Source organism: Paracoccus sp. PAR01 (assembly GCF_014851995.1).
GTDB lineage: Bacteria > Pseudomonadota > Alphaproteobacteria > Rhodobacterales > Rhodobacteraceae > Paracoccus > Paracoccus litorisediminis.
On the sequence record NZ_JACVAW010000022.1, the window covers coordinates 1 to 55,956 of the forward strand.

The 55,956-nt window shown below is 65.1% G+C and carries 54 protein-coding genes and 1 pseudogene (1 of these 55 only partly in view); 27 read left to right on the forward strand and 28 right to left on the reverse strand.

Going from position 1 to position 55,956, the window contains the following annotated elements; genetic code table 11:
• From IB235_RS21035 to glpD, 10 genes and pseudogenes are all read right to left on the reverse strand, one after another.
• Positions 1–128: pseudogene (locus IB235_RS21035) on the reverse strand (bifunctional methylenetetrahydrofolate dehydrogenase/methenyltetrahydrofolate cyclohydrolase); the annotation flags it as partial.
• Between the two features lie 265 nt (positions 129–393).
• A complete protein-coding gene (locus IB235_RS21040) occupies positions 394–1,527 on the reverse strand; it encodes an iron-containing alcohol dehydrogenase (protein WP_192338396.1) in 1,134 nt (377 codons plus the stop codon).
• On the reverse strand, positions 1,524–3,011 hold the full coding sequence (gene glpK, locus IB235_RS21045; RefSeq protein WP_192338397.1) for a glycerol kinase GlpK: 1,488 nt from the start codon (positions 3,009–3,011) through the stop codon (positions 1,524–1,526). Before glpK ends, IB235_RS21040 begins: the two co-directional genes overlap by 4 nt.
• 63 nt (positions 3,012–3,074) lie before the next feature.
• Entirely contained in the window at positions 3,075–4,799 is a 1,725-nt protein-coding gene (locus tag IB235_RS21050; protein ID WP_155038984.1) for an ABC transporter substrate-binding protein, read from the reverse strand.
• Between the two features lie 60 nt (positions 4,800–4,859).
• Complete coding sequence (locus IB235_RS21055) at positions 4,860–5,285, reverse strand: DUF2160 domain-containing protein (protein ID WP_192338398.1); 426 nt, start codon at positions 5,283–5,285, stop codon at positions 4,860–4,862.
• A complete protein-coding gene (locus IB235_RS21060; RefSeq protein WP_155038986.1) occupies positions 5,285–6,088 on the reverse strand; it encodes a carbohydrate ABC transporter permease in 804 nt (267 codons plus the stop codon). The genes IB235_RS21055 and IB235_RS21060 overlap by 1 nt, the downstream gene beginning before the upstream one ends.
• Positions 6,085–6,960 (reverse strand): carbohydrate ABC transporter permease, encoded by an 876-nt coding sequence (locus IB235_RS21065; RefSeq protein ID WP_155038987.1) that lies wholly within the window; start codon positions 6,958–6,960, stop codon positions 6,085–6,087. The genes IB235_RS21060 and IB235_RS21065 overlap by 4 nt, the downstream gene beginning before the upstream one ends.
• On the reverse strand, positions 6,960–8,048 hold the full coding sequence (locus IB235_RS21070; protein ID WP_155038988.1) for an ABC transporter ATP-binding protein: 1,089 nt from the start codon (positions 8,046–8,048) through the stop codon (positions 6,960–6,962). The genes IB235_RS21065 and IB235_RS21070 overlap by 1 nt, the downstream gene beginning before the upstream one ends.
• Positions 8,049–8,060: 12 nt before the next feature.
• Positions 8,061–9,137 carry an ABC transporter ATP-binding protein gene (locus IB235_RS21075; protein ID WP_192338399.1) on the reverse strand — a complete coding sequence of 359 codons (1,077 nt, stop codon included), beginning with the start codon at positions 9,135–9,137 and terminating at the stop codon, positions 8,061–8,063.
• A gap of 10 nt (positions 9,138–9,147) precedes the next feature.
• On the reverse strand, positions 9,148–10,725 hold the full coding sequence (glpD, locus tag IB235_RS21080; protein WP_192338400.1) for a glycerol-3-phosphate dehydrogenase: 1,578 nt from the start codon (positions 10,723–10,725) through the stop codon (positions 9,148–9,150).
• 190 nt (positions 10,726–10,915) lie between these two features.
• Between glpD and IB235_RS21085 the strand changes: the two genes are divergently transcribed.
• Positions 10,916–11,692 carry a DeoR/GlpR family DNA-binding transcription regulator gene (locus tag IB235_RS21085; RefSeq protein WP_192338401.1) on the forward strand — a complete coding sequence of 259 codons (777 nt, stop codon included), beginning with the start codon at positions 10,916–10,918 and terminating at the stop codon, positions 11,690–11,692.
• On the opposite strand, the gene IB235_RS21090 is transcribed toward IB235_RS21085, so the two are convergent.
• The gene (locus IB235_RS21090) at positions 11,693–12,646 is read right to left on the reverse strand and encodes a hypothetical protein (RefSeq protein ID WP_192338402.1); all 954 of its coding nucleotides are present in this window, start codon (positions 12,644–12,646) and stop codon (positions 11,693–11,695) included. It lies immediately after the preceding gene.
• Between the two features lie 340 nt (positions 12,647–12,986).
• On the opposite strand from IB235_RS21090, the gene ugpB reads away from it, so the two are divergent.
• The 6 genes from ugpB to IB235_RS21120 are packed head-to-tail and all read left to right on the forward strand — an operon-like array spanning position 12,987 to position 18,807.
• Positions 12,987–14,285: a sn-glycerol-3-phosphate ABC transporter substrate-binding protein UgpB gene (ugpB, locus tag IB235_RS21095; RefSeq protein WP_192338403.1), complete on the forward strand. Its 1,299-nt coding sequence runs from the start codon at positions 12,987–12,989 to the stop codon at positions 14,283–14,285.
• 55 nt (positions 14,286–14,340) lie between these two features.
• Entirely contained in the window at positions 14,341–15,222 is an 882-nt protein-coding gene (gene ugpA / locus IB235_RS21100) for a sn-glycerol-3-phosphate ABC transporter permease UgpA (RefSeq protein WP_192338404.1), read from the forward strand.
• The gene (ugpE, locus tag IB235_RS21105) at positions 15,215–16,084 is read left to right on the forward strand and encodes a sn-glycerol-3-phosphate ABC transporter permease UgpE (protein ID WP_192338405.1); all 870 of its coding nucleotides are present in this window, start codon (positions 15,215–15,217) and stop codon (positions 16,082–16,084) included. Before ugpA ends, ugpE begins: the two co-directional genes overlap by 8 nt.
• Complete coding sequence (locus IB235_RS21110) at positions 16,085–17,149, forward strand: sn-glycerol-3-phosphate import ATP-binding protein UgpC (RefSeq protein ID WP_192338406.1); 1,065 nt, start codon at positions 16,085–16,087, stop codon at positions 17,147–17,149.
• Positions 17,150–17,203: 54 nt separating this feature from the next.
• The gene (locus tag IB235_RS21115) at positions 17,204–17,812 is read left to right on the forward strand and encodes a TetR/AcrR family transcriptional regulator (RefSeq protein WP_192338407.1); all 609 of its coding nucleotides are present in this window, start codon (positions 17,204–17,206) and stop codon (positions 17,810–17,812) included.
• 20 nt (positions 17,813–17,832) lie between these two features.
• Positions 17,833–18,807 (forward strand): zinc-binding dehydrogenase, encoded by a 975-nt coding sequence (locus IB235_RS21120; protein WP_192338408.1) that lies wholly within the window; start codon positions 17,833–17,835, stop codon positions 18,805–18,807.
• Here the strand turns inward: IB235_RS21120 and IB235_RS21125 are convergent.
• Positions 18,804–19,736 (reverse strand): pirin family protein, encoded by a 933-nt coding sequence (locus IB235_RS21125; RefSeq protein ID WP_155038998.1) that lies wholly within the window; start codon positions 19,734–19,736, stop codon positions 18,804–18,806. The genes IB235_RS21120 and IB235_RS21125 overlap by 4 nt on opposite strands.
• Before the next feature lie 91 nt (positions 19,737–19,827).
• Here IB235_RS21125 and IB235_RS21130 point away from each other — a divergent pair, with 91 nt between their 5' ends.
• Genes IB235_RS21130 through IB235_RS21140 form a run of 3 tightly spaced genes read left to right on the forward strand, consistent with a single transcriptional unit; the run spans position 19,828 to position 21,695 of the window.
• Entirely contained in the window at positions 19,828–20,553 is a 726-nt protein-coding gene (locus IB235_RS21130; protein ID WP_192338409.1) for an energy-coupling factor ABC transporter ATP-binding protein, read from the forward strand.
• A complete protein-coding gene (locus IB235_RS21135) occupies positions 20,528–21,142 on the forward strand; it encodes an energy-coupling factor transporter transmembrane protein EcfT (protein ID WP_192338410.1) in 615 nt (204 codons plus the stop codon). Before IB235_RS21130 ends, IB235_RS21135 begins: the two co-directional genes overlap by 26 nt.
• A gap of 1 nt (position 21,143) precedes the next feature.
• Positions 21,144–21,695, forward strand: a complete 552-nt coding sequence (locus IB235_RS21140) for a biotin transporter BioY (RefSeq protein ID WP_192338411.1) — start codon at positions 21,144–21,146, stop codon at positions 21,693–21,695.
• Positions 21,696–21,737: 42 nt separating this feature from the next.
• Here the strand turns inward: IB235_RS21140 and kynU are convergent, their stop codons facing one another.
• Both kynU and IB235_RS21150 read right to left on the reverse strand, forming a co-directional pair.
• Positions 21,738–22,985, reverse strand: a complete 1,248-nt coding sequence (gene kynU / locus IB235_RS21145; protein WP_192338412.1) for a kynureninase — start codon at positions 22,983–22,985, stop codon at positions 21,738–21,740.
• 65 nt (positions 22,986–23,050) lie between these two features.
• Positions 23,051–23,701, reverse strand: coding sequence for a carbonic anhydrase (locus IB235_RS21150; RefSeq protein WP_155039003.1), 651 nt, complete (start codon positions 23,699–23,701; stop codon positions 23,051–23,053).
• A gap of 139 nt (positions 23,702–23,840) precedes the next feature.
• Between IB235_RS21150 and IB235_RS21155 the strand changes: the two genes are divergently transcribed.
• From IB235_RS21155 to IB235_RS21175, 5 genes are all read left to right on the forward strand, one after another.
• A complete protein-coding gene (locus IB235_RS21155; RefSeq protein ID WP_155039004.1) occupies positions 23,841–24,218 on the forward strand; it encodes a hypothetical protein in 378 nt (125 codons plus the stop codon).
• Positions 24,219–24,288: 70 nt separating this feature from the next.
• On the forward strand, positions 24,289–25,683 hold the full coding sequence (locus tag IB235_RS21160; protein WP_192338413.1) for a M17 family metallopeptidase: 1,395 nt from the start codon (positions 24,289–24,291) through the stop codon (positions 25,681–25,683).
• Positions 25,680–26,546 (forward strand): C40 family peptidase, encoded by an 867-nt coding sequence (locus IB235_RS21165; protein WP_192338414.1) that lies wholly within the window; start codon positions 25,680–25,682, stop codon positions 26,544–26,546. The genes IB235_RS21160 and IB235_RS21165 overlap by 4 nt, the downstream gene beginning before the upstream one ends.
• Positions 26,547–26,574: 28 nt before the next feature.
• Positions 26,575–27,627: a saccharopine dehydrogenase gene (locus IB235_RS21170; protein WP_192338415.1), complete on the forward strand. Its 1,053-nt coding sequence runs from the start codon at positions 26,575–26,577 to the stop codon at positions 27,625–27,627.
• A gap of 69 nt (positions 27,628–27,696) precedes the next feature.
• Positions 27,697–28,881, forward strand: a complete 1,185-nt coding sequence (locus tag IB235_RS21175) for a PQQ-dependent sugar dehydrogenase (protein ID WP_225612514.1) — start codon at positions 27,697–27,699, stop codon at positions 28,879–28,881.
• Here IB235_RS21175 and IB235_RS21180 read toward each other — a convergent pair whose 3' ends face one another.
• The 9 genes from IB235_RS21180 to IB235_RS21220 form a co-directional block, all read right to left on the reverse strand.
• Positions 28,882–29,253, reverse strand: coding sequence for a DUF3775 domain-containing protein (locus tag IB235_RS21180; protein WP_155039008.1), 372 nt, complete (start codon positions 29,251–29,253; stop codon positions 28,882–28,884).
• A 49-nt stretch (positions 29,254–29,302) separates the two neighbouring features.
• Positions 29,303–31,114: a DNA mismatch repair endonuclease MutL gene (gene mutL / locus IB235_RS21185; protein ID WP_192338417.1), complete on the reverse strand. Its 1,812-nt coding sequence runs from the start codon at positions 31,112–31,114 to the stop codon at positions 29,303–29,305.
• Between the two features lie 43 nt (positions 31,115–31,157).
• Positions 31,158–32,471, reverse strand: coding sequence for a pitrilysin family protein (locus IB235_RS21190; RefSeq protein WP_192338418.1), 1,314 nt, complete (start codon positions 32,469–32,471; stop codon positions 31,158–31,160).
• Entirely contained in the window at positions 32,468–33,889 is a 1,422-nt protein-coding gene (locus IB235_RS21195) for a pitrilysin family protein (protein WP_192338419.1), read from the reverse strand. The genes IB235_RS21190 and IB235_RS21195 overlap by 4 nt, the downstream gene beginning before the upstream one ends.
• 99 nt (positions 33,890–33,988) lie before the next feature.
• Positions 33,989–34,552 carry a DUF3035 domain-containing protein gene (locus IB235_RS21200; protein ID WP_155039012.1) on the reverse strand — a complete coding sequence of 188 codons (564 nt, stop codon included), beginning with the start codon at positions 34,550–34,552 and terminating at the stop codon, positions 33,989–33,991.
• Between the two features lie 32 nt (positions 34,553–34,584).
• Positions 34,585–35,319, reverse strand: a complete 735-nt coding sequence (gene lspA, locus IB235_RS21205; RefSeq protein ID WP_225612515.1) for a signal peptidase II — start codon at positions 35,317–35,319, stop codon at positions 34,585–34,587.
• Entirely contained in the window at positions 35,319–36,908 is a 1,590-nt protein-coding gene (gene purH / locus IB235_RS21210; protein ID WP_192338420.1) for a bifunctional phosphoribosylaminoimidazolecarboxamide formyltransferase/IMP cyclohydrolase, read from the reverse strand. The genes lspA and purH overlap by 1 nt, the downstream gene beginning before the upstream one ends.
• A 36-nt stretch (positions 36,909–36,944) precedes the next feature.
• A complete protein-coding gene (locus IB235_RS21215; RefSeq protein WP_192338421.1) occupies positions 36,945–38,591 on the reverse strand; it encodes a heparinase II/III family protein in 1,647 nt (548 codons plus the stop codon).
• Positions 38,592–38,621: 30 nt separating this feature from the next.
• Positions 38,622–39,893 carry an RsmB/NOP family class I SAM-dependent RNA methyltransferase gene (locus tag IB235_RS21220; RefSeq protein ID WP_192338422.1) on the reverse strand — a complete coding sequence of 424 codons (1,272 nt, stop codon included), beginning with the start codon at positions 39,891–39,893 and terminating at the stop codon, positions 38,622–38,624.
• Between the two features lie 54 nt (positions 39,894–39,947).
• Between IB235_RS21220 and IB235_RS21225 the strand changes: the two genes are divergently transcribed.
• The 5 genes from IB235_RS21225 (at position 39,948) to IB235_RS21245 (ending at position 46,066) form a co-directional block, all read left to right on the forward strand.
• Positions 39,948–40,121, forward strand: coding sequence for a DUF1674 domain-containing protein (locus IB235_RS21225; protein ID WP_155039017.1), 174 nt, complete (start codon positions 39,948–39,950; stop codon positions 40,119–40,121).
• A 112-nt stretch (positions 40,122–40,233) separates the two neighbouring features.
• Complete coding sequence (locus IB235_RS21230; protein ID WP_192338423.1) at positions 40,234–41,493, forward strand: efflux RND transporter periplasmic adaptor subunit; 1,260 nt, start codon at positions 40,234–40,236, stop codon at positions 41,491–41,493.
• Positions 41,493–44,603, forward strand: coding sequence for an efflux RND transporter permease subunit (locus IB235_RS21235; protein ID WP_192338424.1), 3,111 nt, complete (start codon positions 41,493–41,495; stop codon positions 44,601–44,603). Before IB235_RS21230 ends, IB235_RS21235 begins: the two co-directional genes overlap by 1 nt.
• Positions 44,600–45,643 (forward strand): selenide, water dikinase SelD, encoded by a 1,044-nt coding sequence (gene selD, locus IB235_RS21240; protein WP_192338425.1) that lies wholly within the window; start codon positions 44,600–44,602, stop codon positions 45,641–45,643. The genes IB235_RS21235 and selD overlap by 4 nt, the downstream gene beginning before the upstream one ends.
• Positions 45,644–45,709: 66 nt before the next feature.
• Entirely contained in the window at positions 45,710–46,066 is a 357-nt protein-coding gene (locus IB235_RS21245; protein WP_192338426.1) for a hypothetical protein, read from the forward strand.
• Between the two features lie 18 nt (positions 46,067–46,084).
• Here the strand turns inward: IB235_RS21245 and IB235_RS21250 are convergent, their stop codons facing one another.
• Positions 46,085–46,534 carry an RbsD/FucU family protein gene (locus tag IB235_RS21250; RefSeq protein ID WP_155039022.1) on the reverse strand — a complete coding sequence of 150 codons (450 nt, stop codon included), beginning with the start codon at positions 46,532–46,534 and terminating at the stop codon, positions 46,085–46,087.
• 85 nt (positions 46,535–46,619) lie between these two features.
• A complete protein-coding gene (locus IB235_RS21255; protein ID WP_225612516.1) occupies positions 46,620–47,453 on the reverse strand; it encodes an aldo/keto reductase in 834 nt (277 codons plus the stop codon).
• Positions 47,454–47,541: 88 nt separating this feature from the next.
• Between IB235_RS21255 and IB235_RS21260 the strand changes: the two genes are divergently transcribed.
• The 5 genes from IB235_RS21260 (at position 47,542) to IB235_RS21280 (ending at position 51,843) form a co-directional block, all read left to right on the forward strand.
• The gene (locus IB235_RS21260; protein ID WP_192338427.1) at positions 47,542–48,522 is read left to right on the forward strand and encodes a putative zinc-binding metallopeptidase; all 981 of its coding nucleotides are present in this window, start codon (positions 47,542–47,544) and stop codon (positions 48,520–48,522) included.
• A 46-nt stretch (positions 48,523–48,568) separates the two neighbouring features.
• Positions 48,569–49,006 (forward strand): PaaI family thioesterase, encoded by a 438-nt coding sequence (locus IB235_RS21265; RefSeq protein WP_192338428.1) that lies wholly within the window; start codon positions 48,569–48,571, stop codon positions 49,004–49,006.
• Between the two features lie 115 nt (positions 49,007–49,121).
• Complete coding sequence (locus IB235_RS21270) at positions 49,122–49,775, forward strand: protein-L-isoaspartate O-methyltransferase (RefSeq protein WP_155039025.1); 654 nt, start codon at positions 49,122–49,124, stop codon at positions 49,773–49,775.
• Positions 49,776–49,807: 32 nt separating this feature from the next.
• The gene (locus tag IB235_RS21275) at positions 49,808–51,202 is read left to right on the forward strand and encodes a TolC family outer membrane protein (RefSeq protein WP_155039026.1); all 1,395 of its coding nucleotides are present in this window, start codon (positions 49,808–49,810) and stop codon (positions 51,200–51,202) included.
• A 29-nt stretch (positions 51,203–51,231) separates the two neighbouring features.
• Positions 51,232–51,843, forward strand: coding sequence for a hypothetical protein (locus IB235_RS21280; protein ID WP_192338429.1), 612 nt, complete (start codon positions 51,232–51,234; stop codon positions 51,841–51,843).
• Positions 51,844–51,885: 42 nt separating this feature from the next.
• On the opposite strand, the gene IB235_RS21285 is transcribed toward IB235_RS21280, so the two are convergent.
• From IB235_RS21285 to surE, 3 genes are read right to left on the reverse strand one after another with little or no spacing between them, the layout of a single operon-like run.
• Positions 51,886–53,058: a LysM peptidoglycan-binding domain-containing M23 family metallopeptidase gene (locus tag IB235_RS21285; protein ID WP_225612517.1), complete on the reverse strand. Its 1,173-nt coding sequence runs from the start codon at positions 53,056–53,058 to the stop codon at positions 51,886–51,888.
• A gap of 31 nt (positions 53,059–53,089) precedes the next feature.
• Positions 53,090–53,740 carry a protein-L-isoaspartate(D-aspartate) O-methyltransferase gene (locus IB235_RS21290; protein WP_155039028.1) on the reverse strand — a complete coding sequence of 217 codons (651 nt, stop codon included), beginning with the start codon at positions 53,738–53,740 and terminating at the stop codon, positions 53,090–53,092.
• A 7-nt stretch (positions 53,741–53,747) separates the two neighbouring features.
• Entirely contained in the window at positions 53,748–54,539 is a 792-nt protein-coding gene (gene surE, locus IB235_RS21295; protein ID WP_155039029.1) for a 5'/3'-nucleotidase SurE, read from the reverse strand.
• Between the two features lie 203 nt (positions 54,540–54,742).
• Between surE and IB235_RS21300 the strand changes: the two genes are divergently transcribed.
• The gene (locus IB235_RS21300; RefSeq protein WP_155039030.1) at positions 54,743–55,666 is read left to right on the forward strand and encodes a sulfite exporter TauE/SafE family protein; all 924 of its coding nucleotides are present in this window, start codon (positions 54,743–54,745) and stop codon (positions 55,664–55,666) included.
• A protein-coding gene (locus tag IB235_RS21305) for a TIGR02186 family protein (RefSeq protein WP_192338430.1) crosses the window boundary here: on the forward strand, positions 55,663–55,956 show its 5' portion. Its footprint extends 495 nt past the window's final position; only the first 294 of its 789 coding nucleotides appear in the window; the start codon lies at positions 55,663–55,665; its stop codon lies beyond the right edge, outside the window. Before IB235_RS21300 ends, IB235_RS21305 begins: the two co-directional genes overlap by 4 nt.

The following is a 55,956-nucleotide window of genomic DNA, read 5'->3' on the forward strand; positions in this document are numbered from 1 at the left end:
TCCTCGCCCACCAGCACCACTGCCAGACCCGGAACGATGCCCTGCGCCGCCAGCCGCGCCACATGCGCCCCAACCAGACCCCGAACCCGAACAGAAAACGCCTTGCCGTCAATCAGTTCCGCCGTCACTCGCCGCACTCCTTCGCTTCGCCAATGGCCCTGACAACGGACCTGCCGACCGCCGCGTCAGCGCCGCGCGCAGGCATGAACCGGATCAAGACCCTGATTTGCGCCGAGGCCCTATCATCTTTCCTTTCGCTTCTCCAACCGGGAACCGTTCTGGAACAGACATTCGGGCGACGCGAGGCGATTTGCGACATGGGCGTGGCGCTTTCAGGCACCGCCGCGTTGATCCCGCGGCGATGTCGCATCGGGCAGGCCTGCGCCCTAGCCGTCAGCCGGCCGCGGCCAGTACTTTGACCAGTTCGGACACTTCAGGCGCGACCGGATTTCCCTTCATCGAGGAACTGGCCAGCGAGGCCTCGGCCACGGCGACATGCTGCGCAGGCTCAAGTCCCTGCGCGCGCAGCCCGGGCAAGCCGGAATCTGCGGCCCATTGCGCCAAGGTCTGTGGCGCGTCCGCCGCATCGCCGCCCAGCACATCGGCAATAATCGCGCAGACCTCGTCAATGCGCGCGGGATCGGAAACCAGCCGGCGGTTCATCTCAAGCACCGCCCCCAGCAACACACCACAGATCGCGCCATGCGCGGCCGGGGTGACGCCACCGATCACGCCCGCCAGTCCATGCACCGCGCCAAGCCCGCCATTCGCCAATGCGATTCCACCGCAAAGACTGGTCCATGCCAGCCTGTCGCGCGCATCCGCATCCTCGGCTTGCATCAGCCGCGCCAGCGCGCGCAGGCCCGGCGCGATTACCGGGCGCACCAGCGCATCGGTAAAGGGGGTAGCCTTCGAGGACACATAGGGTTCGATCACCTGCGCCAGTGCATCCAGCCCCGAGGCCAACGTCACCCCACGCGGGCAGTGATCCGTCAGCGCCGGATCGACGATCGCGATACGTGGCAGCATCCGCTCATCCCTGACCGAGACCTTGCGGCCATGTTCGGGCAAGCCGATCACCGCATTTCGGGTGGCCTCGGCCCCGGTACCAGCGGTGGTCGGCAGTGCGATATATGGCAAGGGCGCGGCGGCCAACGGCAACCCGCGCCCGACAACCTCAAGGTGGTCCATGATCCCGCCCGGCGCCGGGATCAACCCGGCCAATGCCTTGCCAAGATCAAGCGCCGCACCTCCGCCCAAGCCCGCGACCCAATCGGGGCGGAATCCCTTCGCTTGTGCCAGCGTGTCCTGTAGCATCTGCAGCGTCGGTTCCGATCCGCAGGCAAGCGTCAGGACCTCGGTCCCCTCGGCGCGCAAAGCCTGCACCAGCCATTCGGCCCGGGTCCCATCCGCGCCATGCACCACGATCCCGCGCGTACCGTAAGCCCGGATCAGCGCCGGAGCCTTTTGCGCCTCACCCCGCCCGAACATCACGCGGCCCGGCAGGGCAAAGCCAAAGGAATTCATGCAGCCTCCATCGTGGCCGCAACGGCCTTTTTCCAGCGGGCATACTTTGCCTGCCGCAGGCTGTCATCCATCTTTGGCTCAAAGCGGCGATCCAGCGCCCATTGACCGGAAATCTGATCGGGCGGCGGGCACAGCCCGGCCTGCAGCCCGGCCAGATAGGCAGCCCCCTGCGCGGTGGTTTCCGTCACCTTGGGTCGATCGACCGGCGCGCCCAGAATGTCGGACAGGAACTGCATCGACCAGTCGCTGGCCGCCATCCCGCCATCGACCCGCAGCACCGCCCCACCCGCCGAACCCCAATCGGCCCGCATCGCTTCCAGCAGGTCGCGGGTCTGGTAGCCCACGCTTTCCAGCGCCGCACGGGCGAATTCGGCGGGGCCGGAATTGCGCGTCAGGCCAAAGATCGCGCCCCGGCAATCGGGGCGCCAATAGGGCGCGCCAAGCCCGGTAAAGGCCGGGACCATCACCACATCCTGCAAAGGGTCGGCCTTTTGCGCCAGGGGCTGGGTTTCGGATGCGGTGCGGATGATCTTCAGCCCGTCACGCAGCCATTGCACCACCGCGCCCGCAATGAAAATCGAGCCCTCCAGCGCATAGGTCGTCTGCCCGTTCAGCCGATAGGCGATGGTGGTCAACAACCGGTTCTTCGAGGGCACCATGTCCGGCCCGGTGTTCAGCAGCGCAAAACAGCCGGTGCCATAGGTCGATTTCATCATTCCGGGCTGGAAACAGGCCTGACCCACGGTCGCGGCCTGCTGGTCGCCCGCGACGCCAAGGATCGGGATCTCGTGCCCGAACAGGTCGGCGCGGGTCATGCCGTAATCGGCGGCGCAATCGCGCACCTCGGGCAGAAGCTGAATCGGGATGTCGAGCAGCTTGCAGATATCCTCGTCCCAGCGGTTCTCGGCGATATTATAAAGCAGCGTCCGCGCGGCATTGGTGGCGTCGGTCGCATGCACCTTGCCCCCGGTCAGGTTCCAGATCAGCCAGCTGTCAACCGTGCCAAAGGCCAGTTCGCCCGCCTCGGCCCGCGCCCGGGCGCCTTCGACATTGTCCAGAAGCCACGCCAGTTTCGTCCCCGAGAAATAGGGGTCCAGCAGCAACCCGGTCCGGGCCGAGATCATCGCCTCATGTCCCTCGGCCTTCAGCCGCTCGCACAGATCGGCGGTGCGACGGTCCTGCCAGACGATGGCGTTATGCAGCGCCCGCCCGCTGGCGCGGTCCCAAAGCAGGGTCGTCTCGCGCTGGTTGGTGATGCCGATGGCGGCGATACTGGCCGCACCGATACCTGCCCGCTCAATGGCGGCACGCGCCGTCGCGGCGGCGGTGGCCCACAGATCGGCGGGGTCATGCTCAACCCAGCCCGAGGCCGGGAAATGCTGGCGGAATTCTTCCTGCGCCGAGGAAATCACCTGCAGCGAGGCGTCAAACAGGATCGCACGGGACGAGGTCGTCCCCTGATCAATGGCAAGGATATGGGTCATGCTGGAACCGGGGACGGAAAATGGAAAAAGGGGCAAGGCGCAAGGCCCTGCCCCCGTAAGCCCTTACTGCCAGGACTTGATCAGCTCGTCATAGGAAACGGTTTCGCCCTTGGGCTTTTCGTTTTCCAGCTTGCCCACCGGCGCGCCGGGCGCGTCCAGCCATTCCTGCGGGTCCTTTTCCTCGTTCATCTTGGGACCGAGGTCGCCCTGAACACCAGCGCGCTCAAGCCGTTCCAGCACCTTTTCCTGCTCTGCGCAAAGCGCATCCAGCGCCTCTTGCGGGGTTTTGGCACCGGACATGGCATCACCGATATTCTGCCACCACAGCTGTGCCAGCTTCGGATAATCGGGGATGTTCGTGCCGGTCGGCGACCATTGCACGCGGGCGGGCGAGCGATAGAACTCGACCAGACCGCCAAGCTTGGGCGCGCGTTCGGTGAAGGACTTGTCGCGAATGGTCGACTCGCGGATGAAGGTCAGCCCGACATGGGATTTCTTCACGTCCACGGTCTTCGAGGTAACGAACTGCGCGTAAAGCCATGCGGCCTGCGCGCGGTCCACCGGGGTCGATTTCATCAGTGTCCACGAACCCACGTCCTGATAGCCGATCTTGGTCCCTTCCGACCAATAGGCACCATGCGGGCTGGGGGCCATGCGCCATTTCGGCGTGCCGTCGGCATTCACCACGGCGGTCCCTTCCTTGACCATGTCGGCGGTGAAGGCGGTGTACCAGAACATCTGCTGGGCGATGTCGCCCCGCGCCGGAACCGGACCTGCCTCGCCGAAGGTCATGCCCTGCGCTTCCGGCGGCGTGTATTTCTGCAGCCATTCGATCGCCTTGGTCACGGCATAGACCGCAGCCGCGTCGTTGGTCGCACCGCCACGCGCCACGCAGGAGCCGACGGGACGAGAGTTCTCGTCGACGCGGACGCCCCATTCATCGACCGGAAGACCGTTCGGCTCGCCCTTGTCGCCCATGCCAGCCATGGACATCCAGGCATCGGTGTAACGCCAGCCAAGGCTGGGGTCCTTCTTGCCGTAATCCATGTTGCCCCAGGCCTTGGCCGGGCCGCCTTCGATATAGGACATGTCGCGGCCGGTGAAGAATTCGGCAATGTCCTCATAGGCCGACCAGTTCACCGGGACGCCCAGATCGTAGCCATACTTGGCCTTGAAGTCGTCCTTGGTTTTCTGATCGTTGAACCAGTCGTACCGGAACCAGTAAAGGTTCGCGAATTGCTGGTCGGGCAGCTGGTACAGGTCGCCATCCGGCGCGGTGGTGAATTTCAGCCCGATGAAGTCGTTCAGATCCAGCGTCGGGCTGGTGAAGGCCTTGCCCTCATCTGCCATCCACTTGGTCAGGTCGCGGGCCTGCTGATAGCGCCAATGGGTGCCGATCAGGTCCGAGTCGTTGACATAGCCGTCATAGATATTCTCGCCGGTCTGCATTTGGGTCTGCAGCTTCTCGACGACGTCACCCTCGCCGATCAGGTCATGGGTGATCTTGATGCCGGTGATGGCGGTGAAGGCCGGGGCCAGCACCTTGGATTCGTATTCGTGGGTGGTGATCGTTTCCGAGACGACCTTGATTTCCATCCCCGCCAGCGGTTTTGCGGCGTCGATGAACCATTGCATTTCCTTTTCCTGATCCGCGCGTGGCAGCGTGGACAGATCGCCGATCTCGGCGTCCAGGAATTTCTTGGCGGCCTCCATGTCTGCCCAGGCCGGGGCTCCTCCCATGACCATCAGCGCCAATGCGATCGCTGTGGTCGTCCGTGTCGGTCTCATGTTTTCCTCCCTGATGAGACGTCCATTCTTCCGCGCGGGGCCTGAGCCCCGCCCGGTATTTCAAACCCAGCGGAACACCGCGGCGGCATAGGCCAGGCACAAAGCCAGCCCCCACCAAACCGGAGCCCCAAAGAAGAACAGCCAAGCCAGACAGATGAAGGCCGAACCCAGCAGCGTGATGAACAGCCGGTCGCCACGCGTCGTCTCGATCCGCAGGATGCCCCGGCGCGGGGTTTCCGGAAAGCGGATGGCCAGAATGGTGAACAGGACCAGCAGGCTGGCGATCACCCAGAAGAAGGCCGCGACCGGAAAGGTCCAGGCCATCCAGCCACCGGGGATCATCGGCGCGGTCCAGTCCTTGGCGCCGTCCTTGGTGGGCGTGGCCCAGACCAGGAAGGCAAGGACGGCGCCAAGGAGGGTCGCGGCGGTCAGGTAGACGGCCTGCCAGTTGCCGCGACGATGGGCGGGGATTGCTGCGTCGGTCATCAGACCCTCCCCAGGGCAAAGCCCTTGGCGATGTAGTTGCGGACAAACCAGATCACGAGCGCGCCGGGCACGATGGTCAGCACGCCCGCCGCAGCCAGCACGCCCCAATCCATCCCCGAGGCCGAAACCGTCCGGGTCATGGTCGCCGCGATCGGCTTGGCGTTGACCGAGGTCAGGGTGCGCGACAATAGCAGTTCGACCCATGAGAACATGAAGCAGAAGAAGGCGGCGACCCCGATTCCGCTGGCGATCAGCGGCATGAAGATCTTCACGAAGAAGCGCGGGAAGGAATAGCCGTCGATATAGGCAGTCTCGTCGATCTCCTTGGGGACACCGCGCATGAAACCCTCAAGGATCCAGACCGCCAGCGGCACGTTGAACAGGCAATGCGCCAGCGCCACCGCGATATGCGTGTCGAACAGCCCGATCGACGAATACAGCTGGAAGAAGGGCAACGCGAAGACCGCGGGCGGTGACATCCGGTTGGTCAGCAGCCAGAAGAACAGGTGCTTGTCCCCGATGAAATTGTAGCGCGAGAAGGCATAGGCCGCAGGCAAGGCCACCGCGATCGAGATGACGGTGTTCATCACCACGAAGATGATCGAGTTGACATAGCCCATGTACCAGCTGGGGTCGGTCAGGATCACCTGATAATTGCGGAAGGTCAGGTTCTGCGGAAACAGGCTGAAGGTGCCGGTGATCTCGGCATTGGTCTTCAGGCTCATGTTCACAAGCCAGTAGATCGGGATCATCAGGAACAGCAGGTAAAGCGTCATGACGATCTTGGCGGAACGCGGTGTCATTGGGCTGCCTCCGCTTTGTCCATGCTGGTCATGACGGTGTAGAACACCCAGCTGACCAGAAGGATCACAAGGAAATACATCAGGCTGAAGGCCGCCGCCGGGCCAAGGTCGAACTGCCCCACCGCCATCTTGACCAGATCGATGGACAGGAAGGTGGTGGCATTGCCCGGACCGCCGCCGGTCAGCACGAAGGGCTCGGTATAGATCATGAAGCTGTCCATGAAGCGCAGCAGCACGGCGATCAGCAGCACGCCCTTCATCTTGGGCAGCTCGATATAGCGAAACACTGCCCAACGGCTGGCCTGATCGATGCGCGCGGCCTGATAATAGGCCTGCGGGATCGACTGCAGCCCGGCATAGCACAGCAGCGCGACAAGGCTGGTCCAGTGCCAGACATCCATGACGATGACCGTGGCCCAGGCGTCGATCGGATCGTTGACGTAGTTGTAATCCAGCCCCAGCGCCTCAAGCGTATGTCCCAGCAGGCCGATATCGACGCGGCCAAAGATCTGCCAAATCGTACCGACCACGTTGAACGGGATCAGCAGCGGCAGCGCCATGACGACCAGCACAAGGCTGGACCAGAAGCCCTTCTTGGGCATGTTCAGCGCGACAAAGATACCCAGCGGCACCTCGATCGCCAGCACGATGGCCGAGAACAGGATCTGCCGCCCCAGCGCCCCATGCAGGCGCGAGGAATGGATCATCTCATCGAACCATTCGAGGCCCGCCCAGAAGAACTCATTGTTCCCGAAAGTGTCGTTGAAAGCGTAGTTCACCACCGTCATCAGCGGGATCACCGCCGAAAAGGCGACCAGCGCCAACACCGGCAGAACCAGGAACCAAGCCTTGTTGTTCTGGATTTTCTGCATCAGGCGGCCCTTTCCACAGCTTGCGGGGCGACCCGCCAGTCATCGGCATAGACGCCGATCTTGCCCGGCAGAAACGCCACGCGCGGCGAGGGGCCGGGCGGAGGCGCGTCCTCGGGCAGGACGATATTGAAGGGAGTGCCGGACAGTTCGGCGCGCAGAATCCTGTGGCGACCGACATCTTCGATCCGGCGAATGGTCACCGGCAGGCCCTGATCGGACAGCACGACATGTTCGGGGCGGATGCCGATGCGGGTGCGCCCGGCAAGCGTGCCGTAATGTGCGCCCAGATCCACCTGTGTGCCGCCGATCAGCATGGCGCGGTGGCCGTCGATCTTGGCATCGATGAAATTCATCCCCGGAGAGCCGATGAAATATCCCACGAATGTATGCGCCGGTGTCTCGAACAGTTCTTCGGGCGTACCCATCTGCACGACGCGGCCGTCATACATGACGACGACCTTGTCGGCGAAGGTCAGCGCCTCGGTCTGGTCATGGGTGACATAGATCATCGTATGGCCGAACTGGCGGTGCAGCTGTTTCAGCTGGGTGCGCAGCTCCCATTTCATATGCGGGTCGATGACGGTCAGCGGCTCGTCGAAGAGGATGGCGTTCACGTCCTCACGAACCATGCCGCGGCCAAGGCTGATCTTCTGTTTCGCATCCGCCGTCAGGCCTTGGGCCTTGCGGGACAGCATCGCCTCCATCCCGATCATGCGGGCGATCTGGTCGACGCGGGTCTTGATATAGGCCGCATCCATGCCGCGATTGCGCAGCGGAAAGGCCAGATTGTCGCGCACGGACATGGTGTCGTAGACGACCGGGAACTGGAAAACCTGCGCGATATTGCGTTCGGTCGTGGGCGCGTCGGTCACGTCGCGATCGCCGAACAGGATGCGTCCCTGACTGGGCCGCAAAAGCCCCGAGATGATGTTCAGAAGCGTGGTCTTGCCGCAGCCCGACGACCCCAGCAGCGCATAGGCGCCGCCATCCTGCCAAACATGGGTCATTTCCTTCAGCGCATAGTCGCTGTCCGATTTCGGATGCGCACTGTAGCTGTGGGCAAGGTTTTCAAGCGTGATCTGTGCCATGATCCCCCTCCCTCAGGCGGCTTGCGCATAGGCGGCGGGTGCGGCAAGCCGACCCTCGCCGTCGAACAGATAGATGTGGCGCGGATCCAGCCACAGCGAGATTTCCTGCCCCGGTTCCAGCACCTGCACGCCTTCGACCAGCGCGATCCAGCGATCCTCACCGTGGCTGACATGGATGAAGCTTTGCGCGCCGGTGATCTCGGTCACGATCACCTTGCAGCGCAGATCCAGCGCCGCCGCCGAGGGGCGTTCCAGCGACAGGTGATTGGCGCGGAAACCGGCCATGTAGCTGCCTTCCTGAACCGCAAAGGCCGGGGCATCGACGCCCTCGCCGAAGCTCAGCCGCGCGCCCTGTTTCACCGCCCCGGTGAAATTCATCGGTGGATCGCTGAAGACCCGCGCCGTGGTCGCATCGACCGGCTCGCGATAGACGCGGGGCGTCGGGCCGAATTGGGTAACGCGACCCTCCCACAGGGTCGCGGTATTGCCGCCCAGAAGCAGCGCTTCCTCGGGTTCGGTGGTGGCATAGACAAAGATCGCGCCCGAGGCCTCGAAGATGCGGGGAATTTCCACCCGCAATTCCTCGCGCAGCTTGTAATCGAGGTTCGCCAAGGGTTCATCCAGCAGCACCAGCCCCGCGCCCTTGACCAGCGCGCGGGCCAAGGCGCAGCGTTGCTGCTGGCCGCCCGACAGTTCCAAGGGCTTGCGCCCCAGCATGGGCGTCAGGTGCAGCATCTCGGCGGTTTCGCGGACCTTGCGGTCGATCTCGGCCTTGGGGCGGCCAAGGATGCGCAGGGGCGAGGCGATGTTTTCGTAAACCGTCAGGCCGGGATAGTTGATGAATTGCTGATAGACCATGGCGACGCCCCGGTCCTGCACGCGCTTGCCGGTCACGTCCTCGCCATGCCACAGGATGCGGCCCGTGGTCGGCGCATCCAGCCCCGCCATCAGCCGCATCAGGCTGGTCTTGCCCGACAAGGTCGGCCCCAGCAGCACGTTCATCGTGCCATTCTGCAATGTCAGGCTGGTGGGGTGGATATGGACCCGCCCCTCGACCATCCGTGACACTGCCTGCAATTCCAGAACCATTGCCTCTCCCTCACTCGGCCGCGTCTGCGGCGCGGCCCGCAAGCCATGCCGCCAGCGCGTCGATCTGTTCGCTTGTCATCTTCAATCCCAGCTTGGTGCGCCGCCACAGGATGTCCTCGGCTGTGCGGGCATATTCGCGGGTCAGGAACCAGTTCACCTCGGCCTCGGACAGGCCGGCGCCGAAATCCCGGCCAAGGTCGGCGCGCGAGGTGGCATTGCCCAGCACGTCGAAAACTTCGGTCCCATGGGTGCGCAGCAGACGCTGGACCTGCGGCGCCGTCAGGAATGGATAGCGTGCGGCGATGCGCGAGGTCAGCGTGGCCACGCCGCTGACCGGAAAATCGCCGCCCGGCAGTGGCACCCGCGCCGTCCATGCCGCCCCGGAATGCGGGAAATGCGGCGCAAGCTTTGCCAGCGCACTTTCCGCCAGCCGCCGATAGGTGGTGATCTTGCCGCCAAAGACGTTGAGCAGCGGCGGCCCGTCCTCATGCAGGCTGAGAACATAGTCCCGCGTCGCCGCCGTGGCCGATTTCGCACCGTCATTGTAAAGCGGCCGCACCCCGGAATAGGTCCAGACCACCGGAGCGGGCGTCACCGGCAGCGCGAAATAGCGGCTGGCAAAGGCGCAAAGGTAATCGCGCTCCTCGTCGGTGCAGCGGGCCTCACCGGGCGGACCCTTGTGGTCCATGTCGGTGGTGCCGATCAGGGTGAAATCCTGCTCATAGGGGATGGCAAAGATGATCCGCCCATCCGTCCCCTGAAAGAAATAGCAGCGGTCGTGATCATAGAGTTTCGGCACGACGATATGACTGCCACGAACCAGCCGAACGCCTTCGGTCGTGGGGATATGGGTGACATTGCGGATGACATCCTCGACCCACGGACCCCCGGCATTGACCAGCGCGCGGGCCTGATGGACTGCCGGGCCATCCGCGCCTTCGGTGGTGATGTGCCACAAACCGTCCACGCGCTCGGCATGGGTGACGCGGCGGCGGGTCAGGATGGTTGCGCCCCGCGCCTCGGCATCACGGGCGTTCAGCACGACCAGCCGCGCATCCTGCACCCAGCAATCGGAATATTCCCAGCCAAGCCGGAAACCCTGCTTCAGCGGACGGCCCAAGGGATCACTGGACAGGTCCAGCCTGCGCGTGCCCGGCAGGATCTTTCGTCCGCCCAGATTGTCGTAAAGAAACAGTCCCAGACGGATCAGCCAACCCGGACGACGCCCCCGCATCCACGGCATCGCCATCCCCAGCAGCCGCGAAGTCGGCGTGGCGGATTCGAACCGCATGTCCGGGGAATAGGGCAGCACGAAACGCATCGGCCAGCTGATATGGGGCATGGCCGATAGCAGCGTCTCGCGTTCCTCTAGCGCCTCGCGGACCAGCCGGAATTCGAAGAACTCAAGGTAACGCAGCCCGCCATGGAAGAGCTTGGTCGAGGCAGACGAGGTTGCCTGGGCCAGATCGCCCATCTCGGCCAGCGTAACGGACAGGCCGCGCCCGACCGCGTCACGCGCGATCCCGCAGCCATTGATGCCGCCGCCGATGATGAAAAGATCACTGACCAAACCTGCTTGCGACGACACCCGACCCTCCGAAGCCTCCCAACCCCGTCTGAAGCGAAAGCTGCACCCGCGCTCACGTATCCGTCAACAGATATTTTCGTTTACCTTGCGAAAACCAACAAAACGAACATTCATATTTGCGGTATGGCAGACTTGCGCGTATTCGCGAATGGCTTCATCTTCATCCGGGAAGCGCGACAAGGGAGGCGACATGGCACTGGGCATTCGGCAGAACCAGATTCTTGATCTGGCGCGCAGTGAGGGTCGTGTGCAGGTCGATGATCTGGCCCAGCGGTTCGAGGTGACGCTGCAAACCATCCGGCGCGATCTGGGTGAGCTGGCCGAGGCGGGCTTGCTGGACCGCGTGCATGGCGGCGCGGTGCCCCGCGCGGGCACGGTCAATCTGGGATATGAGGCGCGGCGGCGGATGAATGCGGATGCCAAATCCGCTATCGGCGCGGCCTGCGCAGCCGCCATTCCCGACAATTGCAGCCTGATCCTGAACCTTGGCACCACGACCGAGGCGGTGGCGCAGGCTTTGGTCCATCACTCGAACATCACCGTGGTCACCAACAACATGAACGTGGCCAATATCCTGCTGGCCAATCCCGGCTGCGAAATCATGGTGGCGGGGGGCGCGCTGCGTCGGTCAGACGGCGGGCTGGTCGGAGAGTTGACGACGCAGTTCTTTGAGCAGTTCAAGGTCGATTACGCGGTGGTCGGGACCTCGGCCCTGGACCATGACGGCGACATGCTGGATTTCGATCTGGCCGAAGTGCGGGTCAGCCGCGCCATCCTGCGTCAGGCGCGCCGGGCCTTTCTGGTCACCGATCATTCCAAGCTGGGCCGCCCGGCCCCGGCCCGTATCGCCAGCCTGTCCGAGATCGACACGGTGTTCACCGATTGCCCGCTGCCCCGCGATCTGGCCGCGCGCTGCGCCGAATGGGGAACGCAGATCCAGATCTGCCCCGCCCATCCGCAAGAGTAATCAGGTCGCCTCGCGCGTCCTGCCACCGCGGATCGCACCGGAACGCGCTGCCAACGCCGCCAGCAGGGCCGATGCCGCCATGACAAAGGCGCTTAGCATCGCCGCCAGCCGCAGCTTGTCCGCCAGACCGGCGGCAGCGGCCTTGGCCTCGGTCAGTTTGGCTTCGGCTTCGGATTTGGCGGCCTCGACCTTCTGCTGGGTCTCGGTGCGAATGTCCTGCACGCGGGTAATGGCCTGATCGACGCGGGCCTTGGCAGCATCTTCGGCCAGACCGGTTAGCTGGGCCACCTTGCGATGCAGGAAACCGGCATCCTCATCCGAAATCTCGCCCCGATGCAGCAACTGCACCAACACGGCGATGATCTGGCGGCGGATCTCAATCCCTTCACCTTGTGGAAGCTGCGGCGGCGGGCCGTCGGCGCGCAGCAGGCTGTCCGCGATGTAATCAAGCGGATTGTTCGGGATTGTATCGGGCAGCAGGTCATCGAAACCGGGCAGATGAACCTGACCCGCCATATCCTTGGCCTCTTGCACGACGGCGCCCATCGCATCGCCCGCGGCCTCGGTGGTGGCATGGACGCCCTCTTCGACCGCGCGGACGGTGCCGCCGATCAGGCCTCCGGTGACCATGGTGGTCAGGATCAATCCCAACCCCCAGACCACCAGACCGTTCAGCCCATCCGCCGATCGACCGCCAACCGGGCGACGCATGCGCCCGGCGACATAGCCGCCCAGCCAATATGGCAACAGCATCGAGCAGGCCGAGACGACCCCGGTCAGGATCAGGCCAATCACACTGATACCGCCATCCACCCCCAGCGAAACCGAGCCAAATCCCAGCCCGGCCGCCAGCGTGGTCAGCACCAGCGCAGCACCGGCGGCAACGACCGCACCGGCCAGCACTGCGCCCCAGTCGACCTGGCCGCGACCCGCGACCGGCGCCTGATCTGGCATTACCGCAGGCCGAGCATGGATAGGATGAACAGCACCACGACCACCAGACCGACAATGTAAATGATCGAATTCATTCGGAAATCTCCCCTGTATGACGGGTCCCGTCCGCTGGCATCTCAACGATTACCGGGGCCGCATGGTTTCCTGCCGGACACTAAAAACATTCCTGCCCCATGGTCATGCCGCTGTCACCAAGCATTGCGAATTGACAGCGCCATGTCTGGTCGGACTACACTCGGCGGGCCGGATGGGGAGGATCCGGTCCGTGGACGGGCCATCCCAGCCCGCCCATGCGCGGCGGATTTCGGTCTGCCGGACCACATGGAACGGAGGTTCATCCATGAAGAAGACCGCACTCTGGTGCGCAGGTCTGATGGCGGCCCTGCCCCTGTCTGCCCATGCCGCGACCGAGATTTCCTGGTGGCACGCGATGACCGGTGCCAATGCCGAGGTCGTCACCAAGATCGCCAGCGACTTCAATGCCAGCCAGTCCGAATATGAGCTGAAGCCCGTGTTCAAGGGCACCTATCCCGAAACGCTGAACGCGGGCATCGCCGCCTTCCGCGCCGGACAGGCCCCCGACATCATGCAGGTCTTTGACGTGGGCACCGGCGTCATGATGGGCGCCAAGGGCGCGATCAAGCCGGTGGCCGAGGTCCTGAAGGAAGGCGGCCAGACCTTCGACAAAAGCCAGTATCTGGCCGGGATCGTCGGTTACTATTCCACCCCGGAAGGCGAGATGCTGTCCTTCCCCTACAACTCGTCCTCGCCGATCCTTTACTACAACAAGGACATTTTCGCGAAGGCGGGCCTTGATGTGGACAACCCACCCAAGACCTGGGCCGAGGTCTGGGCCGCCGCCCGCAAGATCAAGGAATCGGGGGCTGCGACCTGCGGCTATACCTCGACCTGGCTGACCTGGATCCATACCGAGAACTTCGCCGCCTGGAACAATGTCAGCTGGGCCACGAATGAAAACGGACTGGCCGGAGTGCCCGAGCTGAAGATCGACGGCCCACTTTTCGTCAAGCATTTCCAAGAACTTGCCGATCTGGCGAAAGAGGGCGTCTTTGTCTATGGCGGCCGCACATCGGAGGCCAAGCAGAACTTCACCTCGGGCGAATGCGGCATCCTGACCGAAAGTTCGGGTGGCTTGGGCGACATCGTGAAGTCGGGGATGAATTACGGCATTGGCCAGCTGCCCTATGACGAAACCGCAGCGGGCGCGCCGCAGAACACCACGCCGGGCGGGGCCTCGCTTTGGGTGATGGGCGGCAAGTCGGACGATATCTACAAGGGCGTCGCCGCCTTCTTTGCCTATCTGTCCAAGACCGAGGTGCAACAGTTCCTGCACGAACAGTCGGGCTATCTGCCGGTGACGATGGCCGCCTATGAGGCGACCAAGGCTTCGGGCTTCTATGAAAAGAACCCGGCGCGCGAGGTGCCGATCCTGCAGATGTCCGGCAAGCCGCCGACCGAGAACTCGAAGGGGGTGCGCGCGCCGAACCTGCCGCAGCTGCGCGACATCCAGAACGAAGAATACGAAAAGATGCTGGCGGGCCAGCAGGATGCCGCAACCGCGCTGAAAAACGCAGCCGAGCGCGGCAATGCCGCGATCAGGGACCTCACCGGCGGCTAAGCCGGAACCGGCGGGCGGCCCTTGGCTGCCCGCCCCACCGACAAGGGGGGGACGGATGAGACGCACGGTCTTTCCGCACAGGCTGCTGCCCTGGCTTTTGCTGGCGCCGCAGCTTGCGATCACGCTGATCTTTTTCTATTGGCCCGCCGCGCAGGCGTTCCGGCAATCCATGCTGAAAGAGGACCCTTTCGGGCTAAGTTCGACCTTTGTCGGCTTGGCGAATTTCCGGAAGGTGCTGAGCGATCCGAATTACCTGAACTCGGTGCAGGTGACCGCGGTGTTTTCGGCCTCGGTCGCGTTTTTGGCGATGTCGATTGCGCTGTTTCTGGCAGTGCAGGCGGAGAAGATCATTCGCGGCAAGGGCTTCTATCGCACGTTGATGATCTGGCCCTATGCCGTTGCGCCCGCCATCGCCGGGATGCTGTGGCTGTTCATGTTCAATCCCAGTTTCGGGACGCTGGCACGCCCGTTGCGGATCATGGGCATCAACTGGAATCCGCTGCTGAATGCCGATCATGCGATGATCCTGATCGTCGCCGCCGCGACATGGAAACAGATCAGCTATAATTTCCTGTTTTTCGTCGCCGGGCTTCAGGCCATCCCGCGTTCGCTGCTGGAGGCCGCCGCCATCGACGGCGCGACCCGTCGGCACAGTTTCTGGACCATTACTTTCCCGCTGCTGGCACCAACGACGTTCTTCCTGCTGGTGGTGAACACGGTCTATGCGCTGTTCGACACCTTCGGGATCATCCATGCCGTCACCGGAGGCGGCCCGGGCAAAGCCACGGAAACGCTGGTCTACAAGGTCTATAACGACGGCTTCGTGAACCTGATCATGGGCTCCTCTGCCGCGCAATCGGTGATCCTGATGGTGATCGTCATCGCCCTGACCGCCTTCCAGTTCCGCTTCATCGAACGGAGGGTGCATTATGGCTGAGGTCCAGGACAGCCCCATCGCCGCCCGCGCCAGCGAAAGGATGCTGGCGCATTTTTGGATGGTTCTGGGCGTGATCGTGGTGGCCTTCCCGATCTATTACGTCTTCATCGCCTCGACCCATACGACCCAGACCATCCTGCGCCCGCCTTTGCCGCTGATCCCCGGAGCCGAGGCCGCCGCCAATTACCGTGACGCCTTCAGCGGCGGGGTCAGCCGCATCGGCGGCGTCAGCCTGTGGCGGCTGCTGGCCAACACCACCATCGTCGCGCTGGGGATCGCGCTGGGGAAAATCGCGATCAGCATGGCCTCGGCCTATGCGATCGTGTTCTTTCGCTTTCCGCTGCGCATGGTGTGTTTCTGGCTGATCTTCATCACGCTGATGCTGCCCGTCGAGGTCCGCATCCAGCCCACCTACAAGGTCATGGTCGATCTGGGGCTGATCGACACCTATCCGGGCCTGATCCTGCCGCTGATCGCCTCGGCCACGGCAACACTGCTGTTCCGGCAGTTCTTCATGACCATCCCCGATGAGCTGCTTGAGGCCGCACGGGTGGATGGCGCCGGGCCGTGGCGGTTCTTTCGCGACATCTTGTGGCCGCTGTCGCTGACCAATGTCGCGGCGATCTTCGTCATCCAGTTCATCTATGGCTGGACGCAATATCTGTGGCCGTTGCTGGTCACGAATTCCAACGAAATGAACACCATCGTCATCGCGCTGAAAAAGATGATCTCTTTTGCGGATGCCGATACGCCCTGGAACCTGGTGATGGTCACATCCGTGCTGGCCATCCTGCCGCCGATCCTTGTGGTCGTGCTGATGCAGCGCTGGTTCGTCAAGGGTTTGGTCGAGACGGAGAAATAAATGGCCCGCATCCTTCTGAACGACGTTCGCAAAAGCTATTCCGGCAATCAGGTCATCCACGGCATCAGCATCGAAATTCCCGATGGCGAATTCGTGGTGATCGTCGGCCCTTCGGGCTGCGGCAAGTCCACGCTGCTGCGCATGGTCGCCGGGCTTGAGGCAATCACCTCGGGGACGCTGGAAATCGGCGGCAAGGTGGTCAACGACCTTGAACCGCGCGAGCGCGACATCGCCATGGTCTTTCAGAATTACGCGCTTTATCCCCACATGTCGGTGCGCGAGAACATGGCCTATGGGCTGAAGATCGCGAAAATGCCCAAGGATCAGATCGAGGCGCAGGTGGCCAAAGCCGCCCGCATGCTGGAACTGGAACCCTATCTGGACCGCAAGCCCCGCGCCTTGTCGGGCGGGCAGCGCCAGCGGGTGGCGATGGGCCGGGCCTTGGTGCGCGAGCCTTCGGCCTTTCTGCTTGATGAGCCGCTGTCCAATCTGGATGCGAAACTCCGCGTCCAGATGCGGTTGCAGATCAAAGAGATGCATCTGCGCACCGGCCAGACCACGCTTTACGTCACCCATGATCAGGTCGAGGCGATGACCTTGGCCGACCGCCTGATCGTGATGAACAAGGGCGTGGCCGAGCAGATCGCGACTCCGCTTGAGGTCTATCAGACCCCGGCCACCGAATTCGTCGCGGGCTTCATCGGCTCTCCGGCGATGAACATCTTCACGGTCGAGGCCGAGGCGGGCGGTGTCACCCTGCCCGGCGGTCATCGCCTGCCCTTGTCCGGCCTGCCCTCGGGCAGCCTGCGACTGGGCCTGCGTCCCGAGCATCTGCATCTGGCCGAGGCCGGGCAGCCCGCAATCCCGGTCGATCTGCGCTCGGTCGAGCGCTTGGGCGCGGATGCCTTTGGCTATGGGGTGATCGCGGGATCGGACGCCGCCATGACCCTGCGCCTGCCCGGCACGACGCAAGCGCAGCGCGGTGACCGGGTCGATGTCGCGCCCGATCCGCAGCATCTGCATGTTTTCGATCCCACGGACGGGCGGCGGTTGGATAATTTCTAGACGACTGGTCTATTATTACTAGACGACCGGTCTAGTCGTTCCTATATGCCGGTCATGAACGCACCGTCCAAGACCGAATCCACCCGTCTGACCATCCTGAAAACCGGCCACGCGCTGGTGCAAAGAAAGGGTTTCGCCGCCCTTGGCCTGCAGGAGATCCTTGCAGCCTCGGGCGTGCCCAAGGGCAGTTTCTACCATTATTTCGCCTCGAAAGAGGCCTTCGGCGTCGCGCTGCTGCAGCGCTACATTGAGGATTACGGCCAGAAGCTGGATTCGCTGCTGACCGAAGGCACCGGTCGCGCCCGCCTGATGCGCTATTTTCAGGGCTGGCTGGCCGAGGATGCCACCGCAGGCCAGCCCGGCTGGGCCGAGGATTGCATCGTCGTCAAATTGGCCGCCGAGGTCTCGGACCTGTCCGAAGACATGCGCCACGTCCTGAGCGACGGCACCGAGGCGCTGGTCGCCCGGCTGGCCGATGTGATCCGCGACGGGCGCAAGGACGGCTCGCTGCCGCAGGGCGCCAAGCCCAAGGCTTTGGCCCAGACGCTTTACCAGATGTGGCTGGGGGCGGCGCTGCTTTCCCGCCTGACCCGCAGTTCCGCGCCGCTTGAGCGCGCCCTTACCGCAACCGAGCGCCTGCTGGATTGCGGACCCCAAGAATGAACAGATCCAAGGAGATTGCCATGCGCAGTGCCATCCATTCGACTTTCGGTGAACCCGCCGATGTCCTGACCGCCGCCGACAGCCCGATCCCGGAACCCGCCGAAGGTCAGGTCCGCATCCGCACCATCCTGTCCTCGATCCACAACCACGATCTGGTCACCGTGCGCGGCGTCTATGGCTACAAGCCCGAACTGCCCGCCATCGGCGGCACCGAGGCTGTCGGCACCGTCGACGCGGTCGGTCCCGGCGTCACCGGCCTGACCATCGGCCAGCGCATTGCCGTCGCCGGTGTCCACGGCACCTGGGCCGAGTATTTCGTGGCTCCCGCGCATTCGGTCGTGCCGCTGCCCGACGCGATCAGCGACGAACAGGGCGCGCAACTCATCGCCATGCCCTTCAGCTCGCTTACGCTGCTGGAGTTCCTGAAGCTGGAAAAGGGCGACTGGATCATCCTGAACGCCGCCAATGGTGCGGTCGGCAAGGCCGTGTCCATGCTGGGCGCCGCGCGCGACATCAATGTCATCAGCCTTGTCCGCCGCGAGGAAACCATCGCCGAACTGGCCGAACTGGGCATCACCAATGTCGTCGCCTCGACCGAGGGCTGGCAGGACCGTGTCCGCGCGCTGACCGGCGGTGCCTCGATCCGCGCAGGTGTCGATTCCATCGGCGGCAAGGCCAGCGGCGAGCTGCTGGGCGTGCTGGGCGATGACAGCGTGCTGGTCTCATTCGGGTCGATGACCGGAGAGCCGATGATCGTGGACGCGGGCGACCTGATCTACAAGCAAGCAGTGGTCAAGGGCTACTGGGCGTCCAAGGTGGCGGTCGCGCTTGGCCCCGAGGGCATGGCACGGCTGATCGCCGAACTGATGGGTCTGGTGATCCAGGGTGCGGTGAAGCTGCCGGTCGAAGGCATCTACAGCTTCGACCAGATCGGGGATGCCGTGCGCGCCTCGCTTGCTCCGGGCAAGGCGGGCAAGGTGCTGCTGCGCCCTTAAGGCAGCGGAATGAACTCGTCATGGTCGGTGGGCGGCAGGTGGAACAACCCCTGCCCCCAATTCGCGGCGGCCCATTCCTGCTTGGCGTGCTCGATCCGCTCCTGTGACGAGGCGACGAAGTTCCACCAGATATAGCGGGGCCCGTTCAGGGTCTCGCCCCCCAGCGCCATGATGCGCGCACCCTGCGCGCCACCTGCGACGGTAATCTTGTCCCCCGGCCGGAACACCATCATCCGCCCCGCCGGAAACTCCTGCCCCGAAATCAGCACCGAGCCCTGGGTCACATAGATGCCGCGATCCTCATGGTCGTCGGGCAGCGGGAAGCGCGCACCGGGGTCCAGAGCCACATCCAGATAGAACGTGTCCGAATACATGGTCGCAGGCGCAGTCTCGCCATAGGCGCGGCCAAGGATCAGCCGCGCATGGATGCCGCCATCGGTGAAATCGGGCAGGCGGTTTTTTTCGTGATGCTCAAAGACCGGGTCGATATCCTCATGGCTTTCGGGCAGGGCGATCCATGTCTGGATGCCGAACAGCGAATGCGGCCCCTTGCGGCCCTGCGCGCTGGTGCGTTCGGAATGGGTGACGCCCTTGCCCGCCACCATCCAGTTGACCGCGCCGGGCAGGATCACCTGATCGGTGCCGATGCTGTCGCGGTGGTGGAAATCGCCCTGATACAGATAGGTGACAGTGCCCAGCCCGATATGCGGATGCGGACGGATATCGACGCCCTGGCCAGTCAGGAATTCAGCCGGACCGGCCTGATCGAAGAAGATGAATGGCCCGACCATCTGCCGTTTCGGCGCGGGAAGCGCACGCATCACCTCGAAGGCACCAAGGTCACGGGCGCGCGGGATGATCAGGGTCTCGATGCTGTCCAACGAGACCTGATCGGGACATCCGGGTTCGAGTGCGGGATTCCAGCTCATGCGACCCTCCTTGGGTGATGCGGGTTTCAACCGGCTACAAAGATGTTAGAGGGGTTCGCGATTCTGACAAACCGTCTCGTGAGGCGAATGCATGCAAGCCGGTTCCGGCATCCAGATTCAGGGCCTGTCCCACGCCATCGGCCCGCGCCGGATCCTGCAGGGGATCACGCTGCGGCTGGACGCGCCCCGTATCGGCATCATCGGCCGCAACGGTTCCGGCAAAAGCACGCTGGCGCGGCTGTTGGCCGGGCTGGTCGCCCCCACGGAAGGGCGCGTGCTGATCGAAGGCGTCGATGTCTGCAAGGACCGCCGCGCCGCCATCGCCACCGTCGGCATCCTGTTCCAGAACCCCGAGCATCAGATCATCTTTCCCACCGTGCTTGAGGAAATCTGCTTTGGCCTGCGCCAGATGGGCCGCAACAAGCTGGAAGCACGCGATACCGCGCAGGCCACGTTGGCACGCTTCGGCAAGTCCCATTGGATCGACGCCACCACCGAGGCCCTGTCTCAGGGGCAGAAGCATCTGCTGTGCATGATGGCGGTGACGGCGATGCAGCCGCGCTGGCTGATCCTTGATGAGCCCTTTGCCGGGCTGGACATCCCGACCCGGATGCAGCTGACCCGCCATCTGGAGAGCAGCGGCGCCAATATCCTGCATATCTCGCATGATCCGCGCGATCTGGCGGGCTACGGCCATGTCTGCTGGCTGGATCAGGGCCAGATCCGGGCCGAGGACGGTCCCGACCTGCTGGCCGAGTTCGAAGCCGCGATGATCCGGGAAGGGGCAGGCGATGATCTCGCTGACCTCGCCGGTTAGGACCCGCGCACATGGCTGGCCCGCCGGGGCCAAGCTGCTGGCGCTGGCATGCGCAACGACCGCGCTGTTCCTGCTGCAGCCGCTTTGGGCGCAGGCGGCGGCACTGGCGTTGACGCTGGTGCTTTATGCTTTGCCGGGGCGACATTTTCTCAGCCACGGGCTGCGGCAAATACGGGTGATCTGGCCCTTTGTCGCGCTGCTGCTAGTCTGGCACGCCTTCGCTGGCAACTGGCCCGAGGGCATCCGCACCGCCCTGCGCATGGTCACGGCTTTGGCGCTGGCCAATCTGGTGACGATGACCACCAGCCTTGGCGACATGACCGATCTGCTGCATCGCCTGCTGGCACCGCTGCGTCGGATCGGACTGCCGGTCGGCGTGATCGAATCCGCCATCCCGCTGGTCATCCGCTTCACCCCGGTCCTGATCGGCAAGGGCCGGATGCTGCTGGAGGCATGGCGGGCACGCTCGCCCCGGCGGGCGAATTGGCATATCGTCCTGCCAATGGCGCTTCTGGCGCTGGACGATGCGGATCATCTGGCTGAAGCGCTGCGGGCACGCGGCGGCCTGAATCCCCCCACGGAGGAGTGACATGGAAAGAAACGTCGCACAGATCGCGCTTTTCGCGGCGCTGATCGCAGCACTTGGGCTAGTCCCCAAGATCACCCTGGCCTTTGGCGTGCCGATCACGGCGCAGGGCATGGGTATCATGCTTGCCGGGGCCATGCTGGGCGCAAAGCGCGGCTTCCTGTCGGTGATGCTGTTCCTGCTGCTGGTCGCCATCGGCCTGCCGCTTCTGGCCGGAGGCCGCGGCGGTCTAGCGGTCTTTGCCGGACCGACCGCGGGTTTCCTCGTCGGTTTCCCCATCGCAGCCTTTGTGACCGGGTGGTTCGTCGAACATGCCCGCCTGCGCCATGTGGGGCTGCGCGCCTTCATCGGCGCGGTGCTGGGTGGCGTCGTCGTACTTTACGCTTTCGGCATTGTCGGGATGTCGGTCAGCCTGGGTAAAAGCATCAGCGAATGCACCATGCTGATGGCGATCTTCATTCCGGGCGACCTGCTGAAAGCCGCCATCACCGGCATGCTGGTCGCGGCCATCGCCAAGGCGCGCCCGCGGGCCCTTGGCTGGACCGCCAACGCCTGAAAGACATCGGGCCTGTCCGGTTCCGGGCAGGCCCTTTCACGTTCAGGTCACGGCAGCGCGCACCGCGAAGCGCGCCTCGCGCCATTCCTCGGTCTGCAGCACGTCGCGCAGTACATCCGCCGCACGGGCGACATCGACATGGCTAAGGTAAAGCGGCGCAAAGCCGAAGCGCAGGATGTCTGGCGCACGGAAATCCCCGATCACGCCCCGCGCGATCAGCGCCTGCATGACGGCATAGGCATTCTCATGCGCAAAGGCGACCTGACTGCCACGCTGCGCGGACTCGCGCGGGGTCTGCAGGGTCAAGCCCAGCCCGGCGCATTGCCCCTCGACCAGTTCGATGAACAGATCGGTCAGCGCAAGGCTTTTCGTGCGCAGGGCCTGCATGTCGACCTGATCCCAAATGTCCAGCGCGCCTTTCAGCGCCCGCAGCGACAGGACCGGCTGGGTGCCGCATTGAAAGCGGCGAATGCCCGGATCGCCCGCATAGCCGGTCTCAAAGGCAAAGGGCCGGGCATGGCCCCACCAACCGCTCAGCGGCTGCGCGACCTGCCCCAGATGGCGGTGGGCGGCATAAAGGAAGGCTGGCGCGCCGGGCCCCCCATTCAGGTATTTATAGCTGCAACCGACCGCGAAATCGGCATTCGACGCATCCAGTTCTACCGGCAGCGCCCCCGCCGAATGGCAAAGATCCCAGACCACCAGCGCACCCGAGGCGTGGATCTTGCGGGTCAGCGCCGCCATGTCGCGCAATTCGCCGCTGCGGTAATTCACGTGATTGACCAGCACCACGGCGACACGCTCGTCCAGCAGATCCTCGATCCGGGGGGCGTCGCGGCCTTCCAGCCGCAGGCTCATGCCGGGCAGGGTCGAGATTACCCCCTCGGCCATGTACAGGTCGGTCGGAAAACTGCCCGCCTCGGCCACGATCACGTCGCGGCCCGGCCGCAACCCGATCGCCGCATGCAGCGCCTTGTAGATATTGATCGAGGTGGTGTCCGTGACTACCACCTGCCCCGCTGCCGCCCCGATCAACCGCCCGATGCTGTCGCCAAGTTCAACCGGCAGGTCGAACCAGCCAGCGCTGTTCCAGCTGCGGATCAGGTCGCGCGACCATTCATCACGGGCGGCAACCTGCAAGGCCGCCAAGGCGTCGATACTGGCCGCGCCCAGCGAATTCCCATCCAGATAGACTTCACCCTTGGTCAGCAGGAAGCGTTCGCGCAATGCGGCCAGCGGGTCAGCCGCGTCCATGCGGGCAATGTCATCGGAGGAAGGCAGCGCGGTCATGGGACGTCCTTTCGGCTGGTACAGCACTGCCATACCAGCCTTGACGGCCCGGCAACAAGTCCGGCTCAGCCGACCAGAGCGAAGCTGTCGGTTTCCGGGCTGTATTCCAGCAGCGTGCCCTCGGCGATGTCGTGGATGACGCCATGCAGCGACAGGTTCCCAGCCTCCACATTCTCGCGGATGAAGGGGAAGGTCATCAGGTTTTCCAGCGAGATCAGCACCGCCTGCCGTTCCAGCTCGGCGACCTGATCGGCCTCGGGCAGTTCGCTGACACGCTGGTAACCGGGGCGCAGGATGTCCATCCAGCGACCGACAAAGCTGGTCTTTTCCTCAAGCTCGGGGGCGTGACCGGAACACATGGCATGGCAACCCGCGACACCGCCGCAACCGGTATGCCCCACGATCACCAGATGCGCGACCTTGAGCGCATTGACCGCGTACTCCACCGCCGCCGAGGTCCCGTGCTGCTGGCCGTCGGGCAGATAGGGCGGCACCAGATTGGCGATATTGCGGTGAATGAAGAACTCGCCCGTATCCGCGCCGAAGATCGAGGTGACATGCACCCGCGAATCGCAGCAGGCGATGACCATGGCACGCGGATGCTGCCCGCCTTCGGCAAGGCGGCGATACCAGCTGCGGTTTTCGTTGAATGCGGTGGCGCGCCAGCCCTGATAGCGCTGGACGAGGTAATGGGGCAGCGGTCGGGCCTGTTTCATGACATCCTCTTCTACCGTTTGGCACGTCATACAGCCCGAACCGATAAAGTTCGAGAGGTTTAGCCCGATCGTCTCAACCATTTCTTGATGGATTGATGACAGTTTGCCTGCCAGCGACAAGGCTGTTCCTGGTGGTTCGATGGTAAAGATAGCAAGGCTTTCGGTCGAAGAGCGCGTGACGATAGACCGGCGCAGGCTGGAAGGAATCGTCCAGGAACTGGGCGAAACCACCGCGTCCGAGGTGATCGGCGCGGCGTTGGAGCAGATGGCATTGGCCCTCAGCCGCACGCTGCTGGCAGTGGGACAGGGGGATCTGGCCGGGGTCGCGCGCGATGCGGACCGACTGTCGCGGTTGGCCTGGCAGATGGGGCTGGTCACGCTGGCTGGGGTGGCCATCGATGTCGGACGCTGCGCGGAGCATCGCGACGTTGCCGCTTTGGTCGCAACCTCGGCCCGGCTGATGCGGATCGGGAACCAGTCCCTGACCTGTGTCTGGGACCGGCCCGCGCCGGAATAGCCGAACGGGCTTGCGATGCGCTTCCCGCGCGTTACCTTGCCTAGCAAGACTAGGACCAAGGCCCATGCACATGCCCGAACTTCCCGAATTCGCCGCCCCCTCTGACGCCGCACTGCAGCTGTGGCTTGTCCGCCCCGGAACCGACGGGCCGGATCTGCCACCCGAGACCACGCCCGCCGCCGCCGCATGGGCCAAGGCGCAAGGATTTGCAGGAAAGGCCGGGCAGCTTTGCCTGCTGCCCACGCCTGACGGCGGCATCGCTGGCGCGCTTTACGGCATCGGCCCGCAGTCAAAGGGCCGCGACCGCTACCTGCTGGCCAAGGCCGCCGAATCTCTGCCCAAGGGCGACTGGTATCTGGCCAATCGGCCCGAGGGGCTGGACCTTGCCACCGGCGCGCTTGGCTGGCTGTTCGCGCAATACCGTTTCACCCGTTACCGCAAGGCCGAGGCCCCGGCGGCGCGGCTGGTCTGCCCCGAGGGCGTCGATCCGCAGCGTGTGCTGGCCTTGGCTGCGGGTGAATATCTGGCCCGTGACCTGATCAACACGCCCGCCTCGGATATGGGGCCGGAGGATCTGGAACGCACGGCCCGCGATCTGGCCGCCCGTCACGGGGCCACGGTCACCGTCATCGCCGGCGACGATCTGCTGGCGCAGAATTTCCCGATGATCCATGCCGTCGGACGGGCAGGCGCGCAGGCGCCGCGCTTGATCGACCTGCGCTTCCCCGGCGAAGGTCCGATGCTGACGCTGGTCGGCAAGGGGGTCTGCTTTGACACCGGCGGGCTGGACATCAAGCCGCCCTCGTCGATGGGGCTGATGAAAAAGGACATGGGCGGCGCGGCGAATGTGCTGGGCCTGTCCGAGACGCTGGCCCGGCTGGGCCTGACTGCGGGGATGCGGCTGCGCGTACTGATCCCGGCGGTCGAAAACGCCATTGCGGGCAATGCTTTCCGCCCCGGCGACATCCTGACCAGCCGCAAGGGCCTGACGGTCGAGGTGAACAATACCGATGCCGAGGGCCGTTTGGTTCTGGGCGACGCGCTGGCCCTTGCCGATGAGGAAGCGCCCGCACTGCTGATCTCGATGGCGACGCTGACCGGCGCGGCGCGGGTGGCACTGGGGCCGGACCTGCCGCCCTTCTTCTGCGACGATGACAGCGTGGCGCAAAGCGTTCATGATGCCGGGCGCGACCATGCCGATCCGGTCTGGCGCCTGCCCTTCTGGGAGCCCTATGAATCGATGATCGAGCCGGGCATCGCCGATCTGGACAATGCGCCCGGCGGCGGCTTCGCCGGGGCGATCACCGCCGCCCTGTTCCTGCGCCGCTTTACCGAAAAAGCCGGGAATTACATCCATTTCGACATCTATGGCTGGCAACCCAGCGCGGCTCCCGGTCGTCCCAAGGGTGGCGCGGGCCAGGGCATGCGCGCCATCCTGAACGCTCTGCCGGAGATCCTGAAATGACCGAGGCCATCCTGACCCGCCCCACCGATCGCCGCCTGACGCCCGCGACCGATCGCGTCGCGCTGGACAGTCTGCGCGGCGTGCTGGAGCGTCCGGCCTATGTGGCGGGTCGGCTGATGCGGCTGGCAGTGCCGCTGGCCGATCTGTGCCGCGCCCCGTCCGGTGCGCGCGACCGTCAGGTGAATTTCGGCGTCGATCTGCTGGTGGTGGACGAACAGGAAGGCTGGGCCTTTGTCCAGTCGCAAGCGGATGGCTATTGCGGCTGGCTGCGCACCGAAGCGCTTGGTCCGGCGGATCATCCGATCACGCATCGGGTCAGCGCCCCCGCGACCCATATCTACCCGGAAGCGAACATGAAACTGCGCGAAACCGGGATGCTGTCCATGGGCGCGCGTCTGTCGGTGACCGAAATCGACAAGGGCTTTGCCCGTCTGGCCGCGGGTGGCTGGGTACCGGCGCAGCATCTGACCCAGACCCCGGCCAGCGATCCGGCGGCGGTGGCGGAAACGCTGATCGGCACCCCCTATCTGTGGGGCGGCAACAGCCGTTCGGGGATCGATTGCTCGGGTCTGGCACAGGCTGCGCTCTCGGCTTGCGCCATTGCCTGCCCCGGCGACAGCGACATGCAGCAGGATGCCTTCCCGCTGGTTCAGGGCGATATCCGCCGCAATGACCTGCTGTTCTGGCCGGGCCATGTCGCGCTGGCGCTGGATGCCGACCGCATGATCCATGCCACGGCCTTCAGCATGAATGTCGTGATCGAGCCCATCCAATCGGCAATCGCGCGCATCGACGCGGCAGGTCAGGGGCCGTTCCGCGGTGCCCGTCGCCCGCCGCTTGAAGCAAGGGCAACCTTTCCCTAACCGGGCGAAAACAGCAAAGGGGGCGGCAATGGTGCATCTATGGGTTCGATCCGAAAGCCGCCCCAATGAACGGCGAGTCGGCATTACGCCCGAGGGTGTCGGCACCCTGATCGCGCAAGGCTTTCGCGTCACGGTCGAGGACAGTCCACATCGCATCCTGCCGACCCGCGACTATACCGCCGCGGGTACCGAGATCGCGCCCGAGGGCAGCTGGCCGGATGCCCCCGCCGACGCGATCATCTATGGCCTGAAAGAACTGCCGGAAACCGGCACACCCCTGCCGCATCGCCATATCATGTTCGGCCACGCCTATAAGGGGCAGCCCGCCGGACTGGAGTTGCTGCGCCGTTTCCGGGCCGGCGGCGGACAGCTTTATGATCTTGAATATCTGACCGGCCCCGACGGAAGGCGACTGGCGGCCTTTGGCTATTGGGCGGGTTTTGCCGGGGCGGCAGTGTCGCTGAAGGCTTGGGCAGCGCAGAAGCGCGGCGGCATCTGCGGGCCGGTCAGCACCTTTGCCTCGCAAACCGTGATGTGCGACGCGATCAGGGCCGAGATCGACGCAACCGGCCTGCCCCGGCCGCGCGCCATCGTGATTGGCGCGCTTGGTCGGGTCGGCAGCGGAGCCTCGGACCTGCTGACGCGGATGGGAGTCGCGGTCACGAAATGGGACATGGCCGAGACGGCAGGCGGCGGCCGCTATCCGCAGATCCTGATGCATGACCTGTTCATCAACTGCATTCTTGCCCAGCCCGGCGCGCCGGTCTTCATCGATCAGGATGCCTTGTCCCCGGCGCGGATTTTGTCGGTCATCGGCGATGTCGCCTGCGACCCGACCAGCGAATTCAACCCGATCAAGGTCTATGACCGGGTGACCGACTGGGCGCAGCCGGCCCTGCGTGTGGCCGATCCGCCGCTGGACGTCATGGCGATCGACAACCTGCCCTCGCTGCTACCGCTGGAAAGCTCGGTGGATTTCGCGGGTCAGATCCTGCCGGTTCTGGCGACGCTCGACCGCATCGATCAAGACGCATGGGGCCGGGCCGAGGCGTTGTTTCAGGACCATCTGGCCCGGCTCTGACGGAATCGTCAGGGAACGCCGCGCCGCGCATCGGGTTTGGCCATGAAGCCCTTGCGACGGAGCCTGACGATGAAACGCCGAAGCCTGATCGCCCTGCTGGCCGCCGTGGTGGCCGGTCCCGCATTTGCCCAGCAGATGAACAGCGCCCCACCCAATGCCGCCGGGCAGAGCCCCGCCTTTCAGGGCCAGACGCGCGCGCCGGAATTGCGGGACGGAGTTCACGTGAAACAGCAAAGCGTGGTTTCGGGGCTGGAGAACCCCTGGGGCATGGCGCTGTTGCCGGATGGCAGTTGGCTGATCACCGAAAAACCGGGCCGGATGCGGCTTTTCGCAGACGGCAAGCTGTCGGAACCGCTGGCCGGCCTGCCCAAGGTCGACACCCGTAAGCAGGGCGGCCTGCTGGATGTCGCCGTCGCCCCGGATTTCGCCCAGACCCACCGCATCTGGTGGAGCTTTGCCGAGACCCGCGAGGGCGGCAAGACCTCGACCTCGGTGGCGACCGGGACGCTTTCTGCCGATGGCACCAGGATCGAAGGGGCCAAGGTGATCTTCCGGCAGGAGCCGGCATGGGAATCGACCATGCATTACGGCTCTCGGCTGGTGTTCGACCAACAGGGCGGGCTGTTCGTGACGACGGGAGAGCGTTCGCTGCCAAAGGCCCGGCAACTGGCGCAGGACGTGAATACCCATCTGGGCAAGGTGCTGCGGATCGACCCGATGATCGGGCGCGGCCTCAGCGGCAATCCCTTTGCCAATGGCGGCGGCCAGCCCGAGATCTGGTCCTGGGGGCATCGCAACCTGCAGGCCGCAGCGCTGGACGCCGAGGGTCGGCTATGGACGGTGGAACACGGCCCCAAGGGCGGGGATGAGCTGAACATGCCGCTGGCGGGTCGCAATTACGGCTGGCCGATCATCACCTATGGCGAGGATTACAGCGGAAAAGCCATCGGCAAGGGCATCACCCAGCGCGAGGGGATGGAACAGCCGGTCTATTACTGGGACCCGGTGATCGCCCCCAGCGGCATGGCCTTTTACGATGGCGCGATGTTTCCCGAAATGCAGGGCAACGCGCTGATCGGCGGCTTGCAGGCCAAGGCACTGGTCCGGTTGCAGATCAAGGACGGCCATGTCATCGGCGAACAGCATCTGGCGCAGGGCATCGGGCGGGTGCGCGATGTGGCCATTGCCCCGGATGGCGCAATCATGGTGCTGACCGATGCCGAGGATGGGGCGCTGATCCGGTTGTCGCGCTGATCAGACCGGGTGGTGCAGGTCGTCCTCGGCCTCTTCGGGGGAAATCCCCAGCGCCTCCATCCCGGCTTCAAGATAATCGGCCAATTGCGGCTCACCCATCAGGTAAGTCTCGGTGGGCGAGCGGTTCTCGACCTTGGCGGTGTGGATCGCCTCGGCCAGATCCTCGGCACCGAACGTGTCGCGCCCGATCCACATCACCGCGACCAGGCTGGCCTTTTCGTCGTCATTCAGGCTGGCGATGAATTCCGACAGCTCAGTTTCCGTACCCCGCCCGGTCCGCTGGCCGCTATGCGCCCAAGCGTTGACCCCGCTGTCATATTCGCGGGCGCGGATGATGACATGGGCGATCTTGGCGGGGCTGATCTCGAGCATGGAGAAGTCTCCTTTGCGCAAGTGTCGCGCCGCGGCGCGTTCAGGTCAACTAGCGCCCGAACAGCCGTTCGATATCCGACAGCTTCAGCTCGATCCATGTCGGACGGCCATGGTTGCACTGGCCCGATTTCGGCGTGCGCTCCATCTCGCGCAGCAGGGCGTTCATCTCATCCCCGGACATCCGCCGCCCCGAACGGACCGAGCCGTGGCAGGCCATCGAGGACAGCACCGCATCGACCCGCGACCGCAACCGATCTGATGCGCCCTGCTCGGCCAGATCGTCCAGAATATCGCGGATCAGCGCGGGCGCATTGATGCGCGCAATCATCGCAGGCACCTCGCGCACCGCAATGGCACCGCCACCGAAGGGTTCGATCACCAGCCCAAGTGCGGCCAGCTCATCGGCGATGGACAGGATCTGCTGGGCATCGGCGTCAGACAGCTCGACGATTTCCGGGATCAGCAGGGCTTGGCTGGCGATGCCCTTGGCCTCGGCCTGCGCCTTCAGCCGCTCATAGACCAGCCGCTCATGCGCGGCATGCTGATCGACGATGACGATGCCGTCGGCGGTCTGGGCGATGATCCAGTTTTCATGCAATTGCGCGCGGGCCGCGCCCAAAGGCGCATCGGGTTCAACCACGGTTTCAGGCTCGACCCTTGCCGTCGGCGTTTCGGCGAATCCGGGTGCCTGAAAGGCAAGGCTGGCCGCGATGGCTTGCGTCGAGGGGCGCGGCGCGGACCGATAATCGGCCTGATAGGCGCGCGGGACCGCTTCCGGTTCGGGCCGCGCAACCGACAGCGCCGCCGTCGCGACCGTGGTCGAGGACCGATGCCCTGCCCCCGCCAGCGCGTGTCGCAGGGCGCTGACCACCAACCCACGCGCGATATCGGGTTCGCGGAAGCGCACCTCGGCCTTGGCTGGGTGGACATTCACATCGACCATATGCGGATCGCAGGTCACGAACAGCACCGCCGCCGGATGCCGCCCCGAGGCCAGAACATCCATGTAACCTGCCCGCAGCGCCCCGGTCAGCAGCTTGTCGCGGACCGGGCGGCCATTGACGAACAGATGCTGCGCCACCGCCGCGCCGCGCGAATAGGTCGGCAGCGCCGCGAAGCCGGTCAGGGTGATACCGTCGCGGGTCGCGTCGATGGGCAGGGCATTGTCGATGAACTCGCGCCCCATGATCCGGGTCAGCCGGGTCTGCAACGCATCGAACAGCTCACCCTGTTCGGCATCGGCGCGGAACAGGGTGCGGCCTTCATCCTCATCGGTCAGGGTGAAGCCGACATAGGGCTCGGCCATGGCAAGGCGGCGGATGACTTCGGCCACGGCCTGCGTTTCCGCCCGGTCGGTGCGCAGGAATTTCAGCCGTGCCGGGGTGGCAAAGAACAGGTCGCGCAGTTCCACGACCGTGCCGCGATTGCCGGCGGCGGGCTTGACCGGGGTGATACGCCCGCCGACAACGCCGATTTGCGCCCCGTCAAAGCCCTGCGCGCGGCTGGAAATCGTCAGCCGACCGACAGCGCCAAGGCTGGGCAGGGCCTCGCCACGAAAACCGAAGCTGCGGATGTCCAACAGGTCGCTGCCGTCGATCTTGCTGGTGGCATGGCGCGACAGCGCCAGCGGCAGATCCTCGGCGGTCATGCCGCAGCCGTCATCACTGACCCGGATCAGCCCCTTGCCGCCTTTCGAGATCGCAATCCCGATCCGGCGCGCGCCCGCGTCCAGCGCGTTCTCGACCAGTTCCTTGACTGCCGAGGCCGGACGCTCGACCACCTCGCCCGCCGCGATGCGGTTGGCGGCGGATTCGTCCAGTTGCCGGATGATGGGGCGCATGTTGGGGGCATGGGAATTCATGCCCCCAGATTTAGCATTTCCTGCCTGCATGGGAAAGGATTCGTCAGTTCGAAGCCTGAATACCCTGCGGCCTGCCGACCAGAACAAAGCGGATCTGGTTTGAATCCAGCAGACGCTTGGCGACGCGCTGGACATCCTCGGCGGTGACCTTCTCGATCTGGGCGTTACGGGTGTTGACGTAATCGGCGGGCAGGCCGATCAACTGCATCCCGGCCAGAATGCCCGCGATCTTGCCATTGCCGTTGAAGCGCAGGGGATATTCGCCGGTCAGGTAGGTCTTGGCGTCGGTCAGTTCCTTCTCGGTCACCAGAGTCTCACCGAAACGGTCCCATTCCTGCCGGATCAGACCGACGGCCTCGGCGACCTTTTCATTGGCGCTGGCCATGCCGCCAGCCCATGTCTCGCCATAGACGCCATTCGAGAGGCCCGTGCCCACGCCATAAGTCAGCCCGCGCTTTTCGCGGATCTGATCCATCAGCCGCGAGGAGAACCCGCCGCCGCCCAGAATGTGATCGGCGACGAAGGCCGCGAAATAATCGGGGTCCGACATCGGCAGGCCGGGCTGGGCAAAGCTGACCACGGTCTGCGGGCTGTCCCAGTCGATCACGGTGACGCCGCCGGTCAGTTTCAGCTGCGCCTTTTCCGGCAGCGGGGCCGTGCCCGTTTCGGGCAGGTCGCCAAGGATCTTGTCGATCAGCTTGCCCAGATCCTCGGCATTGATGTCGCCTGCCGCCGCGACGACGACACGGTCGCGCGCCAGAACGCGGTTTTTGGCGTCGATCAGATCGTCGCGGGTCAGGGCCGTGACCGATTCCGCCGTGCCGTTGACCGAGGTCGCATAGGGGTGATCGCCCCAGGACAGCTTGGCCATTTCCTTGCTGGCGATCGAATTCGGGTCAGTCGCCTCGCTCATGATCACCGATTGCACCTGCGCGCGCACGCGCTCGACCGCATCAGCGTCAAAACGCGGCTCGGCCAGCGCCTGACGCAGCAATTCGGCGGCCTGATCACGATTCTCGGTCAGGGCGCGACTGCTGACGACCAGCGCGTCATCGCTGACATCGAAGCGGTTCGATGCGCCCAAGGCCTCGATCGCCTCGGCATATTGGACCGAGTCCATCTGCCCCGAGCCTTCCTCCAGCAGCGCAGTCATCAGGTTGATCGCGCCGCGTTTTTCCGGCGCATCAAGGCTGGCCCCGCCCTTGAACATCAGCGAAAGCGCGGTGAAGGGGATCGAGTGATCCTCGACCAGCCATGCCTTGATCCCACCCGGAGAGGTGATCTGCTGGATATCGATGGCGCGGGCGGGCAAGGCCGCCAGCGCGACAAAGGCGAATGTGGCAAGCGCGCGGATCATTGGACGACCTCGGTATTGGCGGCATCAGTCGGGACAGGTTGGGCGGCAGCCTCGGCAGCGGGTCCGGGGGCGGCATTGGCGGGGGCCGCTTCGGGCAGCAGCCACGCGGTCACACTGCCCCGGCTTTCCAGCACCAGCTTCGCGGCCTCGCGGATGTCCTCGGCGGTGACGGCACCCAGAACATCGGGCCAGTCGTTCACATCCTCGACCGTCAGCCCGACCGACAGGCCCTGCCCGTAATCATAGGCCCGGCCATGTGCCGAATCCTGGGCATAGATGCGCGAGGCCCGGATCTGGGTCTTGACCCGCTCCAGCTGCGCCGCATCCGGCCCGTCCTGCAGGAATTTCGCCAGCGCCCCGTCCAGCGCCGCCTCGGCATCGGCATTGCTGGTGCCAGGCGCGGGAACCAGCGAGATGCCAAAGGTGGTCGGGTCCACGGTCAGCCCATCATAGGAGGCATCGACGTAAAGCGCCTTGCCGGTCAGCACCAGATCACGCGCCAGAACCGAGGTCTGCGCCGATCCGGCAAGCAATTCGGCCAGCACGCTCAGCGCGGCGGCCTGTTTCTGATCACCGGCATTGCGTTCGGGTGCAAGCACAGTGCGGATCAGCACCGGCTGGGGCACGCGCGGATCGCTGCGCTCCATGCGGCGGTCGGCACGCTGATCGGGCTCCTGCGGGCGGGGCTTGCGGGTGCTGTCCGCCTTGGGCGCGATCGGGCCGTAATATTTCTCGGCCAGTTCCTTGGCCTTTTCGGCGGTGACATCGCCCGCGATGATCAGCACCGCGTCATTCGGGGCATAATGCGCGTCATACCATGCAATGGCGTCGTCGCGGGTCAGCCCCTCCATTTCCTGCCGCCAGCCGATAACCGGGCGGCGATAGGGATGGTTGTAGAACTGGACGGCGCTGCGCTCCTCGCCGAATTGCGCGCCGGGATCGCTGTCGGTGCGCTGCGAGCGTTCCTCAAGGACCACCTGGCGTTCGGCTTTCCAGTCGTCCTCGCCGATCTTCAGATTGGCCATCCGGTCGGATTCCATCTCCATGACCAGCGGCAAGCGATCAGCGGCGATGCGCTGGAAATAGGCGGTGTAGTCATAACTGGTAAAGGCATTGTCCATGCCGCCATTGGCGGTCACGGTCTTGGACAATTCCCCCGGACCCAGCTTGTCCGTGCCCTTGAACATCAGGTGCTCAAGGTAATGTGCGATGCCCGATTTGCCGGGCTGTTCATCGGCCGAGCCGATCTTGTACCACAGCATCTGCACGACGACCGGGGCGCGGTGATCCTCGATCACCACAGCCTCAAGGCCGTTATCCAGTTTGAAATGGCTGATTCCCTTGGGCATTTCGGCCAGCGCGGGGGTCGCGGCCAACAGCGCCAGTGCAAGGGGCGAGAGGCGCTTGAGGATAGTCATGGGCAGGCTCCGGTTCCGGGTCGCTGCCAGAAACTGCCCTGTGAGGGCCCGCCGCGCAAGTCAGCAGGCCGTCATCATGCCGTGATCGGGACTGCGCCCTTAGTCCCGCAGCAGGCGATCCGCCGATTCCTGCGCCTCGGGCGGCAGGCCGCCGGTTTCGATGATCGGGGGGGCAGCGGGCAGCAGCACGCCGGTCGGACGCCAGCGCTCCTGCTCGGCCCAGCTGTCCAGCGTCATCGGCTCATAGGCGCGGTAATAGACATCGGTGCGGGCAAGGATTTCCAGCGCGCGGCGCGAATTGCGGCTGCGCCATTCGTAATCTTCCTTGGCGGTGGTGATGCGGATCGCGGGATCGCGACCAAAGCGCGAGGCGTGGTTGACCAGCGCCCCGTCCGCCGCACCGATACCCTGCTGCGACAGCGCTGCGGGATTGCCGCCAAGCGCCGCGACCGCATCGGCCTCGGGGGTGGGATCGGTGATGTTCGTACCGCCCGGCGTCGGCGAGGGCAGCACGTTCAGATCCGTCGGCATCGACAACGGCTTGGTCGGAAGGATGGCGAATTCATCCGGGCTGGAACGGCCCGTGCTGGTATTCATCAGCTGCGGATCACTGCTGCAGGCGGCCAGCCCCAGCAAGGTCATTGTCACCGCGATCGCCCGCATGTCCCGTCCCTCACATTCTTCTGGCGCTGTTCTTAGCGTGAATTGCCGCCCTCGTCACGGGGCTTGTCGCCCCCTGCCGGATCGTCCAGCGAGAGCTCGCCCTGAGCGGCGCGGCTGGGCGGCTTGGTCGTGGCCCGCGTTACCGGTTTGGCGGCGGCGGGCGGTTTTGCGGCGCCCGACCGCGCGGGCTCGCGTCGTTTCGCCGGGCTGGATTTCGCCTCGGGGGGCTGCAGAACCAACCCCAGCGCGCCGATAAAGATCGCGATATCGGCGACGTTGAAGCTGTAGGGATTCTGCCAGCCGGGCAGCGACATGTTCAGAAAATCCGCGACCGCGCCATACATCAGCCGGTCGATCACGTTCCCCAATGCGCCGCCGATCAGGAACCCGGCCGAGATCTGCGCCAACCGCGAGGGATTGGCGCGCAGGACCCATGCCCCGACCCAGACACAGACCGCGACGGCAATCGCGATCAGCACCCAGCGCATCACGTCGACGTCGCTGGAGAACAGGCCGAAATTCATGCCCTGATTCCAGGCCATGCGCAGGTTCAGCCAAGGCGGCAGCACGTCGATCTCGCGCACGCGGTCCAGCTGCAGCAGATGCACGACCAGGTATTTCAGCGCCTGGTCCAGCACAAAGATGATCGCCGCGACCAGCGCCACGCGGCGCCAGACCGGCGTGTTGGGCGCCCGGTTCCGGGCGCCGGCCTTGCGCGGAGCCGTCAGCGCCTTCCGCGGCTTGGGGGTCGCGGGCTGCATCGCCATCAGTGACGGAAATGCCGCTGGCCGGTGAAGACCATGGCCAGACCCAGACGGTCGGCGGCCTCGATCACCTCGGCATCACGCATCGAGCCGCCCGGCTGGATCACCGCCTTGGCGCCAGCGGCGGCCAAAGCCTCGATCCCGTCGGCGAAGGGGAAGAACGCGTCCGAGGACACTGCCGATCCGATGGTCAGCGGCTGGTCCAGACCCAGCGCCTCGGCCATGTCCTCGGATTTACGCTTGCCGATGCGGGTCGAATCGACCCGGCTCATCTGGCCCGCGCCCACGCCGACGGTCGCACCGTCCTTGACATAGACGATGGCGTTCGACTTGACGTGTTTGGCGACGGTCCATGCAAACAGCAGGTCGTCCAGTTCCTCAGCCGAGGGCTGGCGTTTGGTTACGACCTTCAGGTCCTCGCGCTTGACGTGGCCATTGTCGCGGCCCTGCACAAGGAAGCCGCCCGCCACCTGACGGAACGAGGTCCCTGCGGCGGTCGGATCGGGCAGGCCGCCGGTGGTCAGCAGGCGCAGGTTTTTCTTCGCGGCAAAGATTTCGCGGGCTTCCTCGGTCGCGTCGGGGGCGATGACGACCTCGGTGAAGATCTCGGTGATGGCGCGGGCGGTTTCAGCGTCCAGCGTGCAGTTCAGCGCGACGATGCCGCCAAAGGCCGAGGTCCGGTCGCAATCATAGGCCCGGCGATAGGCCTCGACGGCAGTGGTGCCACGGGCAACGCCGCAGGGATTGGCGTGCTTGATGATCGCGACAGCCGGGCCACCCGCCGGGTCAAACTCCGCGACCAGCTCGAAGGCCGCGTCGGTGTCGTTGATGTTGTTGTAGGACAGTTCCTTGCCCTGCCATTGCTTGGCAGTAGCAACGCCCGGACGGTCCGAGCCATCCTTGTAGAAGGCCGCCGACTGGTGCGGGTTCTCGCCATAGCGCAGGGTTTGGGCCAGTTCGCCCGAGAAGCTGCGGCGGCGCGGGGTCGCCTCGCCAATGGCCTGCGCCATCCACGCGGACACGGCCGCGTCATAGGCGGCGGTGCGGGCATAGGCGATCTGCGCCTGACGCTGACGGAAAACGTAGCTGGTGGTGTCGTCATTGCCGTCAAGCTCGGCCAGCACGGCGGCATAGTCCTGAACGTCGACGACGACGGTGACGAAGGCGTGGTTCTTGGACGCGGCACGGATCATCGCCGGGCCACCAATGTCGATATTCTCGATGCAATCGTCGTAATCGGCGCCCTTGGCGACGGTTTCCTCGAAGGGATACAGGTTGACGACCAGCAGGTCGATCATGCCGATGCCATGCGAATTGGCGGCGGCCATGTGTTCGGCATTGTCGCGCAGCGCCAGCAGGCCACCATGCACGACCGGATGCAGCGTCTTGACGCGGCCGTCCATCATCTCGGGGAAGCCGGTGACCTGCGCCACGTCGATCACCGACAGGCCCGCCTCGCGCAGTGCCTTGGCGGTGCCGCCGGTGGAAAGCAGCTCGACGCCGCGCGACGCAAGCGCGCGGGCAAAGTCGATCAGGCCAGTCTTGTCGGAAACGGAAATCAGCGCGCGTTTCAGCGGAATGCGGTCGGTCATCGGTGGGGCCCCGTCATGGATCGCGAATTTGCCCCGTCACCTAGCGCCGGAACGCGCCAAGGTCCAGCCGATCTGAATGGCACGGCCCTGCAATCGCGCGGTAAGCACGATCTGGCGCGAAGGCCGAGGCTCGGCAAGGCCGCGATCCAGCAGGCAACTGGCCTCCAGCCGGACCTGTCCGACGCCATCATGGCTGAACTGCCAATGTTCGCCCGTGGGCAGGGTTAGGTCGATCACCTGGCCCTGCTGGCGGGCCTCGATATCGGGATGCAGGTGGAAGCGGATGTCGAATCCCAGACCCTCGGGCGGGCGAGCACGGTCCAGTTGCGACTGGGCGCTGGCATCCAGCGCGGCCAGCGAATCCTCGCCCTGCAGGGCCACCCCGTCGGGGGCCAGCCACAATTCGCGCAGATGGGTCAGCCCGTGGCTGTCGAGCCAGCCGTCATGGCCGGACAACAGATGCGCAGGTTCGGTCGAATGGGCAGGGCCGCAATCGGGCGGGGTCAGATTCCCCAGCGCGTCGCAATCGCCCGCCCAGACCAGCGCCGGACGCTCGGTCAGGATGTCGGGCTCGCCCTCCTGCCGGTTGGGGTTCAGCCGGGATGAGGACAGCCCTTCGAGGCAAAGGGCAGAATGGCAGGGCGTCGCGCGGCTGGCCTTGGCCCAAAGCGGCCCGAATCCGTCGCCGGGACCCGAATTCACGATCAGCGGCTGGCGGGCCACGGTCAGCTCAAACGCGAGCGTTGATGCATGCGCCCGCACCTCCGCCGGTCCGCCGGGCGGAGGGGCCGCGTCCAGAATCAGCGTCGTCCGCCCCCGCGCCATGCGGGCAAAACCCATGGCCAGCCCATGCACCGGCAGCGCCGCACCCTCGGCCGCGCGCAGGCAGCGGTCCAGACGGCCGGCAGCGCCGCGCCCGCCGCCATGAAAGCTGGGCAGCGACCCGTCGGCATGGCGCAGGCTGCGCAGGATCGGGGCAATCTCGGCAATGATCGCGCGCAGCTCGGCGGGCGATTCCAGCCCGGCTTCGTCCGCGACCTCCTGCGCCCAGACCAGCAGCGCCATCGCCTCAAGCAGGGTTTCCGGCGCGCGCGATTCCGACAGGGTGGCGACGCCCATCGCATCGGCTTCCTCGGCCAAGGCGATCAGCGCAGGACGGGCGACGGCCTGACGGTCACGCAAGGACATCGCCCCGATCGCCAGCCCGGCCAGCGCCTCAAGCCGGGGCAGCCCATCGGTGCAGTCATACCAGGTCGCGCGCAGATGGGTCAGGTGCTGGTCCAACGAGCGGAAATAGGGCTCGGCCCCGTCGCGGTCGAGGCCGTGCAGGATCATCCCGGCATGAAAGATCCAGTGCAGCACCCGCCGCCCGGCGATCGCAGGCGTCCATTCCGGCGCATCGGCATGTGGAACCCGGTGGCGCTTCAGCCAATGCAGCACGTGATGCTGCGCGACCGAGCGCGCCCGCGGCGAGCCGACCGCCGCCAGATCATCCAGCCAGCCAAAGCCGTGCAATTCCGCCGCAACCGAGGCGGGCATGTCATTGTCCAGAAACTCGCCGGTCAGCGTCAGGCCGCCCAGATGCAGCTTGCCCTCGATGATCTGCTCACCACGGCCGGAATGGCCGATGGCCTTAGGCTCGGGCCGGCGCAGGAAACCCCTTGGGGAAGGCGTGTCGTTCATGGGTGCCGCTGTTGCTGGAACCCGACAAGCTTAGGACTTCACACCGGATTTTCGCAAGCGCGCGATGAAGAATCCGTCCATACCGCCGCGTTCCGGCCACAGGTCGGGCCGCAGGCGCAAGGCCCCGCTTTCGGTCAGCCAGTCGGGCTCGACTCCGGGCGCGGTGGCGGGCTCGACCGTCAGATCGGGATGGCGGGCAAGGGTGGCGGTCAGTTGCTCCTCGCCCTCGGCGGGATGCAGCGAGCAGGTGGCAAAGACCAGCCGCCCGCCGGGTTTCAGCAGGCTCAGCGCATGGTCGATCAGCCGGGCCTGCAGGTCGGCCAGTTCGGCAATGGCGCTGCCGTCGCGGATCAGCGGCAGTTCCGGGTGGCGGCGAATGGTGCCGGTGGCGGAACAGGGAGCGTCCAGCAGCACCGCGTCCAAAGGCGCATCGGGCCGCCACTCCAGCGCATCGGCGGCGACCAGCTTGGCCGACAGGCCACAGCGGGCCAGGTTTTCGGCCACGCGGGCCAGCCGGGATTCGGAAATGTCCAGCGCGATGACCTCGGCCCCGGCGGCGGCCAGTTGCATGGTCTTGCCCCCCGGAGCGGCGCAAAGATCGGCGATGCGTTCGCCCGGTTGCGGGTCGAGGACCCGCACGGCCATGGCGGCGGCCGCATCCTGCACCCACCAGTCGCCACTGTCGTAACCTTCAAGCGCGCTGACCTGCGTGCCCGAAGGCAGCCGGAACGATCCGGTCGGCAGCGCCTCGCCGGGTGCATCCCCGGCTTTCGCGGTCAGGTCCAAGGGTGCGCCCGCCTCATGCGCGGCCTCGATGGCGCGGGTCACGTCGCGGCCCCATGCGGCAGCGACCGGGGCACGCAGCCAATCGGGCATCTTCTGCGGCGGCAATTTCGCCCATGCGTCCTGAGCCGCAGCCGCCTTGCGCAGCACGGCATTGACCATGCCCGCTGCCGCCTGCCCCTTGCCGCTAAGCCCACGGCACAGCGTCACTGCGGCATTGACCGCGCCATGCGGCGCCTCGCCCAAGGCCAGCATCTCGACCGTGGCCAGTCGCAGGATGCGGCGAATGTCGGGGCGGGGCTTGCGCGCCAGCATCGGCTCCAGCAACGCATCGGCGCGCCAACCACGGCGCAGGACCTCCAGCGCCAGCCGGCGGGCGCGGGCGCGGTCGGCGGGGGGCAGCCGCTCGATCAGGGCCCCAGCCTCGTCCAGGGTCGCGCCGTCCTCGACCGCGGCCAGCAGCTTCAGCGCGCCCTGCCGGGCGGCGTCGCCGCGTTCCATTTTGCGCGTCTTGTCCATTCGCGTCCCCTTGCCTAGATTGCGCAGGTCTAGCGTGATGCAGGGAAAACCGCCATGACCGACCGCAAGGATCTGCCGCCCGCCGCCATTCGCGCCCTCGCCGAAGCCGAGGAGCGCCGCCGCAATGCCGCGCCTGTCGACCTGCCGGTCGAGCTGGGAGGCCGAGACGGCCCCGAGCCGGTGCGCTACGGCGATTACGAGAAGAAAGGCATCTGCGTCGACTTCTGACGCCGCTTCACAAGCGTTGGCGATTCCGTGATCGCCTGCGCGCCGGTCGTTTACTTGCCATTGGGGTTCGCGGACTAGACAGTCTGCAAGAAAGAACCGCGAGGAACGGCAGATGAGCTTTGGTGACGGGATGTCGAAATGGGTGGCCCAAAAGCTTGTTGCGGGGCTGCTTGTTTCGGGGCTGGCGCTGACGCCCGCATGGGCGCAGCAGCGGGGCGGCCGTGGCCCGCAAGGCCCGACCGAGGTCGGCGTCATGACCACCACCGAAGAGGAAGTCCCCTACACCGTCACCCTGCCCGGCCGCGCCATCGCCTATCAGCAGACAACGATCCGCCCGCAGGTCGGCGGCGAAATCCTTGAAGTCACCTATGATCCCGGCCGCCCGGTCAAGACCGGCGACGTGCTGTTCCGCATCGATCCCGAGACCCTTGCCGCAGCACTCGCCGCCGCCGAAGCCAGCGTCGCCGGGGCCGAGGCCAGCCTGACCGAGGCCCAGAATACCGTCACCCGCTACCGCAGGCTGGAGGGTTCCGGCGTTTCGGCCGTCGATCGCGCCGCCGCCGAGGTCGCGCTGAAACAGGCCGAGGCCGCGCTGAAGGCCGCCGAGGCCGCCCGCGATTCCGCCAAGCTGTCACTGGACCGCACCCGGATCACCAGCCCCATCGACGGGTTGGCCGACGTGTCGGGGATCTCGGTCGGCGATCTGGTCACCGCGAACCAGTCCGAGGCGCTGACCACCGTCACCCAGCTTGACCCGATCTATGTCGATGTCTCGCAATCCAGCGCCAGCATCCTGCGCAATCGCGCCAAGTTCGACGCGGGGGAACTGATCCGCAACCGCGAGGTGCAGGCGCATCTGACGCTGGAAACCGGCGACGAATATCAGGGCGAGGGCCGCATCGTCAGCCCCGGCATCAAAGTGTCGCCCACCACCGGGACCGTGCCGATCCGCCTGCAATTCGACAATCCCGACCACATGATCCTGCCCGGCCAGTTCCTGCGCGTCGAGGTGACCTTGGGCTCGACCCGCGCGGTGCTGGTGCCGCAGCGCGCGACCAAGCGCGCTTCGGACGGTACGCTGACCGCCTATGTCGTGCGCGACGGCAAGGCCCAGCAGATCACGCTGAGCGAGCAGGGCAGCTACCGCAACAGCTGGATCGTGACGCAGGGCGTCAGTCCCGGCGAAAATCTGGTTCTGGACGGGTTGGACAACCTGCGCGCCGGGGCCGAGGTCAAGGCCGTTCCCGTGCGCATCGACGAACAGGGCGTGGTGCGCGAGATCGCCGCTGATGGCGACAAGGCATCCGATCAGGCCGCCGATAAAGCTGCGGATAAAGCTCCTGCGCAGGACAAGCCGGCGGGCAGCAACTGATGGCGCGTTTCTTCATTCACCGCCCGGTCTTCGCATGGGTTCTGGCCATCGTGACCATGCTGATCGGCGGCTGGTCGCTGCTGGGACTGCCGGTCTCGCAATATCCCGACATTGCACCGACGACGATCCGTATCACCGCCAACTATTCCGGCGCGACGGCTCGGGCCGTCCAGAATTCGGTCACCACACCGATCGAGGATGCGCTGACTGGGTTGGACGGGTTGATCTACACCGTGTCGACCTCATCGCAGGGGCGTTCCGCGATCACCCTGACCTTTGACGACAGCGCCGACCCAGTCGATGCGCTGAACGAGGTGCAGTCCAAGGTCCGCTCGGTCGAAAGCCGCCTGCCCTCGCCGGTGCAGCGCGACGGGGTGTCTGTGTCGCGGTCGTCCTCGTCGATCCTGATGGTCGGCTCGCTGGTCTCGACCAGGGGTGAGCACTCGACGATTGAGCTGGGCAACCTGCTGGAACAGGTGGTCGAGGGCCCGGTAAAGCGGACCGAAGGCGTGGGCGGGGTCAACGTCTTTGGCTCGGGATATGCGATGCGGATCTGGATGGACCCGCTGCGGCTGGCGCAATTCCAGCTGACGCCGACCGACATCACCAGCGCCGTATCGGAACAGAACAGCACCGTGTCCGTGGGCGATCTGGGCAGCCAGCCGACCGTTCGGGGCCAGCAATTCACCGCCACAATCACCGCGCAAAGCCAACTGACCTCGATCGACGATTTCCGCAATATCCTGCTGAAGACCGGCGAGGATGGCGCGGCGGTCCGCTTGGGCGACGTGGCCGAGATCGAGATCGGCCAGGTCAGCTATGGCCGCGACTCCCGCTATAACGGCATGAACGCCTCGGGGTTCGCGGTGAACCTTGCGACCGGGGCCAATGCCGTCGAGACCGCGAATGCCGTGCGCGCGACGCTTGACGGGCTGAAGAACGCCCTGCCCGAGGGGGTCGAGGTCCATATCGCCTATGACACCGCGCCGTTCGTCGAACTGTCGATCGAGAAGGTGTATCACACCCTGCTGGAAGCCATCGTTCTGGTGTTTCTGGTGATCCTGCTGTTCCTGCAGAACTGGCGCGCGACGCTGATCCCGATCATCGCCATTCCGGTAGTCTTGCTGGGCACCTTCGGGATGCTGGCGGCCTTGGGATATTCGGTCAATACACTGACCATGTTCGCCATGGTTCTGGCCATCGGCCTGCTGGTCGATGACGCCATCGTCGTCGTCGAAAACGTCGAGCGGGTCATGGCCGAGGAAGGCCTTGGCCCGGTCGAGGCCACCGAAAAGAGCATGGGCCAGATCAGCGGCGCGCTGATCGGCATCGCGCTGGTCCTGTCGGCGGTGTTCCTGCCGATGGGCTTCATGGCCGGTTCGACCGGTGTGATCTATCGGCAATTCTCGGTCACGATCATCACCGCCATGGTGCTGTCGCTGCTGGTCGCGCTGATCCTGACCCCCGCCATGTGCGCCAGCCTGTTGCGCCAAGCCCATGGCGAGGCGCGCTTTGCGCCCGCACGCTGGTTCAACGCAGGCTTCGACCGGGTGACGCGCGGCTATTCCGCCACCGTCCGGCGCAGCCTGCGGCGACCCTTCCTGATGCTGCTGGTGCTGGCCGCGATCAGCTATGGCGCGTTCGATCTGTTCAACCGCATGACCACCACCTTCATCCCGACCGAGGATCAGGGCGTGCTGCAATCGCGCATCACCCTGACCGAAGGCTCGACCGCGCAGCAGACCGCCGCCGTCGTGCAAGAGATCGAGGATTATATGCGAACCGAGGAGAAGGACGCCGTCGAATCGGTCTTTGTCGCCATGGGCTTTGGCTATGCCGGTACGGCACAGAATCAGGCGATGATCTTTGTGAAGCTGCGCGATTTCGACCTGCGCGGCGACAGCCAACTGGCTGCGGCCAAGGTCGCGCAGCGGGCCAATGCGCATTTCTCGGGGCACCGGGCGGGACGCATCTTCTTTATGCAGCCGCCAGCGATCCCGCGTCTGGGCAACTCTTCCGGCTTCACCTTCTACCTGATGGACCAGTCCGGAGGCGGGGTCGAGGCGCTGACCGCCGCCGCCGACCTGCTGGAGCAGAACGCCAGGAATGACGCGCGGGTGCAGAATACCGAAAGCGGTGGGGCCGAGGATGAGGCCGCGCTACGCATCGATATCGACCAGCAAAAGGCGGAAAGCCTTGGCGTATCCGTCCCGGCGGTGAACTCGATGCTGGCGACGATCTTTGCCGGGGATGAGGTGAATGACTTCGCCCTTGGTGCGCAGCTGCGCCCGGTGATCGTGCAGGCCCGCGCCGAAAACCGCATGCAGCCCGAGGATGTGAACAGCTGGTATGCCCGCAATTCGAACGGAGAGATGGTGCCCTTCAGCGCCTTCATGACCGTGCGCTGGGAACCGGTCGAGCCGCGCCTGTCCCGCATCGACGGCATCGACGCCATCGCCATCGAGGGGCAACCCGCGCCGGGCGTCAGCTCGGGCACGGCGATGGACGCGATGGAGGAGCTGGTGGCAGCCCTGCCCGGCGGCTACGGGCTGGCATGGACCGACCTGTCCTATCAGGAACGTCAGGCGGGCAATCAGGCACCCTTCCTGTTCGCGCTTTCGGCGCTGGTCGTGTTCCTGTCGCTGGCCGCCCTTTACGAAAGCTGGTCGATCCCGTTTTCGGTCATGCTGGCGGTTCCGGTGGGGGTGCTGGGCGCGGTGATCGCCGCGCTGACACTGGGGCAGGCCAATGACGTCTATTTCAAGGTCGGCATCCTCACCACCATCGGGCTTGCGGCGAAAAACGCCATCCTGATCGTCGAATTTGCGCGTGAGTTGCAGGACAAGGGCCGCACAGCCGTCGACGCGGCGACCGAGGCCGCGCGCCAGCGCCTGCGGCCGATCCTGATGACCTCGCTGGCCTTCATCCTTGGCGTGCTGCCTTTGGCCATTGCCAAGGGCGCGGGGGCGGGGGCGCAGAACTCGATCGGGATCGGGGTGATGGGCGGGATGATCTCGGCCACCTTCCTTGGCATCTTCATGGTACCCGCCTTCTACGTTACCGTACGCTGGCTGACCGACCTGCGGCGCAAGAAGGAACAGGTGACATGAACGAACATCCCAGACTGACCTCGCTTGCGCATGGCGGCGGCTGCGGCTGCAAGCTGGCGCCCTCGGTCTTGCGCGAATTGCTGGCGGGCCAGCCGGTGGCGCAGGCCTTCCCGCAGCTGCTGGTCGGGACCGAGACCTCGGACGATGCGGCAGTCTGGCAGGTCGACGACAATACCTGCGTCATCGCCACCACCGACTTCTTCATGCCGATGGTCGATGATCCGCGCGATTTCGGCCGCATTGCTGCGACGAATGCGATTTCCGACATCTACGCCATGGGCGGACGACCGATCATGGCGCTGGCGATCCTTGGCATGCCCATCGACAAGCTGCCCCCCGAACAGATCCGCCAGATCCTTGAGGGCGGACGCGAGATCTGCGCCGAGGCAGGTATCCCCGTCGCCGGCGGCCATTCCATCGACGCGCCCGAGCCGATCTATGGCCTGGCGGTGATCGGGCTGTGCCACCCGTCCGAGCTGCGCCGCAATGCCGATGCGCGCCCCGGCGATGCGCTGATCCTCACCAAGGGGTTGGGGGTCGGCATCTACTCTGCCGCGATCAAGAAAGGTGGGCTGGATGCCGAGGGCCTGGCCGAGATGGTCGCCAGCACCACCACGCTGAACCGGGTCGGCAGCGATCTGGCCAAGCGCGACGATGTCCATGCCATCACCGACGTGACCGGCTTTGGCATTCTGGGACACGGGTTGGAAATCGCACGCGGCTCCGGTCTGCGGCTGCGCATCGATCTGGCCAGCCTGCCGTTGCTGACGCGAGCATCCGAACTGGCGCAGGCGGGGTTCTTTACCGGTGCCTCGACCCGGAACTGGGCGGCTTATGGGTCGGAAGTGCTGCTGCCCGAAGGGCTACCCGACTGGCAGCGCGCGTTGCTGACCGATCCGCAGACCTCGGGCGGGCTGCTGGTCGCCTGCGCGCCCGAAGCCGCCGAAACGGTCCTGCAGATGATCCGCGCGGCAGGCTTCCCGCTGGCCGCGATCATCGGTCACGCCGAAGAAGGCAGCGCGGGCATCACCGTCGCCTGAAGTCCTTTCGGGGGAACGCCCGGCGCTGTCCGGGCGTTCGGTCGGATCACGTGAAGGGATCAGACCATGAGACGCCTTTACCTGCCCCGACTGATCGGCCTTGGCCTTGCCGCTGCATTGACCCTGCCCGTCTTCGCCCAAACCACGCCGACCCCTGCGCCTCCCGCTGAGCGGCAGGCGACGCTCGAACCCGGGGATTGCCCGCCCGCCGCCGCCATGGCCGAGCCCGCTACACCCGACGCGGCGACCGCCGACGGCACCGCGCCATCGAACGCTGGTTCAACCGGCTGGAGTGGCGGGACAGGCGGGTCGATGATCGGCACCAACCCGCAGGGCGCGACACGTCACACCAAGACATGGCAATCGCCGACCGCACGGGGGCTGGACCTGAAGGGCCGCCCGGAACCCGCACCGGTCTGCTGATTTTTTGCTGGTTTCCGATCAGGCCCGCGCCGGGTTCGCCGTGATCACGCCCTTTTTCAGGATCATGTTCGCGTAAAGCCGGGTGTCGTGGCACTGCAGGATAGCAAAGCTGTTGCGGGCGAATTCATAGAATCCGAAACGATCGATCGACTGCAATGCCGACCCGGCACGCTCGATGATCGGGATGGTTTCGGCAATCGCCTCGGGCACCGCGTCGGGATCATCCACGACCTGCATCGAGGTCGCGGCGGCTGGCACGAACGTGTCGAGGGGCATCAAGTTCGTGATGACCGTCACGGCCTGCGGAAGCCTGAGGCCAATGGTCAGGACCTTGTCGTAGGGCAGATGCCGGGCGACGCTCGCCGCGGGAAAATTGACGTCAACAATTGCCAACTCGTCGCCATGACCCATTTGCGCCATGACATACAGCAACTCGGGCGAGATCGTCGAATGGATCCCCTTGAGCATCTTACCCCTCCTGGCCGGAATGAACCGGCTACTTCCAGACTATGCTGCCAAATGACGTTTTGAGAGACCGCTCGTCAATGCCCTGTCAAATCGTCTCAAGCGGCTGTGCAGTCATGGGTGCGGGAAAGATGCCTTCGACTTCGGCCAGAATGGCGGGTGTCAGCCCCAGTTCGGCGGCGCGCAGGTTCAGCGAGACATGGGCGGCATGGCCGGTCTTGGGGATGGCGATCATGCCGGTTCGGTTCAGGACCCAAGCCAGTGCCAGTTGCGCCGCGCTCAGCCCCAGCCCCTGCCCGATCCGGTGCAGATCGGCATTCCCCGCCAACCTCCCCTGCTCGACCGGACTATAGGCCATCGCGGGAATCCCCTTGGCAGCCAGCCAGGGCAGCAGGTCCCATTCCGGCCCGCGCCGGGTGAGGTTGTAGAGGATCTGGTTCGCGGCACAGCGCCAGCCACCGGCGGCAAACAGATCCTCCATATCCGCGACCGAGAAATTGCTGACACCCCAATGGCGGATATGCCCGGCATCGCGCAGGGCCTCCATCGCGGCGACGGTTTCTGCCAAGGGCACATCGCCGCGCCAATGCAGCAAATAAAGGTCGATCCGGTCGGTCCCCAGCCGTTTCAGGCTGGCCGCGCAGGCCCGTGGCAGGGCACGCACCGAGGCGTTCCAGGGATAGGCCTTGGACACCAGGAACACCTGATCGCGGCGGCCCGATATGGCCTCGGCGACCAGTTCCTCGGCCGCGCCCTCGGCATACATCTCGGCGGTGTCGATCAGCGTCATGCCCAGATCCAACCCCTTGCGCAGGGCGGCGATCTCGGCCTCGCGGCGCGAAGCATGCTCGGCCATCATCCAAGTTCCCTGGCCAAGCGCGGGAACCATCTCTCCGTCCGGAAGGTTTGTGCGAGGGATCATGCCCCAATCCTGTTGCCATCGGGGCCGATAGGCAATCCCCCCATTCATCTTTCCCGCAGTCTGGTCCGAACACAATGAGTCCCTGCCCATGCAGCGCCTGACCTGCCCCAGATGCGGACAGCGTGTCTATTTTCAGAACACATTCTGCGCCTGCGGCACGCCGCTGGTCTTCGCGCCCGAGGCCGGAGGCTTTGTCAGCGACGCGCCCGCCTGTCCGAACCGCGACCAGATCGGCTGCAACTGGGCGGCAGAAAACGGCGGGCTGTGCCGATCCTGCGCGATGACCGGCACCATCCCGGACCTTTCAGTCGAGGGGAATCGCGATCTGCTGGCCCAAAGCGAGGCCGCCAAGCGTTGGGTGCTGGCCAATCTGGCGCGCTGGCGCTGGTTCACCGCTGCCGATTCAGGCCAGCGCGTCCAGTTCCGGATGCTGTCCGAACATGCAGGCCCGCATGAGGTCCCGGTCACCATGGGCCATGCGGCGGGCGTCATCACCCTGAACGTGGTCGAGGCCGACGACGCCCTGCGCGCCCTGCGCCAGCAACAGTTGGGCGAGCTTTATCGTTCGATGGTCGGTCATGTCCGCCATGAAATCGCGCATTTCCTATTCGAACGGCTTGCGCTGCTTCCCGGTTTTCTGGACGAGTTCCGCGCCATGTTCGGCGATGAACGCGCCGATTACGCGGCGGCACTGCTGGATCATTACAACCAGCCGCTGGCCAAGGGAGACACCTTTATCAGCGACTACGCCACCACCCATCCGCATGAGGACTGGGCCGAGACCGCAGCCCATATCCTGCATCTGGTCGACATGACAGACAGCCTGATGGCCTCGGGTTTGAACGGGCCGCAGATTCCGCCACCGGGCTATGATGCCTATGCCGATACCGATGCGGAACATCTGCTGACCGTGGCAACCTCGGTCGCGCTGGCGGTGAACGAGATCAACCGCGCCATCGACAATCCTGACGTCTATCCCTTTGTGCTGACCGCAACGACGCGGGCCAAGCTGGGCTTTGCCCATCGCTGGCTGTCACAGGGTGCTGCGATGACGCCCCTGCCCGCTTGACGCAGCGCCTGCGCCGATCCAGCCTGCGCGTAAAAAGGGATTCGCGATGGACGATCTGGAAATAGCCGCGCATGCCGCCGCCGAGCAGCCCGAATTTTCGCGGTTTCTGGGCATTCGCATCCTGCGGGCCAATGCCGATGAAGTGATCGGCGACATGCCCGCGACCGGCAATCTGGCCAATCGCAACGGCGTCCTGCATGGCGGCGCGATCATGGGATTCGCCGACAATCTGGGCGGGACGGCTGCGACGATCAACCTTGGGCCCGGCAAGGCCACGACCACCATCGAAAGCAAGACCAACTTCATCCGCCCCATCCATATCGGCGATACCGTGCATGGCCGTGCCATCGCGCTGCACAAGGGCCGGACGACGATGATCTGGCAGACCACAATCACCCGCAACGATGGAAAGGTCGCGGCCATCGTCACCCAGACCCAGATGGTCATGGACTGGAATGACGGCCGCAGTACAGGTCCGGCTTAACCCGCCCATTGTGTCCGGATTGCCCGATCGTCCCGGCAAAGAATGCTCGGGGCGTTGCCCAGTCCGTCATTCCGTGGCAATAGAACCCAAAGCAAAACGAAGACAGGTTCCCGTTATGACCGATTTCGCGCAGCGCCGCACCATGATGGTCGATACCCAGGTCCGCCCAAATGACGTGACCAGCTATCCTGTCATCGAGGCGATGCTCAACGTCCCGCGCGAGGAATTCGTGCCGGAATCCCGCCGCGACGTGGCCTATGCCGGCCAGAATATCGAGCTTGCCGCAGGCCGCGTCATGCTTGAGCCGCGCACGCTGGGCAAGATGCTTGAGGTGCTGAACCTTCAGGCCGGTGATCTGGCACTGAACGTGGGCGCAGCCTATGGCTATACCGCCGCCGTCATGGCCCGCATCGCCGAGGCCGTGGTCGCCCTTGAATCCGAAGCCGAGATCGCCGCCGAGGCGCAGGCCCGCCTGTCGGCGCAGGACGTGTTCAACGTCGGCGTCGTGACCGGCCCGCTTGAGGCGGGTTGTGCCAGCCAGGCCCCCTATGACGCCATCCTGATTGAGGGCGCGATCGAGCATCTGCCCGAAGCGCTGGCCGATCAGCTGCGCGATGGCGGCCGCATTGTCGCGCTGTTCCGCGAAGGCAATCTGGGTGTGGTCCGCTTCGGTCGCAAACTTGACGGCCGGATCAATTGGCGCTTCGCTTTCAATGCCGGCGCGCCGGTGCTTCCGGGCTTTACCGAAAAACGCGGCTTCGTCTTGTAAAATAATAGCCCCGGCAGGGGCAGGGAGAGGGCATGTTCCGCAATACGCTGAGACGTCTGAGAAGGCCGATCGCTGCCGCCCTGCTTGCCAGCGCGACCGCCCTGCCGGCCAATGCCGAAACGCTCGCCGATACGATGGTTGCGGCCTATCGCCATTCGGCCCTGCTTGAGCAGAACCGCGCCGTGCTGCGCGCCGCGGACGAAGACGCTGCGGCCGCGCTGGCGCAGCTGCGCCCGATCGTGCAATGGCTCGCGTCCTATACCTATCAGAATATCGAGGGCTTCGACGCCAACTCGGCCAGCCTTGGGCTGCAGGCCTCGATGACGTTGTACGATTTCGGCCGCAACGCCATTGCCATCGACATTGCCAAGGAAAACGTTCTGGCAACCCGCGCCGCACTTGTGGGCGTGGAACAGGACGTGCTGCTGGGTGCGATCGAGGCCTATCTGAACGTCCGCAGCGCCACCGAGCAGGTTGAGCTGCAACAGAACTCGGTCCGTGTTCTGGGCGAGGAACAGCAGGCCGCGACCGACCGCTTCGATGTTGGCGAGATTACGCAGACCGACGTGTCGCAGGCGGATGCCGCCCTTGCCGCCAGTCGCGCCGATCTGGCCTCGGCGCAGGGCGATCTGGAGGTTGCGCGCGAAAGCTACCGTGCCGCGACCGGCAAATTCCCCGGCAAGCTGGCCGCACCGCCGCCGACGCCGAAACTTCCGGCAAGCCTGGTCAGCGCCCGCGAAATCGGGCAGCGCACCCATCCGCTGATCCAGCAGGCCAAGCGCGAGGCCGCGGCCTCGGAATTGCAGGTCGCCGCCGCTGCGGCTGAGCGCAACCCGTCGCTGACCGGCGGCGCCGCCTTGCAGGCGCAAAGCAACAAGACGGTCAACACGGGCACCTCGGTCCGGACCGACAGCGCCTCGGTTTCGCTGGATATGTCGCAGACGATCTATTCGGGCGGCCGGCTGCCCGCCGCGCATCGCCGCGCGATGGCAAGCCGCGATGCCACCCGCGCCTCGTTGCTGAACACTGCGCGTCAGGTCGATCAGGCGGTCGGCACGGCTTGGGCGGGAATCGATGTGGCGCGAGCACAGATCAGCGCCATCGACCAGCAGATCGTTTCGGCCAGGCAGGCCTTTGACGGCGTACGCGAGGAAGCGACGCTGGGCGCGCGGACCACGCTGGACGTGCTTGAGGCCGAGCAGATCCTTCTGCAGGCGATGGCGGACAAGATCACCGCGGTCGCTAATCTCCAATTAGCACATTATCAACTTTTGTCGGCTATGGGTTTGTTGACGGTAGAAAACCTGAAACTGGGAATCCCGACCTATGACCCATCGGCCTATTACAAAGCAGTCAAGGACGCGCCTTTCACCAGCCGGCAGGGCGAAAGCCTCGACCGGGTGCTGCGCTCGATCGGCAAGAATTAAGGCGGTTGCCCCCTGCCGGGGGGCACACCATGCAGCATGACCTCGCAGGGCGCGGCGCGCAGGCTGAAAATGTCGGGGATGTTCTGGCCTCGATCCGGCGGCTGATTGCACAGGATCAGGTTGAGGGCGATGAGCCGTCGTATGCACACGCCGCGCCGCTGAACTCCCGCGCTGGGAATCCGCCCCTGATCCTCGCACGGCAGGATCTGGTCCTGGTTCCGGCAAAATCGGATTTGCGCCGTATTGCTGCAAATGCCCCTGTTCCGCTGGTCGAAGAACCCGCGCTGACCCCCGAAGAGGAAATCGAGTTCGCCGAGGCCGAGGCTGTCTTGGCCCGGATGACCTCGCTGCCCCGCCTGCTGGCTGCTGACCCCGTGCAAATCGTCCCCGATCCGATTGCGGCGATTGAGGTACCAGAGGAACTGTCCCTGACCGCCTTCGCGCCAGAATTGAGCCTGCCTGCAGAGCAAAACCTGTTCGCAGATGTGATGTCCGCACAGCCGGATCTGTGCGAGACCATCCGTGCCGTCCTGCGCGAAGAGCTTGCGGGGGAAACCGGTCTACAAATCAGCCACCAGTTGCGACAGCTGGTTCGGCTTGAGGTCGAATCCCTTATCCGCGAAATCTATTTCGAGGGGTAAGGCAGGCGCGGACCAACCGGGCCGCCTCTGTCCACCGATCCGTCAGTTCAGGTATTTCTCGGGATCGACGCTGTCGAAGCCGTTGCGGACCTCGAAATGGACGACGCCCTGATTGCGGGCCTTGCCCAGCGTGGTCCCGGCCCCGACCTTCTGCCCCTTGGTCACGGTGACATTGTCCAGACCGGCATAGACTGTCATCAGATTGTTGTCGTGGCGCATGACGATGATCGGAACCTGATCGGTATCGCGGGTGATCGCGGCCACCGTTCCCGACCCCGCCGCCGTTACCGGGCTGCCCGGCGCAGCGGAAATGTCGATGCCCTCATTCTTGCCCTTCTCATAGGCGCGGATGATCGCACCATTGGCGGGCATACGGAACTTGCCACTTCCCGATGCTGCGGTTCGTGTCTTGCCCAGGTCGGGGCTGGCCGGTTTGTCGACCGGCTTGTTCGTCGGCTGGGTCTTTTCATTCGGCAGGGGCTGCGCCGCCGAGGGCGGTGCCGGAGTCGGGCTGCCTGCCCCCGGCGCGGTGATTGCAGCAGTCGTTGCGGGACGCTGCCCGGCAACTGGAATAAGCAAGCGCTGCCCGGTGCGCAGCGTCAGGTTCGAGGACAGGCCGTTCCATTCGGCCAGATCCTTGACCGAGACATTGTATTTCCGCGCCACCGACCATGCGGTTTCGCCAGCGACAACGACATGCTGCCGAGGCTGGCTTGCGGCGGGCTGGGTCGGAGTCGGAGTGGTCGCGCCCGCCTGCGGCGGCACGGTCGGCGTCTTCATCCCCTGCCCGGCAAAGGGATCGCTGACCTGCCCGGTCGAGGACGTGACCGGGGTTGCCGCCGCCACGGGCGCGCCGGCGGCGACACGGCGTGGCAGCGCCACGACCGCGCCGGCATTCAGCGGCGCGGTGGCGGAAATGGCGTTGTAGCTGGCAAGCTGGCCGGCGTTCAGCCCCAGCCGCGCGGCGATGGTCGCGACCGTCTCACCCTGCCGCGCGATGGCCACCTGATAGCCGGGATAGCTGATGATGCCGCGATTGTCCGGCACCGGACGCGGCGGGGCGGCAGCGGCAGCACCTGCGGTATCCAAGGCCCCGCCACCCCAGCCACGCAGATCGGGGTCGAGGGTCGAAAGGTTCACCCCTCCCGGTGCATTGCATGCGACCAGTGTTGAAACCATGCCGACCATGCAGGCCAGCCGCCATGTGATTGCCATCTGCCCGTTCCTCACTCTGCGCGGCCGGGGATTATGTCTGTCCCAATCCCTCGACCAGCGGCACGAAGCGCACTTGCCGCAACTCGTCGTAATCAAATCCGTTTTCGGTCCGGCGCACACGGATCAGGGTCTGAACCGCATCCGACTGACCGACCGGTACCACCATGATACCGCCGGTTTTCAATTGCGCCAAGAGCGGGCCGGGCGGGTCTTCGGCTGCGGCGGTCACCATGATGCGATCAAAGGGTGCCTGTTCGGGCAATCCACGCGAACCATCCGCGACCATGGCGGTGATGTTGGACAGGCCGAAATGGCGAAAGATCTCCTCGGCCTCGGTCACCAGACGGCGATGGCGGTCGACCGTATACACACGGCGGCACAGCAGCGACAGGATCGCCGCCTGATAGCCCGAGCCCGTGCCGATCTCGAGCACCTTGTCGCGCGGCCCGACCTCCAGCGCCTGCGTCATCAGCCCGACGACCGAGGGCTGGCTGATGGTCTGCCCACAGGGAATCGGCAGGGGCGTATCCTCATAGGCGCGATCCTCGAAATGGCCGCGCACGAATTCGCCCCGGTCGATGCGCTCCATCGCCTCAAGCACGCGCGGATCGGTCACCCCACGCTGACGCAGGGCGAACAGAAAACGCATCTTTCGTTCCGCGGCCTCGGGTTCGTCGCTCATCGGCGGATCAGCCCTCTTCCAGAACGCGCAAGGCAGCCAGACTGGCGTGGCAGGTCAGGTCCGGGCGCATTGGCGTCAACGAGATATAGTCCTGCATATTGGCGTCCACGTCACTCCCCGGCGTGGCGGGCGAGGTCTGCGACCCGCCCAGAATCCACAGGAAGCGGCGGCCGTTCGGTGCGTGATAGGGCTCGGATTCGAAACGCACGCCACTGCGACGCCCTTGCGGCGCGACCCGCACCCCCTTGACCGAGGCCGCATCACAGGCCGGGAAGTTGATATTATAGAACAACCGGAAATCCGCGTCCGATGTCCAGTCGCCGCGGTCCAGAAGCTGGCGGATCAGGCGTGGACCATGTTGGCGCGCGGCCTCGAACGGATCGGCAAGGGTTGAGGTCCGCGTGCCCATGTATTGCGACAGCGCGATCGCGGGCAGGCCTTGCAGTGCCGCCTCCATCGCGCCGCCTATGGTGCCGGAATACATCACGTTTTCGCCGGAATTGTTGCCCCGGTTGACCCCGGACAGGACCAGATCGGGCGGATTGTCCCGCATCACGTCGCCCAGGGCCGCCAACACGCAATCGGCGGGCGAGCCCTCGGCGGCAAAGCGCCGGGGACCCAGCTCCGCGATCAGGGTCGGATGGACATAGCTGATGCAATGCGCGACACCGGATTGCTCAAACGCGGGTGCGACGGTCCAGACCTCGCCCTCGGGACCGGCAATCTCGGCCGCGATTTCGGCCAATGTGACCAGTCCCGGCGCGTTGATGCCGTCATCATTGGTGATCAGGATCCGCATGTCGCCCCCACTTCCTCAACCCGTTCCCGAAGGAATGGGCGAGCCGCGCCCCGAAGGGGCACCCGGTCCGCGATCACATCCCCGTCAAAACCATGCTTATCCGCGCCACACATCTGCGACAACCCGCTGCTTATGCAACTGCAGCGTTTGACGTCGGAGCGTGGCAAGGGCAGGATCAAAACGGGCAGAAAGCCGGGCAGAACATGCAGATATATCTTCCTATTGCTGAGGTGGTGGTCAACGCCTTCACCCTTGTCGGGCTTGGCGGCGTCGTCGGCCTGATGTCGGGGCTGTTCGGCGTCGGCGGCGGCTTTCTGATCACGCCCCTGCTGTTCTTTATCGGCATCCCCCCGGCCATTGCGGTGGCGACCGGTGCAAATCAGGTCGTGGCCTCGTCCTTTTCCGGGGTGCTGGCGCATTTGAAGCGCAAGACCGTCGATTTCCGCATGGGTTGGGTTCTGCTGGCGGGCGGGCTGGTCGGATCGTCCTTCGGGGTGATCCTGTTCAACAAGCTGCAGCGGCTGGGTCAGGTCGATCTGGTCGTGCAGTTATGCTACGTGGTCTTTCTGGGCCTGATCGGGGCGATGATGCTGCAGGAAAGCCTGCGCGCGCTGCATCGATCCCGGAAAAGCGGCCCGATCAAGCCGATGCGCCGCAACCAGCATGGTTGGGTTCATCGCTGGCCGCTGAAGGTCAAGTTCCGCGCCTCGGGTCTGTATATCAGCGCGATTCCAGTACTGATGGTTGGTGCAGCGGTGGGTGTGCTGGGCGCACTGATGGGGGTCGGCGGCGGCTTCATCATGGTCCCGGCGATGATCTACCTGCTGGGCATGCCGACCAAGGTCGTGATCGGGACCTCGTTGTTCCAGATTACCTTTCTGTCGGCCTATACCACTCTGATGCACGCCGTATCGTCCAACACCGTCGACGTCATGCTGGCCGTTTTGTTGATCGTGGGCGGCGTGGTCGGTGCGCAGTTCGGCACGACCCTTGGAGCGAAACTCCGGGCCGAGCAGTTGCGCATCCTGCTGGCGCTTCTGGTGCTGGCGGTCTGCGGCAAGCTGGCGCTGGACCTGTTCCTGAAGCCGGACGACCTGTATTCACTGACGCCGGGGGTGGTGGGATGATCCTACGCGCCCTCGCCCTGCTGATCGCATCCGCCCTGCCCTTGGCCGCGCAAGACGGGCCGCCCGCGCCGCCGCCAGAGCGCATCGTCGCGGACCTGTCGCGGGACGACGTGGACATCACCACCAGTTTCGACGGCTCGGACATCATCATCTATGGCGCGATCAAGCGCGAGACGCCGATCCCCACCACCGAACCGCTGGACGTGATCGTCACGGTCGAGGGACCTGCCCGCCCCGTCACCGTCCGTCACAAGGAGCGGCGCTTTGGCATCTGGGTTAATACCGGCAAG

Excerpts from the sequence above, each read along its gene's own strand:
- IB235_RS21165 (WP_192338414.1), top strand. The coding sequence starts at position 25,680 with ATGACCGAGGCCATCCTGACCCGCCCCACCGATCGCCGCCTGACGCCC.
- IB235_RS21065 (WP_155038987.1), bottom strand. The coding sequence starts at position 6,960 with ATGCAGAAAATCCAGAACAACAAGGCTTGGTTCCTGGTTCTGCCGGTG.
- IB235_RS21135 (WP_192338410.1), top strand. The coding sequence starts at position 20,528 with ATGATCTCGCTGACCTCGCCGGTTAGGACCCGCGCACATGGCTGGCCC.
- IB235_RS21280 (WP_192338429.1), top strand. The coding sequence starts at position 51,232 with ATGCAGCATGACCTCGCAGGGCGCGGCGCGCAGGCTGAAAATGTCGGG.
- IB235_RS21300 (WP_155039030.1), top strand. The coding sequence starts at position 54,743 with ATGCAGATATATCTTCCTATTGCTGAGGTGGTGGTCAACGCCTTCACC.
- IB235_RS21270 (WP_155039025.1), top strand. The coding sequence starts at position 49,122 with ATGACCGATTTCGCGCAGCGCCGCACCATGATGGTCGATACCCAGGTC.
- IB235_RS21250 (WP_155039022.1), bottom strand. The coding sequence starts at position 46,534 with ATGCTCAAGGGGATCCATTCGACGATCTCGCCCGAGTTGCTGTATGTC.
- IB235_RS21180 (WP_155039008.1), bottom strand. The coding sequence starts at position 29,253 with ATGCTCGAGATCAGCCCCGCCAAGATCGCCCATGTCATCATCCGCGCC.
- IB235_RS21275 (WP_155039026.1), top strand. The coding sequence starts at position 49,808 with ATGTTCCGCAATACGCTGAGACGTCTGAGAAGGCCGATCGCTGCCGCC.
- IB235_RS21115 (WP_192338407.1), top strand. The coding sequence starts at position 17,204 with ATGAACGCACCGTCCAAGACCGAATCCACCCGTCTGACCATCCTGAAA.
- IB235_RS21260 (WP_192338427.1), top strand. The coding sequence starts at position 47,542 with ATGCAGCGCCTGACCTGCCCCAGATGCGGACAGCGTGTCTATTTTCAG.
- IB235_RS21150 (WP_155039003.1), bottom strand. The coding sequence starts at position 23,701 with ATGAAACAGGCCCGACCGCTGCCCCATTACCTCGTCCAGCGCTATCAG.
- IB235_RS21285 (WP_225612517.1), bottom strand. The coding sequence starts at position 53,058 with ATGGCAATCACATGGCGGCTGGCCTGCATGGTCGGCATGGTTTCAACA.
- IB235_RS21175 (WP_225612514.1), top strand. The coding sequence starts at position 27,697 with ATGAAACGCCGAAGCCTGATCGCCCTGCTGGCCGCCGTGGTGGCCGGT.
- IB235_RS21085 (WP_192338401.1), top strand. The coding sequence starts at position 10,916 with ATGGCACTGGGCATTCGGCAGAACCAGATTCTTGATCTGGCGCGCAGT.
- mutL (WP_192338417.1), bottom strand. The coding sequence starts at position 31,114 with ATGAATTCCCATGCCCCCAACATGCGCCCCATCATCCGGCAACTGGAC.
- IB235_RS21120 (WP_192338408.1), top strand. The coding sequence starts at position 17,833 with ATGCGCAGTGCCATCCATTCGACTTTCGGTGAACCCGCCGATGTCCTG.
- glpK (WP_192338397.1), bottom strand. The coding sequence starts at position 3,011 with ATGACCCATATCCTTGCCATTGATCAGGGGACGACCTCGTCCCGTGCG.
- IB235_RS21130 (WP_192338409.1), top strand. The coding sequence starts at position 19,828 with ATGCAAGCCGGTTCCGGCATCCAGATTCAGGGCCTGTCCCACGCCATC.
- IB235_RS21170 (WP_192338415.1), top strand. The coding sequence starts at position 26,575 with ATGGTGCATCTATGGGTTCGATCCGAAAGCCGCCCCAATGAACGGCGA.
- IB235_RS21195 (WP_192338419.1), bottom strand. The coding sequence starts at position 33,889 with ATGACTATCCTCAAGCGCCTCTCGCCCCTTGCACTGGCGCTGTTGGCC.
- ugpA (WP_192338404.1), top strand. The coding sequence starts at position 14,341 with ATGAGACGCACGGTCTTTCCGCACAGGCTGCTGCCCTGGCTTTTGCTG.
- IB235_RS21200 (WP_155039012.1), bottom strand. The coding sequence starts at position 34,552 with ATGCGGGCGATCGCGGTGACAATGACCTTGCTGGGGCTGGCCGCCTGC.
- IB235_RS21055 (WP_192338398.1), bottom strand. The coding sequence starts at position 5,285 with ATGACCGACGCAGCAATCCCCGCCCATCGTCGCGGCAACTGGCAGGCC.
- IB235_RS21070 (WP_155038988.1), bottom strand. The coding sequence starts at position 8,048 with ATGGCACAGATCACGCTTGAAAACCTTGCCCACAGCTACAGTGCGCAT.
- IB235_RS21290 (WP_155039028.1), bottom strand. The coding sequence starts at position 53,740 with ATGAGCGACGAACCCGAGGCCGCGGAACGAAAGATGCGTTTTCTGTTC.
- surE (WP_155039029.1), bottom strand. The coding sequence starts at position 54,539 with ATGCGGATCCTGATCACCAATGATGACGGCATCAACGCGCCGGGACTG.
- IB235_RS21060 (WP_155038986.1), bottom strand. The coding sequence starts at position 6,088 with ATGACACCGCGTTCCGCCAAGATCGTCATGACGCTTTACCTGCTGTTC.
- selD (WP_192338425.1), top strand. The coding sequence starts at position 44,600 with ATGAACGAACATCCCAGACTGACCTCGCTTGCGCATGGCGGCGGCTGC.
- IB235_RS21075 (WP_192338399.1), bottom strand. The coding sequence starts at position 9,137 with ATGGTTCTGGAATTGCAGGCAGTGTCACGGATGGTCGAGGGGCGGGTC.
- IB235_RS21235 (WP_192338424.1), top strand. The coding sequence starts at position 41,493 with ATGGCGCGTTTCTTCATTCACCGCCCGGTCTTCGCATGGGTTCTGGCC.
- IB235_RS21265 (WP_192338428.1), top strand. The coding sequence starts at position 48,569 with ATGGACGATCTGGAAATAGCCGCGCATGCCGCCGCCGAGCAGCCCGAA.
- IB235_RS21215 (WP_192338421.1), bottom strand. The coding sequence starts at position 38,591 with ATGAACGACACGCCTTCCCCAAGGGGTTTCCTGCGCCGGCCCGAGCCT.
- IB235_RS21040 (WP_192338396.1), bottom strand. The coding sequence starts at position 1,527 with ATGAATTCCTTTGGCTTTGCCCTGCCGGGCCGCGTGATGTTCGGGCGG.
- IB235_RS21230 (WP_192338423.1), top strand. The coding sequence starts at position 40,234 with ATGAGCTTTGGTGACGGGATGTCGAAATGGGTGGCCCAAAAGCTTGTT.
- purH (WP_192338420.1), bottom strand. The coding sequence starts at position 36,908 with ATGACCGACCGCATTCCGCTGAAACGCGCGCTGATTTCCGTTTCCGAC.
- IB235_RS21090 (WP_192338402.1), bottom strand. The coding sequence starts at position 12,646 with ATGCCAGATCAGGCGCCGGTCGCGGGTCGCGGCCAGGTCGACTGGGGC.
- IB235_RS21190 (WP_192338418.1), bottom strand. The coding sequence starts at position 32,471 with ATGATCCGCGCGCTTGCCACATTCGCCTTTGTCGCGCTGGCGGCCTTG.
- IB235_RS21255 (WP_225612516.1), bottom strand. The coding sequence starts at position 47,453 with ATGATCCCTCGCACAAACCTTCCGGACGGAGAGATGGTTCCCGCGCTT.
- IB235_RS21050 (WP_155038984.1), bottom strand. The coding sequence starts at position 4,799 with ATGAGACCGACACGGACGACCACAGCGATCGCATTGGCGCTGATGGTC.
- IB235_RS21245 (WP_192338426.1), top strand. The coding sequence starts at position 45,710 with ATGAGACGCCTTTACCTGCCCCGACTGATCGGCCTTGGCCTTGCCGCT.
- IB235_RS21225 (WP_155039017.1), top strand. The coding sequence starts at position 39,948 with ATGACCGACCGCAAGGATCTGCCGCCCGCCGCCATTCGCGCCCTCGCC.
- IB235_RS21125 (WP_155038998.1), bottom strand. The coding sequence starts at position 19,736 with ATGAGCTGGAATCCCGCACTCGAACCCGGATGTCCCGATCAGGTCTCG.
- IB235_RS21160 (WP_192338413.1), top strand. The coding sequence starts at position 24,289 with ATGCCCGAACTTCCCGAATTCGCCGCCCCCTCTGACGCCGCACTGCAG.
- IB235_RS21155 (WP_155039004.1), top strand. The coding sequence starts at position 23,841 with ATGGTAAAGATAGCAAGGCTTTCGGTCGAAGAGCGCGTGACGATAGAC.
- IB235_RS21110 (WP_192338406.1), top strand. The coding sequence starts at position 16,085 with ATGGCCCGCATCCTTCTGAACGACGTTCGCAAAAGCTATTCCGGCAAT.
- IB235_RS21140 (WP_192338411.1), top strand. The coding sequence starts at position 21,144 with ATGGAAAGAAACGTCGCACAGATCGCGCTTTTCGCGGCGCTGATCGCA.
- lspA (WP_225612515.1), bottom strand. The coding sequence starts at position 35,319 with ATGGCGATGCAGCCCGCGACCCCCAAGCCGCGGAAGGCGCTGACGGCT.
- ugpB (WP_192338403.1), top strand. The coding sequence starts at position 12,987 with ATGAAGAAGACCGCACTCTGGTGCGCAGGTCTGATGGCGGCCCTGCCC.
- ugpE (WP_192338405.1), top strand. The coding sequence starts at position 15,215 with ATGGCTGAGGTCCAGGACAGCCCCATCGCCGCCCGCGCCAGCGAAAGG.
- IB235_RS21220 (WP_192338422.1), bottom strand. The coding sequence starts at position 39,893 with ATGGACAAGACGCGCAAAATGGAACGCGGCGACGCCGCCCGGCAGGGC.
- kynU (WP_192338412.1), bottom strand. The coding sequence starts at position 22,985 with ATGACCGCGCTGCCTTCCTCCGATGACATTGCCCGCATGGACGCGGCT.